This window comes from Pseudomonas sp. PAMC 25886 (assembly GCF_000242655.1).
Classification (GTDB): domain Bacteria; phylum Pseudomonadota; class Gammaproteobacteria; order Pseudomonadales; family Pseudomonadaceae; genus Aquipseudomonas.
The window spans coordinates 111533-168669 of record NZ_AHHC01000083.1 but is presented as its reverse complement, the minus strand read 5'-3'; the positions used below and the strand labels follow the sequence as shown (position 1 = coordinate 168669).

General features: G+C 57.3%; 53 protein-coding genes and 1 pseudogene (2 of these 54 running past the window's edge). 38 read left to right on the top strand and 16 right to left on the bottom strand.

Annotation, left to right across the window (positions count from 1 at the left end):
* The 17 genes from tviB to MUM_RS0127270 form a co-directional block, all read left to right on the top strand.
* Window positions 1-750, top strand: the 3' portion of a protein-coding gene (tviB, locus tag MUM_RS0127345; RefSeq protein ID WP_010176224.1) for a Vi polysaccharide biosynthesis UDP-N-acetylglucosamine C-6 dehydrogenase TviB. Its footprint begins 528 nt before the window's first position; the window shows 750 of its 1278 coding nt (coding positions 529-1278); its start codon lies beyond the left edge, outside the window; its stop codon occupies window positions 748-750.
* A 50-nt stretch (window positions 751-800) separates the two neighbouring features.
* Entirely contained in the window at window positions 801-1826 is a 1026-nt protein-coding gene (locus MUM_RS0127340; RefSeq protein WP_010176223.1) for an NAD-dependent epimerase/dehydratase family protein, read from the top strand.
* Between the two features lie 105 nt (window positions 1827-1931).
* Window positions 1932-3041, top strand: a complete 1110-nt coding sequence (locus tag MUM_RS0127335; protein WP_010176222.1) for a DegT/DnrJ/EryC1/StrS family aminotransferase — start codon at window positions 1932-1934, stop codon at window positions 3039-3041.
* A 9-nt stretch (window positions 3042-3050) separates the two neighbouring features.
* On the top strand, window positions 3051-3743 hold the full coding sequence (locus MUM_RS1000000133630; protein WP_081480137.1) for a WbqC family protein: 693 nt from the start codon (window positions 3051-3053) through the stop codon (window positions 3741-3743).
* 45 nt (window positions 3744-3788) lie between these two features.
* On the top strand, window positions 3789-4202 hold the full coding sequence (locus tag MUM_RS1000000133625) for a GNAT family N-acetyltransferase (RefSeq protein WP_158000317.1): 414 nt from the start codon (window positions 3789-3791) through the stop codon (window positions 4200-4202).
* 17 nt (window positions 4203-4219) lie between these two features.
* Entirely contained in the window at window positions 4220-5725 is a 1506-nt protein-coding gene (locus MUM_RS0127325; RefSeq protein ID WP_010176220.1) for an oligosaccharide flippase family protein, read from the top strand.
* A 41-nt stretch (window positions 5726-5766) separates the two neighbouring features.
* Window positions 5767-6642 carry a glycosyltransferase family 2 protein gene (locus MUM_RS1000000133620; protein ID WP_238535553.1) on the top strand — a complete coding sequence of 292 codons (876 nt, stop codon included), beginning with the start codon at window positions 5767-5769 and terminating at the stop codon, window positions 6640-6642.
* A gap of 7 nt (window positions 6643-6649) precedes the next feature.
* Window positions 6650-7177, top strand: coding sequence for a serine O-acetyltransferase (locus MUM_RS0127315; protein ID WP_010176218.1), 528 nt, complete (start codon window positions 6650-6652; stop codon window positions 7175-7177).
* 19 nt (window positions 7178-7196) lie between these two features.
* Window positions 7197-8480, top strand: a complete 1284-nt coding sequence (locus tag MUM_RS0127310) for a hypothetical protein (RefSeq protein WP_177325017.1) — start codon at window positions 7197-7199, stop codon at window positions 8478-8480.
* Between the two features lie 51 nt (window positions 8481-8531).
* On the top strand, window positions 8532-10421 hold the full coding sequence (gene asnB, locus MUM_RS0127305; RefSeq protein WP_010176216.1) for an asparagine synthase (glutamine-hydrolyzing): 1890 nt from the start codon (window positions 8532-8534) through the stop codon (window positions 10419-10421).
* The gene (locus MUM_RS0127300) at window positions 10418-11560 is read left to right on the top strand and encodes a glycosyltransferase family 4 protein (RefSeq protein ID WP_010176214.1); all 1143 of its coding nucleotides are present in this window, start codon (window positions 10418-10420) and stop codon (window positions 11558-11560) included. The genes asnB (MUM_RS0127305) and MUM_RS0127300 overlap by 4 nt, the downstream gene beginning before the upstream one ends.
* The gene (gene asnB / locus MUM_RS0127295; RefSeq protein WP_010176212.1) at window positions 11560-13518 is read left to right on the top strand and encodes an asparagine synthase (glutamine-hydrolyzing); all 1959 of its coding nucleotides are present in this window, start codon (window positions 11560-11562) and stop codon (window positions 13516-13518) included. Before MUM_RS0127300 ends, asnB (MUM_RS0127295) begins: the two co-directional genes overlap by 1 nt.
* A complete protein-coding gene (locus MUM_RS0127290; RefSeq protein WP_010176211.1) occupies window positions 13515-14645 on the top strand; it encodes a glycosyltransferase family 4 protein in 1131 nt (376 codons plus the stop codon). The genes asnB (MUM_RS0127295) and MUM_RS0127290 overlap by 4 nt, the downstream gene beginning before the upstream one ends.
* A complete protein-coding gene (locus tag MUM_RS0127285) occupies window positions 14642-15610 on the top strand; it encodes a UDP-glucose 4-epimerase family protein (RefSeq protein ID WP_010176210.1) in 969 nt (322 codons plus the stop codon). The genes MUM_RS0127290 and MUM_RS0127285 overlap by 4 nt, the downstream gene beginning before the upstream one ends.
* A gap of 39 nt (window positions 15611-15649) precedes the next feature.
* The gene (locus tag MUM_RS0127280; protein WP_032882286.1) at window positions 15650-16672 is read left to right on the top strand and encodes an MraY family glycosyltransferase; all 1023 of its coding nucleotides are present in this window, start codon (window positions 15650-15652) and stop codon (window positions 16670-16672) included.
* 101 nt (window positions 16673-16773) lie between these two features.
* Window positions 16774-18768, top strand: coding sequence for a polysaccharide biosynthesis protein (locus tag MUM_RS0127275; RefSeq protein ID WP_010176208.1), 1995 nt, complete (start codon window positions 16774-16776; stop codon window positions 18766-18768).
* A gap of 110 nt (window positions 18769-18878) precedes the next feature.
* Window positions 18879-19211, top strand: a complete 333-nt coding sequence (locus MUM_RS0127270; protein ID WP_029616124.1) for a ComEA family DNA-binding protein — start codon at window positions 18879-18881, stop codon at window positions 19209-19211.
* A gap of 44 nt (window positions 19212-19255) precedes the next feature.
* On the opposite strand, the gene MUM_RS0127265 is transcribed toward MUM_RS0127270, so the two are convergent.
* From MUM_RS0127265 to eat, 4 genes are all read right to left on the bottom strand, one after another.
* Complete coding sequence (locus MUM_RS0127265; protein WP_010176206.1) at window positions 19256-19819, bottom strand: TetR/AcrR family transcriptional regulator; 564 nt, start codon at window positions 19817-19819, stop codon at window positions 19256-19258.
* 353 nt (window positions 19820-20172) lie between these two features.
* The gene (locus MUM_RS0127260) at window positions 20173-21864 is read right to left on the bottom strand and encodes a hypothetical protein (RefSeq protein ID WP_010176205.1); all 1692 of its coding nucleotides are present in this window, start codon (window positions 21862-21864) and stop codon (window positions 20173-20175) included.
* 384 nt (window positions 21865-22248) lie between these two features.
* Entirely contained in the window at window positions 22249-22416 is a 168-nt protein-coding gene (locus tag MUM_RS1000000133615; protein ID WP_010176203.1) for a DUF2897 family protein, read from the bottom strand.
* Window positions 22417-22525: 109 nt separating this feature from the next.
* Window positions 22526-23890: an ethanolamine permease gene (gene eat / locus MUM_RS0127250; RefSeq protein ID WP_010176202.1), complete on the bottom strand. Its 1365-nt coding sequence runs from the start codon at window positions 23888-23890 to the stop codon at window positions 22526-22528.
* Window positions 23891-24201: 311 nt separating this feature from the next.
* On the opposite strand from eat, the gene kdpF reads away from it, so the two are divergent.
* The 6 genes from kdpF to MUM_RS0127220 all read left to right on the top strand — a co-directional run bounded on the left by kdpF (window position 24202) and on the right by MUM_RS0127220 (window position 32219).
* A complete protein-coding gene (kdpF, locus tag MUM_RS01000000132745) occupies window positions 24202-24291 on the top strand; it encodes a K(+)-transporting ATPase subunit F (RefSeq protein ID WP_003218754.1) in 90 nt (29 codons plus the stop codon).
* Window positions 24292-24300: 9 nt separating this feature from the next.
* Entirely contained in the window at window positions 24301-25995 is a 1695-nt protein-coding gene (gene kdpA, locus MUM_RS0127240) for a potassium-transporting ATPase subunit KdpA (RefSeq protein ID WP_010176201.1), read from the top strand.
* A 12-nt stretch (window positions 25996-26007) separates the two neighbouring features.
* The gene (gene kdpB / locus MUM_RS0127235; protein WP_010176200.1) at window positions 26008-28065 is read left to right on the top strand and encodes a potassium-transporting ATPase subunit KdpB; all 2058 of its coding nucleotides are present in this window, start codon (window positions 26008-26010) and stop codon (window positions 28063-28065) included.
* Window positions 28066-28132: 67 nt separating this feature from the next.
* Entirely contained in the window at window positions 28133-28678 is a 546-nt protein-coding gene (gene kdpC, locus MUM_RS0127230) for a potassium-transporting ATPase subunit KdpC (RefSeq protein WP_010176199.1), read from the top strand.
* A gap of 156 nt (window positions 28679-28834) precedes the next feature.
* Window positions 28835-31486 carry a sensor histidine kinase gene (locus MUM_RS0127225; protein WP_010176198.1) on the top strand — a complete coding sequence of 884 codons (2652 nt, stop codon included), beginning with the start codon at window positions 28835-28837 and terminating at the stop codon, window positions 31484-31486.
* A 37-nt stretch (window positions 31487-31523) separates the two neighbouring features.
* Window positions 31524-32219, top strand: a complete 696-nt coding sequence (locus tag MUM_RS0127220) for a response regulator (RefSeq protein WP_003218747.1) — start codon at window positions 31524-31526, stop codon at window positions 32217-32219.
* Window positions 32220-32348: 129 nt separating this feature from the next.
* Here the strand turns inward: MUM_RS0127220 and MUM_RS0127215 are convergent, their stop codons facing one another.
* Window positions 32349-33386, bottom strand: a complete 1038-nt coding sequence (locus tag MUM_RS0127215; protein ID WP_010176195.1) for a patatin-like phospholipase family protein — start codon at window positions 33384-33386, stop codon at window positions 32349-32351.
* A gap of 217 nt (window positions 33387-33603) precedes the next feature.
* Between MUM_RS0127215 and MUM_RS0127210 the strand changes: the two genes are divergently transcribed.
* The 3 genes from MUM_RS0127210 to MUM_RS0127200 all read left to right on the top strand — a co-directional run bounded on the left by MUM_RS0127210 (window position 33604) and on the right by MUM_RS0127200 (window position 35640).
* A complete protein-coding gene (locus tag MUM_RS0127210) occupies window positions 33604-33882 on the top strand; it encodes a hypothetical protein (RefSeq protein ID WP_010176194.1) in 279 nt (92 codons plus the stop codon).
* 94 nt (window positions 33883-33976) lie between these two features.
* The gene (locus MUM_RS0127205; RefSeq protein WP_010176193.1) at window positions 33977-34741 is read left to right on the top strand and encodes a CHAD domain-containing protein; all 765 of its coding nucleotides are present in this window, start codon (window positions 33977-33979) and stop codon (window positions 34739-34741) included.
* A gap of 101 nt (window positions 34742-34842) precedes the next feature.
* Window positions 34843-35640 carry an acyl-CoA thioesterase gene (locus MUM_RS0127200; RefSeq protein WP_010176192.1) on the top strand — a complete coding sequence of 266 codons (798 nt, stop codon included), beginning with the start codon at window positions 34843-34845 and terminating at the stop codon, window positions 35638-35640.
* Window positions 35641-35659: 19 nt separating this feature from the next.
* Here the strand turns inward: MUM_RS0127200 and MUM_RS01000000132740 are convergent.
* The 3 genes and pseudogenes from MUM_RS01000000132740 to MUM_RS0127185 all read right to left on the bottom strand — a co-directional run.
* Window positions 35660-35917, bottom strand: a pseudogene (locus tag MUM_RS01000000132740) (terminase); the annotation flags it as partial.
* 107 nt (window positions 35918-36024) lie between these two features.
* A complete protein-coding gene (locus tag MUM_RS0127190; protein ID WP_010176190.1) occupies window positions 36025-37506 on the bottom strand; it encodes a methyl-accepting chemotaxis protein in 1482 nt (493 codons plus the stop codon).
* Window positions 37507-37602: 96 nt separating this feature from the next.
* Window positions 37603-38409 (bottom strand): TatD family hydrolase, encoded by an 807-nt coding sequence (locus MUM_RS0127185; protein WP_010176189.1) that lies wholly within the window; start codon window positions 38407-38409, stop codon window positions 37603-37605.
* A 238-nt stretch (window positions 38410-38647) separates the two neighbouring features.
* Here MUM_RS0127185 and MUM_RS0127180 point away from each other — a divergent pair, with 238 nt between their 5' ends.
* From MUM_RS0127180 to MUM_RS0127170, 3 genes are all read left to right on the top strand, one after another.
* Complete coding sequence (locus tag MUM_RS0127180) at window positions 38648-40069, top strand: transglycosylase SLT domain-containing protein (protein WP_010176188.1); 1422 nt, start codon at window positions 38648-38650, stop codon at window positions 40067-40069.
* A gap of 103 nt (window positions 40070-40172) precedes the next feature.
* Window positions 40173-40607: a DoxX family protein gene (locus MUM_RS0127175; protein ID WP_010176187.1), complete on the top strand. Its 435-nt coding sequence runs from the start codon at window positions 40173-40175 to the stop codon at window positions 40605-40607.
* Window positions 40608-40863: 256 nt separating this feature from the next.
* Window positions 40864-41172 (top strand): hypothetical protein, encoded by a 309-nt coding sequence (locus tag MUM_RS0127170; RefSeq protein WP_003218736.1) that lies wholly within the window; start codon window positions 40864-40866, stop codon window positions 41170-41172.
* A gap of 4 nt (window positions 41173-41176) precedes the next feature.
* Here the strand turns inward: MUM_RS0127170 and MUM_RS0127165 are convergent, their stop codons facing one another.
* Genes MUM_RS0127165 through MUM_RS0127155 form a run of 3 tightly spaced genes read right to left on the bottom strand, consistent with a single transcriptional unit; the run spans window position 41177 to window position 44646 of the window.
* Window positions 41177-42982 carry a Gldg family protein gene (locus MUM_RS0127165; RefSeq protein WP_029616123.1) on the bottom strand — a complete coding sequence of 602 codons (1806 nt, stop codon included), beginning with the start codon at window positions 42980-42982 and terminating at the stop codon, window positions 41177-41179.
* A 15-nt stretch (window positions 42983-42997) separates the two neighbouring features.
* Window positions 42998-43723 carry an ABC transporter permease gene (locus MUM_RS0127160; protein ID WP_010176184.1) on the bottom strand — a complete coding sequence of 242 codons (726 nt, stop codon included), beginning with the start codon at window positions 43721-43723 and terminating at the stop codon, window positions 42998-43000.
* The gene (locus tag MUM_RS0127155; protein WP_010176183.1) at window positions 43720-44646 is read right to left on the bottom strand and encodes an ABC transporter ATP-binding protein; all 927 of its coding nucleotides are present in this window, start codon (window positions 44644-44646) and stop codon (window positions 43720-43722) included. Before MUM_RS0127155 ends, MUM_RS0127160 begins: the two co-directional genes overlap by 4 nt.
* A gap of 320 nt (window positions 44647-44966) precedes the next feature.
* Between MUM_RS0127155 and MUM_RS0127150 the strand changes: the two genes are divergently transcribed.
* Window positions 44967-46169, top strand: a complete 1203-nt coding sequence (locus MUM_RS0127150; RefSeq protein WP_010176182.1) for a hypothetical protein — start codon at window positions 44967-44969, stop codon at window positions 46167-46169.
* Window positions 46170-46328: 159 nt separating this feature from the next.
* Window positions 46329-46802: a transcription elongation factor GreB gene (gene greB / locus MUM_RS0127145; RefSeq protein WP_010176181.1), complete on the top strand. Its 474-nt coding sequence runs from the start codon at window positions 46329-46331 to the stop codon at window positions 46800-46802.
* 46 nt (window positions 46803-46848) lie between these two features.
* Here the strand turns inward: greB and MUM_RS0127140 are convergent, their stop codons facing one another.
* Window positions 46849-49359 (bottom strand): ABC transporter permease, encoded by a 2511-nt coding sequence (locus tag MUM_RS0127140; RefSeq protein WP_010176180.1) that lies wholly within the window; start codon window positions 49357-49359, stop codon window positions 46849-46851.
* Window positions 49359-50042, bottom strand: coding sequence for an ABC transporter ATP-binding protein (locus tag MUM_RS0127135; protein ID WP_010176179.1), 684 nt, complete (start codon window positions 50040-50042; stop codon window positions 49359-49361). Before MUM_RS0127135 ends, MUM_RS0127140 begins: the two co-directional genes overlap by 1 nt.
* 10 nt (window positions 50043-50052) lie before the next feature.
* Here MUM_RS0127135 and MUM_RS0127130 point away from each other — a divergent pair, with 10 nt between their 5' ends.
* The 3 genes from MUM_RS0127130 (at window position 50053) to MUM_RS0127120 (ending at window position 52051) form a co-directional block, all read left to right on the top strand.
* Window positions 50053-50658, top strand: a complete 606-nt coding sequence (locus tag MUM_RS0127130) for an arylesterase (protein WP_010176178.1) — start codon at window positions 50053-50055, stop codon at window positions 50656-50658.
* Between the two features lie 58 nt (window positions 50659-50716).
* Window positions 50717-51010 (top strand): hypothetical protein, encoded by a 294-nt coding sequence (locus tag MUM_RS0127125; protein ID WP_003218723.1) that lies wholly within the window; start codon window positions 50717-50719, stop codon window positions 51008-51010.
* 72 nt (window positions 51011-51082) lie between these two features.
* Window positions 51083-52051 carry a L,D-transpeptidase family protein gene (locus MUM_RS0127120; protein WP_010176177.1) on the top strand — a complete coding sequence of 323 codons (969 nt, stop codon included), beginning with the start codon at window positions 51083-51085 and terminating at the stop codon, window positions 52049-52051.
* Window positions 52052-52183: 132 nt separating this feature from the next.
* On the opposite strand, the gene oprI is transcribed toward MUM_RS0127120, so the two are convergent.
* Window positions 52184-52435: an outer membrane lipoprotei OprI gene (gene oprI / locus MUM_RS0127115; protein ID WP_003172710.1), complete on the bottom strand. Its 252-nt coding sequence runs from the start codon at window positions 52433-52435 to the stop codon at window positions 52184-52186.
* 626 nt (window positions 52436-53061) lie between these two features.
* On the opposite strand from oprI, the gene MUM_RS0127110 reads away from it, so the two are divergent.
* Window positions 53062-53343 carry a GNAT family N-acetyltransferase gene (locus MUM_RS0127110; RefSeq protein ID WP_003189869.1) on the top strand — a complete coding sequence of 94 codons (282 nt, stop codon included), beginning with the start codon at window positions 53062-53064 and terminating at the stop codon, window positions 53341-53343.
* Window positions 53344-53456: 113 nt separating this feature from the next.
* On the opposite strand, the gene MUM_RS0127105 is transcribed toward MUM_RS0127110, so the two are convergent.
* Together MUM_RS0127105 and MUM_RS0127100 are read right to left on the bottom strand one after the other, a co-directional pair.
* On the bottom strand, window positions 53457-54533 hold the full coding sequence (locus MUM_RS0127105; RefSeq protein WP_003218719.1) for a 3-deoxy-7-phosphoheptulonate synthase: 1077 nt from the start codon (window positions 54531-54533) through the stop codon (window positions 53457-53459).
* A gap of 133 nt (window positions 54534-54666) precedes the next feature.
* On the bottom strand, window positions 54667-55101 hold the full coding sequence (locus MUM_RS0127100; protein ID WP_010176171.1) for a PilZ domain-containing protein: 435 nt from the start codon (window positions 55099-55101) through the stop codon (window positions 54667-54669).
* Here MUM_RS0127100 and MUM_RS0127095 point away from each other — a divergent pair.
* The 3 genes in view from MUM_RS0127095 to MUM_RS0127085 are tightly spaced (at most 15 nt apart) and all read left to right on the top strand, a layout consistent with a single transcriptional unit that may run on beyond the window.
* The gene (locus tag MUM_RS0127095; RefSeq protein WP_010176170.1) at window positions 55100-55492 is read left to right on the top strand and encodes a hypothetical protein; all 393 of its coding nucleotides are present in this window, start codon (window positions 55100-55102) and stop codon (window positions 55490-55492) included. The genes MUM_RS0127100 and MUM_RS0127095 overlap by 2 nt on opposite strands.
* Window positions 55489-56451, top strand: coding sequence for a putative 2-dehydropantoate 2-reductase (locus tag MUM_RS0127090; RefSeq protein ID WP_010176169.1), 963 nt, complete (start codon window positions 55489-55491; stop codon window positions 56449-56451). The genes MUM_RS0127095 and MUM_RS0127090 overlap by 4 nt, the downstream gene beginning before the upstream one ends.
* Before the next feature lie 15 nt (window positions 56452-56466).
* Window positions 56467-57137, top strand: the 5' portion of a protein-coding gene (locus tag MUM_RS0127085) for a 5'-nucleotidase (RefSeq protein WP_010176168.1). It continues 247 nt past the right edge of the window; the window shows 671 of its 918 coding nt (coding positions 1-671); it begins with the start codon at window positions 56467-56469; its stop codon lies off the right edge, out of view.

The following is a 57137-nucleotide window of genomic DNA, read 5'->3' as shown; positions in this document are numbered from 1 at the left end:
CCTGAAATTGCTGACCTGGTCGACGCACTTTACAATCAGATAATTGTCGCGGGCACTCACAAGGCTAGCAGCATCAAGGTTGCCGAGGCTGCCAAGGTTATCGAGAACACTCAGCGCGACTTGAATATTGCGCTTATCAACGAGCTGGCGATTATCTTCAACAAGATGGGCATTGATACGGAAGCGGTGCTTGAGGCGGCGGGTACGAAGTGGAACTTCCTTCCGTTCCGTCCAGGGCTGGTCGGCGGGCATTGCATCGGTGTTGACCCCTACTACCTTACTCATAAAGCCCAGTCAATCGGTTACCACCCGGAAATCATCCTGGCCGGCCGTCGTTTGAATGATGGCATGGGCGCTTACGTTGTTTCCCAGTTGGTAAAAGCGATGTTGAAAGAGCGGATCCATGTAGATGGTGCTCGCGTATTGATCATGGGCCTGACTTTCAAGGAAAACTGCCCGGACCTGCGCAATACTCGTATCGTCGATATCGTGAGTGAACTGGCAGAGTACAACATTGCTGTGGATGTTTATGATCCATGGGTGAGTGCTGCCGAAGCGGAGCATGAGTATGGGATCACTCCTGTTTCCGAGCCGGGAGTAAATGCATACGACGGTATCGTTCTGGCGGTCGCTCACAATGAGTTCCGTGCCCTGGGTGCAGAAAATATCCGCCGGTTCGGTAAGGCGGAGCACGTTCTTTATGATCTTAAATATCTTCTGAGTCGTGAAGAATCGGACATTCGCCTGTAAGCCCAGGTTTCTGAAGTCGTTAACCTAAATCAAATTACGAGCTAATATCGATGACCCGCTACGAAACTCTGATAGAAACACTTCCAGCTTCGCCGAAAACCTGGTTAGTCACCGGAGTTGCGGGTTTTATTGGCTCTAATTTGTTGGAAACACTGCTTGGTTTGAATCAGACGGTTGTCGGGTTGGATAATTTCGCTACCGGTCACCAAAGAAACCTCGACGAAGTGAAAAATACAGTTCTCCCTGAGCAGTGGGCACGTTTTCGATTTGTCGAAGGTGACATTCGAGAGCTCAAGGATTGTCATCAGGCCTGCGAAGGTGTGGATTATGTACTGCATCAGGCCGCTTTGGGGTCTGTTCCTCGTTCCCTTAACGACCCGATCACAACAAACGGTACCAACATTGATGGCTACCTCAACATGTTGGTCGCGGCACGGGATGCCAAGGTAAAGAGCTTTACTTACGCGGCAAGCAGTTCGACTTATGGCGATCATCCCGGTCTGCCAAAAGTTGAAGATGTGATCGGTAAGCCGCTGTCCCCCTACGCGGTCACCAAGTACGTCAATGAACTGTATGCCGACGTTTTCGCCAGATGCTATGGTTTTGAAACAATCGGTTTGCGTTACTTCAATGTTTTTGGCAAGCGCCAGGATCCTGATGGTGCTTACGCGGCTGTTATCCCAAAATGGGCGGCCGCGATGATAAAGAACGAGGAAGTTTTCATCAATGGTGATGGTGAAACCAGTCGGGATTTCTGCTTCATCGAGAATACAGTTCAAGCCAATATTTTAGCCGCGACTACAAGCGATTCTTCCGCGCGCAATCAGGTTTATAATGTGGCGGTCAGTGGGCGCACTGATCTCAATATGTTGTTTTCGGCGTTGCGCGAATCCTTGGCGGAAAACGGCATCACTTATGATAAAGAGCCTGTGTATCGAGACTTTCGCGCGGGTGATGTGCGCCATTCACAGGCAGATATTGGCAAAATACAAACGCTTTTGGGATATACACCCAAGTTTAATATTGGGCAAGGCATCGCAAAGGCTATGCCTTGGTATGCGGAATTCTTGAAGTAAGAATAGCGCGAGATATGGATTTTCTCTATCTCGCTATATAGCTTACTAATAAGTACTCAGCTACGAGGCGCGGTTGAGTGATTAAGATTAGCGCAAGGAAGTTTTATGAGCGATAAGCCTATTTATGTAACTCAGCCCTACCTTCCGCCATTAGAAGAGTTTGTTCCCTATCTTGAAAAAATATGGGAGAGCAAGACACTGACCAATGGAGGCCCAATGCACCAGCAGCTTGAGAAGGAGCTCTGTGAGTACCTGGGGGTGGAGCACATTGCGCTTTTTAATAACGGTACAATCGCGTTATTGACTGCGCTGCAGGCGCTCAGAGTTACAGGCGAAGTCATTACGACACCTTACTCATTCGTTGCGACTGCTCACTCTTTGTTGTGGAATGGGCTGCAGCCCGTTTTCGTGGATATCGATCCAGATACTTTCAATTTGGACGCGAAAAAGATTGAAGCTGCAATCAGCTCGAAAACTACAGCTATCATGCCGGTCCATTGTTATGGTTTTTCGTGTGATGTTGATGCAATTCAAACTATTGCTGATAACTATAATCTTAAAGTTATTTATGATGCTGCGCATGCATTTGCTGTTAAGGATGTGGGCGGCAGCATACTGCGTTATGGGGATTTAAGTGTTTTAAGTTTTCATGCGACAAAAGTTTTCAATACTTTTGAAGGCGGTGCAATAATTTGTCCTGATGCCAAAACGAAGAAGCGAATTGAGCAGCTTAAGAACTTTGGTTATGTGGATGAGGTTACCGTCGTTGCCCCTGGTATTAATGGAAAAATGAGTGAAATAAATGCAGCCTTTGGGCTGCTGCAACTTAAACATATTGATAAGGCTCTTGTCCGCCGTAGAGAGATAGCGAGCAGATATTCACACGCTTTGCAGTATGTTAAAGGTATCAGGGTGGTGTCCCCTCCGCCGGGCCTAGAAGTTAACTGTTCTTACTTTCCAATATTAATCACTGATGAGTACTCTTTGAGTCGCGATGCGCTTTATCAGAAGCTAAAAGATAAAAATATATTTTCAAGGCGTTATTTTTATCCGTTGATCAGTGAGTTTTCGATGTATCGAAGTATGAGTTCTTCGGCTAAGGAAAATTTGCCTGTCGCGAACGATATTGCAAGTAAGGTGTTGTGCTTGCCGATTTATCCGACGCTTGAGGATTCTGCAATAGATAAAGTAATAAATGTTATTTTAGATGTGTGAGGTGAGTAAGTGAAGCTTGCGATTATGCAGCCATATTTTTTTCCGTATGCCGGTTATTTTAAGTTGGTTTCGGAAGTCGAAAAATTTGTGGTTCTTGATGATGTGAACTATATAAATCGTGGGTGGATAAACCGAAATAGACTTTTTCTGGCTGGTGAGGTTCGTTACGTAACTGTGCCCCTTGTGGGGGCCAGTCAGAATCTTAGGATAAATGATATTTCCGTACAACCCAAAGAGGTATGGCATTCGAAGTTACTTGACAGCATTCGACAGTCTTATTCAAAAGCACCTAATTTTATTAATACATTTGAATTGATAAGGCATGTGCTGGCGGCAGGGGGGACGGAGGATAAAATATCCGATGTCTCCCGGCGTAGTGTAATGGAAACGTCTAGGTGTTTAGGGCTTGACACGTATTTCGTAGAAACGTCTTCTGTCTATGAAAATGCACGTTTGAAAGGACCTGATCGGATTGTCGATATTTGTTTGCGGGCTAGTGCTACTGAGTATTTTAATCTCCCTGGTGGGGAAGGACTTTATGAAAAAGATTTTTTTTATGAAAGTGGTTTGGAGTTAAAGTTTGTATCTCCTAATCTAGTTCCTTACTCTCAGTTTGATAGGGAGTTTATTCCAGGACTATCTATTATAGATGTACTAATGTTTAACTCTTTCGAAGATTCCCGCAGCATAGTTTTGGGTTAGTGCTGATGGGTGATAATGGTTCGCCTTGTGGAGTTGAGGTGCTTTATGCTGCCAGCAGATATAAAGAATCTAATAATTGCTGAACAGGCTCTTCAATCCGGTGCGTTGGTTCGCGGCGTGTCTGTTGAAGATTATGTTCAGAAAACACAAAAGAGTGCAGAGTTTTTAATTCATTACACAGCAGATAGCTGCTTGGGGTTTGTCGCCTTCTACTGCAATGATTTTGAAAGTAAACGAGGGTACATTACGATGGTCCTCATATCTGAACCTGGGCGAGGAAAAGGGGTCGCGAAGCAACTGGTTATTGGGGTACTGAATACAATGAGGTCGCGTGGATATCAAACGTGCGGATTGGAGGTTTTGCGCTCAAATCATTCTGCCTATAATCTTTACGTCAAGTGTGGATTTCTTGTTGTGAATGAAACAGAAGAAGTTATTAAAATGTCCGTTAACTTGTGATTTACTGGATGTGCTAATTGTCCCTTAAAAAGAATATAATATCTAATTACATAGGTCAATTTTATGTGACTGTTGTAGGCATACTGATGCTGCCTTTGTATATTAGATATATGGGAGCAGAGGCTTACGGTTTAGTTGGCTTTTTTACGATGCTTCAGGCTTGGTTTAACCTACTTGATCTCGGATTGACGCCGACTATAGGGCGAGAAACCGCACGGTATCGAGCTGGAGTGATTACGGCTCTGGACTTTCGGCGTCTATTTAGGTCTCTGAGTTCTCTTTTTTTTATTGTGGCTATTTTGGGCGGAGGGGGGCTATTTTTGTCGTCCTCTATTGTGGCTGGAAAATGGTTAAACTTGCAGAGCATTACTCTGGGCGACGCAAGTCTAATTATAAAAATAATGGCGCTATGTGTTGCGATACGTTGGGTGTGTGGTTTGTATCGTGGTGTAATTGCAGGCAGTGAGCGGTTGGTTTGGTTAAGTATTTTTGGAGTGGTGTTTGCCACGCTTAGATTTGTGGCGGTGCTACCGGTGATGTGGTTTTATGGTTTTAATGCGTTGGTCTTTTTCTTTTATCAGTTTTTTATCGCGGTTCTTGAGTTTTTCGCGTTGCACTTTAAGTCGAGATCAATGTTGCCGGACGTAAGGAATGAAGCGGTCGGTTGGTCGTTTGCTCCTGTTAAGAGTGTTTTAGGTTTCTCCCTGACAATAGCGTTTACCGCTTCTATATGGGTTGTTGTCACGCAGACAGATAAGCTTATATTGTCTAGTATATTGCCATTAAGTGTTTATGGTTATTTTGCGCTAGCTGTATTAATAGCTGGGGGAGTGATGGTCGCTATTGGGCCTATTAGCAGTGCCATTATGCCCCGTATGGCAATGCTACATGCTGAAGGTAAGCCGCTTGAAGTGTTAACGATTTATAGAGACTCTACGCAGTTAACTGCGATAATTGCGGGGTCGGCAGCCATAACTATGGCTTTTTTTGCGAAGTCGCTTCTGTGGGCATGGACAGGCGATCACGCCATTGTTAGCAACGTCTCTTCTACGTTGATATTATACGCTCTAGGTAACGGCTGCCTGGCGATTTCGGCATTTCCTTATTATATTCAATATGCACGTGGGAACTTGCGGCTTCACTTTATCGGTAATATTATTCTTCTGGTTTTCATGGTGCCTAGTATATATGTAGCATCATATCAATATGGTATGATTGGAGCAGGATATGCTTGGCTAATTGTGAACATTCTGTTTTTGCTGTTCTGGGTTTGGTTTGTTCATTCTAGGTTGGAGCCAGCCTTTCACTTGAAGTGGTTATTTCAAGATGTGCTGATTATTCTTTTACCTGCCTCGATTGTGGGAGCGTTGCTTTGGTTTTTTGACTTTGAAAGTGATAGTCGCTTGCTGAGCGCGTTGTTTGTAATAGGTGCTGGTTTTTCAATAATTGCCACTGCGGTTATTTTTTCGAGTGCTTCGAGGAGAATGCTTCGCAGTATAATTGGTCGCTGGAGAGCTTTGTGAATATGTGCAGTGATAAGCGGTCGGTAAAGGTTTCAGTTTGTGTGCTGACTTATAATCAGGCCTCTTATATTGAGCAGTGCGTTCTCAGTCTTGTTAATCAAGTCACGGATTTTGATTTTGAGATTATCGTTGGTGACGATTGCTCCACTGATGGTACTAGTGATTTGCTGTGGAAACTTGCTGAGCAATATCCTGGTACCGTGAAGCCTATAATACATTCGCAAAATATTGGCGTCACGGAGAACTATCTTTGCGTACATGCAATTGCCGCGGGGGGTTATATTGCTCACTTGGATGGGGATGATTATGCTCTGCCGGGTAAGTTGCAAGCGCAAAGCGATTTTCTTGATGCTAATCCAGACTATAATATAGTCTGGCATAGGATGCTTGTTGAAAATCCTAAAACTAACGCCATTGCTGAAGACTTAATAGATCTTGATAAGCTGCATAATGCGTTTACTCGGTTTGATTTGTTTCGTCATATCACTATTGGTATGAATAGTTCTAAGATGTATCGCGCATCTGTAAGGGATATAGTGCTGCCAAGTTTTCCTCTACTAGATTATTTTGCTAATGTAGAGCAAGTTGGTAGCGGGTATGCTGGTTTTGTTAGTTCCCAACCCTTAGGTGTGTACCGGGCAGGAATTGGGATTGCTTCCTCTGGGAGTAAAACGAAAGCGTTGTTGGTTGAATCGTTTTATTACTTTATGGATAAGTATCAGGGTAGTGCGTCTGATATTTCGGTTTCTGTCAGTTTTCTTTTTGTTGCTGCATTAAAAAATCGGCGATTTGGTGAGTGTAAGTTATTTCTTCCTGTTTTAATTAAAAGCTTTAGACTCTCTACAATTCCCAAGGTCTGGCGCGCGAGAAAGATGATTTCTATGCTCAGAATCCCCGACGCCATTAAGAGTAAATGAGGTTTTTATGTCGTTAACCTATTTGATCCAGGACCTACGCTCAATCGCAGGTAGTGATCGGGCGTCCAGAGTGCTCAAGAGCGTAGTGTTTGATCACACCGCTCACTTGACCATTATGTTGCGACTGGGCCAAAGCCTGTTAAAAATTCCCGTTATCGGGCGTGTATTGAGCTTTCTGGTTGAATATTTTATTCGCATTGTTTTTGGTAGCGATATCTCTTGCAGGGCACAAATTGGCCCAGGTCTCTGCATCATGCACGGTCATGATATAGTAATAGGTGCCGACGTAATAATGGGGGCGAACTGCAAGATTTTTAATGGTGTGACTTTTGGGAACCAGGACCTATCGAAAACCAGTAAGGGCAATCAGCCGACACTGGCAAATAATGTGGTTATTTGTACGGGTGCCAAAGTCCTCGGGCCGATTTTTCTGGGTGACAATGTGGTTGTAGGTGCGAACAGCGTTGTTGTTAAAAGCTTTCCAGAGGATACAGTTGTTGTAGGTGTTCCTGGCAAGGCGCTCGTGAGAACGTAACTTCAACTTCGGTGGCAGGGTGAGCAAGGTGCGGTCGTTTTTTTTGGTACTGGTTGTTTTTTTCTACGTGTTCAATTTTACGCTCAGCTTTCTGGGCGTGCCCTCCGTCGCGCTTCTCATTCCTGGGGCTTTGCTCCTGATTCTTGCTGATCCGTTGCTCCGCGGTTTTGTTGGTTATGCATTTGTCACTTGCCGCTTTTCCATTGTGGCGCTGTTGCTCGCGGGTTCCTTGGGCGTGATGCTGAGTGTTCTCTGGGGTAACGCTGAGACAATATTTCTGGAGATTTTCATAAAGTTTATTGTCGTTCTGCTGTTGGCGTTGGTTATAACTTATTATGCGGTTGGCCGGCGTGCGAATTCAGATGATGCGCTCTATGGATTTCATCGCTGCTTCGAGTTGATTTATTGGGCGACTGTTCTTCAAGCGTTTTTCATTATGCTGTCGTTCGTGGAGCCCTCTTTTAGGGATTTGTTATCCGCGTCGTTGGCTAACCGTGGAAATATTGAAGTTGATAGTGTTCTGCGCTTTCGCGGTATTCACGATAGCGGCGGTTTTAACCTCAGCGCTATTCTTGCGCTGGCCGCTGTATATGGCGTTTACTCAGTATATTCCCGGGCCAATAACGCAACCATTTGGCGATTTTTAAGCATCTCCGTAATTGCTCTTTCAATTACACTGGTTGCACGTACCGGGGTGGTCGTGTTCCTTCTTGGCGTGGGGCTTCTCGCGATTCGATGGCCTCTGAAGTCCCTCATCGTAGGGGTGGCTTTTAGCGCCTTTGCTGCGCTGGCAATTTTGTTATTCCAGTATTTTTTTCCGGAAAGGTTCGAATTTTTTTCAACCTACGTTTTTGATTATGCGTTCGAGATTTTCATCAACTATTCGAAAGGTCAGGACCTCACCTCTGCCTCTACGGATGATCTGAAAAGTATGCTTTTCGTCCCGGATCTGTTGAATATTATTGCAGGTAGTGGCTCGTTTGATGATCAAAGTGGTGGGGTCGCGCGGTCTGACTCCGGTTATCTGAAAACTCTGCTTGCCAGTGGCATCGGGGGGTTTGTGCTGGTTTACGCGTCTTATGGTTGGATGTTCTTGAAAATCTGGGCAGGGATGCGGCGATTTGCCGATGCGGGCTATTTTGTTTTGGTACTGTTGTGCCTGATTTTAGTCTTGGAAGTAAAGGCTCCTGTGTTTTATCAGAATGACGTGTCTCGCTTGTTTATATTGATATTTTCAAGCGCGCTATTGCACCGGTTTTATAATCGCTATGCGAGTGTGAACCCGAGTGCTCATCTGGCTTGACTCAGGCGGGCGAGAACGGCCCGACCAGTAAATTAATTGCGAGCTTTCCTGATGTGTGGTTTTTCCGGATATTTTACGAACAAGAAGTTCTCTACCGACAAGTCTTCGCTGCTTGAGGCAATGGGCCGCTCAATCATCAACCGTGGCCCGGACGGCGGCGGTTATTGGTTTGATTCAGCCGCTGGTATAGGTCTGTCCCACAGGAGGCTGGCGATTGTCGACCTGACCGCTGCCGGCCACCAGCCAATGCATTCATCGAGTGGGCGCTTCGTAATTGCGTTCAATGGCGAGATCTACAACCATGGCGAACTGCGCGCTCTTCTTGAGGAGAGTGGGCTTTCGCCGGCCTGGAACGGGCACTCAGACACAGAAACGCTGCTTGAGTGCTTTGAGCACTGGGGAGTCGAAAAGACCCTGCAGGCAACGGTTGGGATGTTCGCCATCGCGCTGTGGGATACCCGGCAAAATGAACTGGTATTGGCTCGGGATCGTCTTGGGGAGAAGCCGCTTTATTGGGGGTGGCAGAATGACGTGCTGTTGTTCGGCTCTGAACTCAAGGCGCTCAAGGTCCATCCTGCGTTTTGCGCTGATATCGACCGTGACGCGTTGGCCCTTTACCTGCGCCACAACTACGTTCCCGCGCCCTACAGTATCTATCAAGGGATAGAGAAGCTGCAGCCGGGGCATTATGTAAGGATCGCGATAGACCAGCGCCGATCGGATGTAAAAGCGCTTCCTTTTTGGTCTTTCAATCGGGCGGTTGAGGCGGGGCTTGCGTCTCCGCTGCAATCTGACGCCAACGCCGTAGTTGATACGCTTGAAGCACAGCTTAGCGAAAGCATCGGCATGCAAATGCTCGCGGACGTGCCCCTGGGCGCGTTTCTAAGTGGCGGCGTGGACAGCAGTCTTGTGGTTGGCCTGATGCAGAAACAAAGCCCGCGGCCGGTCAAGACGTTCACCATAGGCTTCAGTGAGGCAGGGTTCAATGAAGCTGAACACGCTCTGGCCGTATCCCGCCATTTAGGTACTGAACATACTGAGATCTATGTTCAATCCAAAGACGCGTTGGACGTTATCCCGGATCTACCGAACATCTACTGTGAACCCTTTGCCGATAGTTCACAGATCCCGACTTTCCTGGTCAGCCGCCTTGCGCGACAACAAGTCACCGTCACGTTAAGCGGTGATGCGGGAGATGAGCTGTTTGGCGGCTATAACCCTTACCAATTTGCCCCACGTATCTGGGGGAAGATCAGCCAGGTGCCGTTACCCCTGCGACGTTTTGCATCCGCAACGCTCAAGGCATTGCCGATAAAAGGCAAGGTCGAGAAGTTGGTGGATATTCTTGATACTTCGAGTCGGGAGGACTTTTATCGGCAACTTGTCAGTCACTGGAAAACACCTTCCAGTGTCGTAATCGGCGCGAAAGAGCCGATTACGGTGCTTGATACCTCTTCATCGTGGCCCGCTACGCAGCGGTATGAAGAGTGGATGATGGCGATGGATGCACAGACCTATATGGCTGACGACATCCTGGTAAAGGTCGACCGTGCGGCGATGGCCAGCAGCCTGGAAACTCGGGTGCCAATGCTCGATCACCGGGTTGTTGAATTGGCCTGGCGCATACCGTTGGATATGAAGATTCGAGGTGGCGTTGGCAAGTGGGTATTGAGGGAAGTGCTTTATCGTCATGTTCCTCGCGAGTTAATCGAGCGACCGAAAAAGGGCTTTTCCATACCCATCGCGACGTGGTTGCGCGGGCCCCTGCGCGATTGGTCGGAAAGCTTGCTGGATGAAGGCCGGTTGCGCCGGGAGGGTTTCTTCCATCCTGCACCGATCCGGCGTGCCTGGGAAGAACACCTCAGTGGTCGGGCTGATCATTCAAGCAAGTTATGGGGTGTCCTGATGTTCCAGGCGTGGTTGGAGGAGCAAGGCCGTTGAAAGTTACCCATATTATTGTCGGTCTGCATATCGGCGGCGCGGAGTTGATGCTGCTTCGGCTCTGTGAGTCATTCAACTCAAGCGGCGATGATGAACACCGTGTTATCTCATTGACGGATTTGGGTGAAGTGGGCGCTCGGCTGCGTGCCTGCGGGGTGACTGTTGATACGTTGGGTATGCGGGGGGCCTGGGATGTCCTGCCAACGTTTGCAAAGTTGGTTCGCCATCTTCGGCTGAACAAGCCTGATATCGTTCAGACTTGGATGTATCACTCTGACTTGTTGGGTGGCTTGGCAGCGCGTTGGGTGGGGATCAGGGGCGTGATCTGGGGGATCAGGACCACTGACGTCAGCCGAGGTGGCGCAAAGGCCACAATTATTGTTCGCAAACTGTGTGCCTGGCTGTCGGCGACTGTCCCCAGCGTTATCGTGTGCGCTGCCCAGGCGTCACGAAAGACGCATGTGGCTGCGGGTTATTCCCCGAGCAGAATGGCTGTCATTCCCAACGGGTTTGATCTTGAGCGTCTGGTTGCATCTCCGCAAGAGCGTGAGGCCACAAGGTCGGCGCAAGGAATAAGCGCAGATGACTTCGTTGTAGGAAGCTTGGGGCGTTTTAACGAAGTCAAGGATCACGCCAGTTTTGTCGAGGCTGCCGGGCTCGTCGCTCCCAGGTTCCCGCACGTCAAGTTCCTGATGGTGGGACGTGATGTCGATGAAGCGAATAGCACATTGATGGCGCAGATTGCATCAACCGGATTCGCTGATCGATTTGTGTTGCTGGGTGAGCGAAAAGATGTGCCCGCCTGCTTTAAGGCGATGGACATGTTTTGCCTGCATTCATTTACCGAAGGTTTTCCTAATGTGCTGGGCGAGGCGATGAGCCTGGCGTTGCCTTGTGTGACGACCGATGCAGGAGACGCGGCATTCCTGCTGGGTGAAAATGGCTTTGTCGTACCCGTACAAGATCCCCTCGCGTTGGCTGAAGCGCTGGCGAAGATGATTGCAGCGTCTCCTGCCGAGCGATCAATGATGGGGCAGGGTGCCTATACACGTATCGTTGAAAATTTCACGATGAAATGTACCGAGCATAAATTCAAAGAAATCTATGACCGGCTTTACTTAAATCAGGACGTTCATTGATGTGTGGTTTCAGCGGAATTTTCCAGGCCCGTAATAGTGATCTGGCATCGATCATTACCCGGATGAACGATGCCCTCGTGCACCGTGGCCCCGATGATCGTGGTGTATGGGTTGATGAAAATGCAGGCCTCGCGCTCGGGCATCGACGGTTGGCAATTGTCGATCTGTCGGAGGCTGGTCATCAGCCGATGCATTCCAGTTGTGGGCGATTTTTAATCGTCTTCAACGGTGAGATCTATAACCATACCGAACTCAGGCAGAAGCTGGACAATGAAGGATTGTCGCCACCCGCATGGCGAGGCCATTCTGATACCGAAGTCCTGCTCGCAGGTCTTGCAGGCTGGGGTGTCGAAAAGACCTTGCAGGCATCGGTTGGGATGTTTGCCTTCGCGCTGTGGGACAGGCAAGAGCAGGTATTGACGCTTGCACGCGATCGGATGGGCGAGAAGCCTTTGTATTACGGTTGGCAGGAAGACACTCTGCTGCTGGGGTCTGAGCTCAAGGCTATCAAGGCTTTCCCGCAGTTCACTGGCGAAGTGGATCGCAACGCGTTGACGCTATTGCTTCGGCACAACTGCATTCCTGCGCCTTACAGCATTTATAAAGGCATCGCCAAGCTCGAGCCCGGTCACTACGTAACGCTTGCGCTGAAGAATCTGCCCGCTGCAAAAGCCGCAGTCCCACAGGCTTACTGGCGTCTCAACGACGCAGTAGCAAAAGGCATTGCCGATCCCTTCAAGGGCACTCCCGCCCAAGCGACGGATTTGCTGGAGACTCAACTGAGCTCAAGCATTGGTCAGCAAATGCTCGCAGATGTGCCTTTGGGTGCATTCCTGAGCGGCGGCGTGGATAGCAGCACTATCGTGGCCTTGATGCAGGCCCAGAGCGCCCAGCCAATCCGCACATTCACCATCGGTTTCGACGAAGGCGGCTACGACGAGGCTGTTCATGCCAAGGCGGTTTCCAAGCATCTGGGCACGCAACACACCGAGTTGTACGTGCGCCCGGACGATGCCCTGGCTGTTATCCCGCGTCTACCGTCGATGTATTGTGAGCCGTTCAGCGACAGCTCGCAGATTCCCACATTCCTTGTCAGCCAATTGGCCAGCCAACAGCTCAAGGTTGTGTTGAGCGGTGACGGCGGCGACGAGCTCTTCGGCGGTTATAACCGTTACCTCAGCGCCAAGAAAGTCTGGTCAAAACTGCAACAGTTGCCGCCGTTTGCCCGACAGGCGAGCTCCGGGCTTTTACGCTCACTTTCACCGTCCACCTGGGACAGCCTGTTCCGTCTCTCCAAGCCTTTGCTGCCCAAGCGGCTTCATCTCAGCACACCTGGGGAAAAGGCTCATAAATTGGCTAGCGTCCTGGCGCTTGCGGATGGGCATGAGTTCTACCTGCAGCTCAACAGTCATTGGACTGACCCCGCCAGTGTCGTGATCGGTGGCAAGGAGCCCGAAACCATTTTCACTGACCCTTCGCGCTGGCCCCAGACCGATAGTTTCGAACACTGGATGATGGCGATGGACGCCCAGACCTATATGTCGGATGACATCATGGTGAAACTGGATCGCGCTGCGATGGCCGCAAGCATTGAGGGCCGGGTCCCTATGCTTGACCACAGGATTGTCGAACTGGCCTGGCGCATGCCTCTGGACCTGAAGATTCGTAACGGCCAGGGCAAATGGCTGTTGCGAGAAGTGCTTTATCGTCATGTTCCCAAGGAGTTGATCGAAAGGCCCAAGCAAGGTTTTGGTATCCCGCTTGGGGCGTGGCTACGCGGTCCTTTACGGGAGTGGGCAGAGTCTTTGTTGGATGAAGCGCGCTTGCGCCAGGAGGGATACTTCCACCCTGAACGCATCAGGCACATGTGGCAGGAACATCTTGAGGGCCGCGGAAACTGGCAGCCTCACTTGTGGACCATCCTCATGTTCCAGGCATGGTTGGAAGAGCAGGCATGAGTAAAGTACTTTTGTTTATCGTCAACGACCCGGGTTTTTTTCTTTCGCACCGGCTGGCAGTTGCCAAGGGCGCGCAGGCAGAGGGCTATAGGGTTCATGTGGCGTGCATGCCGGGTCCGGCCGTTGCGGCTATTGCCGCTGAAGGTTTCGAGTTTCACCCGTTGCCGCTTTCACGTAGCGGCCGTAACCCCTTGGCCGAACTAGGATTGATGTTCGCGATCTGGCGGCTGCTCTGGCAATTGAGGCCGGACGTCTTGCACCTGGTGACCATCAAGCCGGTTTTGTATGGTGGCGTTGCCGCTCGGCTGGCGCCGGTTAAAGGTGTGGTTACCGCTATTTCCGGACTGGGCTTTGTATTTCTCTCCAAGGGACTTAAGGCCACTATCACGCGAAAGGTTGTCAGCACTTTTTATCGGTTGGCGTTAGGCAAGCGTAATCTGCGCTCGATTTTTCAGAACCCCGATGATCGTGACCTGCTCTTGAGCATGGGTGGACTTACCCAATCCAAGGTCGTGATGATTCGCGGTTCAGGCGTCGACCTGTCTCGTTACACCGCGTTGCCAGAGCCGGAAGGGACCCCTGTGGTGTGCCTGGCGGCTCGACTGCTGCTGGACAAGGGCGTTGTCGAGTTCGTTGAGGCGGCAAAAATATTGACAGCGCGTGGTATTAACGCGCGCTTTCAGTTAATTGGTGACATTGATCCCGGTAACCCGGCGACAGTTACCACCTCACAGTTGCAGCAGTGGCGAGAGGAAGGGGTGATCGAGCTGCTCGGTTACCGCGACGACATCGCGAATGTGTTCGCTGCGGCGAATATCGTGACCCTTCCTTCATATCGTGAAGGCTTGCCCAAGGTACTGGTCGAAGCCGCAGCGTGCGGTCGCGCAGTGGTCACCACCGATGTGCCAGGTTGCCGGGATGCGATTGATGCCGATGTAACAGGGTTTCTGGTACCTGTTCGTGATGCAGAGGCCCTGGCTAATGAATTGCAGGTGTTGATTGAGGCTCCTGCCTTGCGTGCCCGGATGGGGGCGGCTGGCCGTGAGCTGGCTTTACGCGCATTTGCGATCGAGAAGATCGTGCAGCAGCATTTGGATGTGTACAGAGAGTTGGAGCGCGCGCTTTGAATCAGCACAAAACTATCTTCGTCACTGGAGCCAGTGGCTTTGTGGGGGGAGCACTGGTTAATCGGTTGGCATCTGCAGGGGACTGTCGGGTGTTGGCGCAGGTACGTCGCGAGGGTGTAACACTTCCTGCGTCTGCTGTACCTGTGCGGGTCAGTGCCGATTATCTTGCGGGTGAGTCGCTTGCTCTTGAAGGTGTTGATGTTCTGGTTCACTGCGCCGCGCGCGTTCATGTGATGTCAGACGCCTCCAGTGATCCGTTAACCGAGTATCGCAAGGTCAACGTCGAAGGCACGTTGAAGCTGGCGGAGCAGGCAGCTCAGGCGAGAGTCAGGCGTTTCATTTTTATCAGCTCGATCAAGGTCAACGGTGAGGGAACCCAAATGGGCGCCCCTTACACGGCAGATGACGTGCCGGCGCCGTGCGACCCCTATGGTGTTTCCAAAATGGAGGCAGAGCAGCAACTCTTATCGCTGGCGCAAAGAAGCGGGATGGAAGTTGTTATTATTCGTCCCGTCCTGGTGTACGGCCCTGGGGTCAAGGCAAACTTTCGCAGCATGATGAGCTGGCTTAACAAAGGTGCTGTACTGCCGTTGGGCGCTATTCGTAACCAGCGCAGCCTGGTCGCGCTGGACAACCTCGTTGACTTGATTGTGACGTGCCTGGATCACCCGGCGGCAGCCAATCAGACGTTTCTGGCCAGCGATGGTGATGACATGTCGACCACTGATTTGTTGAGACGCATGGGGATTGCTTTGGGTAAACCGGCTCGGTTGATCCCCGTACCGGCAGCCCTACTGCAATTGGGCGCGACCTTGCTAGGCCGCAAGGCTATTGGCCAGCGCCTGTGTGGTTCGTTGCAGGTTGATATTGGCAAGACTCGCCAATTGCTGGGCTGGAATCCCCCATTGACGGTGGCCAGCGCATTACGCAAGACGGCTGAAAGTTTTCAGGGAAGCTTGAAGTAAATAGTGGTGCCCCATGAGGGACCTTAATTGGAGCTGTAGATGAATCGTTTACTGTGGCTGGCGTCTGCTGTTGCAGCCCTTGCTCTTCTTCTGACCTGGTGCCTGCGCCGCTATGCGCTGGCCAGAAGTCTGATTGATGTTCCCAATGCGCGCAGTTCTCATACTGTTCCGACGCCTCGTGGAGGCGGAGTGGCGATAGTCTTGAGCTTCTTGATTGCGTTACCAGTATTGTTTATCGGTGATGAGATAACACGCTCGATTACATGGGCGTTGCTGGGGGCTGGTGCGGCTGTGGCGGTGCTTGGGTTTCTCGACGACCATGGCCATATCGCGGCGCGCTGGCGTTTGCTGGGGCACTTCAGTGCCGCGGCCTGGGCTCTTTTCTGGTTGGGCGGCTTGCCCGCAATAACGCTGCCCTGGGTGGTCCTCGACCTGAGCTGGGTAGGGCACATCCTTGCCGCGTTTTATCTGGTGTGGATGCTTAATCTGTACAACTTCATGGATGGTATCGATGGCTTGGCCAGCGTCGAAGCGCTCTGTGCATGCCTTGGCGCCTGTCTGATTTATTGGTTGGTTGGTTATCAGGCGCTTATCTGGGCGCCACTGTTATTAAGCATGGCGGTGTTGGGGTTTCTCTATTGGAACTTTCCACCGGCACGAATCTTCATGGGGGATGCCGGTAGCGGTTTTCTCGGTATCGTGTTGGGCGTGCTATCCCTGCAGGCCGCCTGGCAGAGCGCCGACTTGCTGTGGGTATGGTTGATCCTGCTCGGTGTCTTTATCGTCGATGCGACGTTTACTCTGGTCCGCCGCCTGATGAGGGGTGACAAGGTTTACGAAGCCCATCGCAGTCATGGCTATCAGTTCGCATCGCGTAAAGTTGGCGGCCACTTGCCAGTAACGCTTGCGGTGCTTGCAATCAACGTAATCTGGCTGCTGCCGATCGCACTTTGCGTTGCATTATTGGGTCTAAGCGGCGTGCTGGGCGTTGTAATAGCGTACATCCCGCTGGTGATGCTGGCAGTCAAGTACAAAGCGGGTGAGCTGGAAAGGGCCGCGTGATTGTGTTTTAGATTCATTTCAGCGGTGATTGACCGGCCTAAAGTGTTTAAATTCGCAGAGCAGCAGCCGTATCAGGAGCAACAGAGGTGTTTAAAGGGTTTATGAGCATAATTCGATCATATTTGTTGGGTCTCCCTCGCCGACAGAAGCGCATCCTGCAGGTTATCGCGGACATTCTTCTTGTTTGGCTCGCCCTGTGGATGGCGTTTGTCGTTCGATTGGGGGTGGACGATATGATCAACCCTGCGTCTGTGCATCGCTGGCTGTTTCTGAGTGCTCCGGTCGTCGCTATACCGCTGTTTATCCGTTTTGGCATGTACCGTGCTGTCATGCGCTATTTTGGCAATGACGCGCTTATTGCGATTATCAAGGCCGTCAGCCTGTCATCGTTGATTCTAGGCGTGGTGGTCTATTGGTACAGCGATCATCAAAACGTGGTCCCTCGTTCCATCATTTTCAACTACTGGTGGTTAAGCCTCATCATGGTTGGCGGCCTACGCCTCGCCATGCGTCAATATTTCCTTGGCGACTGGTTTGCCGCCGCCCAGCACGTACCTTTCACCAATCGCGAAGATGGCCTGCCGCGCGTCGCCATCTACGGCGCGGGCGCTGCAGGCAATCAGTTGGTCGCAGCCCTGCGTATGGGCCGGGTCATGCGGCCTGTAGCCTTCATTGATGATGATGACAGTATTTCTGACCGGGTAATTTCCGGACTTCAGGTGTACAAGCCACGGCACATTCAGCGCATGATCGATGCCACCGGAGCCCAGGAAATCCTGCTGGCGATACCTTCTTCCAACCGTGCCCGGCGTCGTGAAATCCTGGGCTACCTTGAAGGGTTTCCTCTGCATGTGCGCAGTGTTCCAGGATTCATGGACCTGGCCAGCGGCCGGGTCAAGGTCGATGATATTCAGGAAGTGGATATCGCTGACTTGCTGGGGCGTGACGCGGTGCCCGCTCAAAGCGAGTTGCTGGAGCATTGCATCAAGGGGCGTTGTGTTCTGGTAACGGGGGCCGGTGGTTCCATAGGTTCAGAACTGTGTCGTCAGATCCTTGCTTTACGACCGACGATACTGCTGTTGTTTGAACACAGCGAATTCAATCTCTACAGCATTTTGTCGGAGCTTGAGCAACGGATTACCCGAGAGTCTTTGCCAGTAAGGCTGCTACCCATCCTTGGCTCAGTGCGTAATCAGAGCAAATTGCTGGGCGTCATGAAAACATGGGGCGTCGACACGGTTTATCACGCCGCAGCTTATAAACATGTGCCCATGGTTGAGCACAATATTGCGGAAGGCGTGCTAAATAACGTTATTGGTACGCTTAACACGGCCCAAGCGGCATTGCAGTCGGGGGTAGCCAACTTCGTGTTGATCTCTACCGATAAGGCTGTACGGCCCACCAATGTGATGGGAAGCACCAAGCGTCTCGCCGAGTTGACCCTCCAGGCGCTCAGTCGTGAGTTGGCACCTGTGCTGTTCGGTGACAAATCGAATGTCTCGCGGGTCAATAAAACCCGCTTCACGATGGTTCGCTTTGGCAATGTATTAGGCTCCTCCGGCTCGGTGATTCCGCTTTTTCACAAGCAGATCAAATCCGGTGGACCTCTCACGGTTACCCACCCGAAAATCACCCGGTACTTCATGACGATTCCCGAGGCCGCCCAATTGGTGATTCAGGCGGGTTCCATGGGCCTTGGCGGTGACGTGTTCGTGCTGGACATGGGGGAGCCGGTGAAGATTGTCGAGTTGGCCGAGAAGATGATTCACCTGTCCGGGCTGAGTGTCAGGTCGGATAAAAATCCTCATGGCGATATTGCAATCGAATTCTCTGGTCTGCGCCCGGGTGAGAAGCTTTACGAAGAGTTGCTGATTGGTGACAACGTAGTCGCCACGCAGCACCCGATGATCATGAGTGCCAATGAAGATTACCTGTCGTGGGATGTGTTGAAGGACAAATTGGCAGAGTTGTTAGCAGCAGTAGAACAGGACGATTACGCGCGTGTTCGCCAGCTTTTGCGCGAAACCGTCAGTGGCTACACACCTGATGGCGAGATTGTCGACTGGATCTACCAACAGCGTCGTCTCGAGCCTTGACTCATACCCTGTAACTCTCCTGTTTTTGACACCCTCCAAACATCACCTAAGTTTGAAAAGCAGCTTCGGAAAAGCTGCTTTTCTCTTACAGATGTCATGGAGCGTCACCTATGAATAAATCATGTTTCTCGTCCCTCATTTTCGCTTTCCTATCCAGCATTTCAGTGGCTACCAGCGCAGCGCCGTCTACCAAGCCTGAAACGCCCACGCCGATAGCTGTGCAAATGACCAAGGCCGAGCAATCCAGCAAGGTCAGCCTCAACTCCGCCGACGCTGAAACCTTGCGCCGCGATCTGTTCGGAATCGGAGCAGCCAAAGCCAAGGCGATCATTGCCTATCGAGAAAGCAACGGGCCATTTACCGCAGTCGATGAGTTGTTGGAGGTGAAAGGGATCGGTAAAGCGCTGTTGGAGAAGAACCGCGATCGGCTGGAGCTCAATTAAGGAATAACAAAGTAAGCCAGGAGGCCGGTCATTGACCGGCCTCTTCAATTTTGTGCGATCTGTTTTTTCAGATTGCCACGTACTACCTCCAGGATCTGCGCTGCCAGCTCGGCGCTCTCCACACTGCGCGCCAGCACCAGTGCGCCCACCAGCGTCGACATTATCAGCAGGCCTTGCTCATTGGCATCCGGCCGCCCCAGTGCGGCTTGCACCTGCTTCAACCGTGCGCCAAGTACTGCATCAGTGGTCGGGCTTTGCTGACCCCGCAGCCCTAGCTCAGGGCACATGGTTGTTAACGGGCATCCTTCATGCGGTGAGGTCTGGTGCCACTGCGAAAGATAGTTGTCGATGAACGCTTCAAGGGGGCGTTCCTGGCTGAACAGCTGTTCGCAGTGCTCATCCAGTTGAGCGGCCGCAGCTTGCAGGGCCTTTTCCACCAGCTGATCCTTGGATTTGAAATGCGCATAGAATCCGCCATGCGTCAGATTCAACGCTTTCATCAGCGGTTGCAGGCCGGTAGCCCCGATACCATCGCGGCGAAAACGTACGGAAGCCTCCGTGATGATGCGCTGATGGGTTTGAGCTTTGTGATTTGCCGAGTAGCGCATAGAACAGCCTCCGAAACATTGCGCCATATTAGCCAAGCTCATGCAGGCAAAGGGGCATCTCGTTACAAAATTGCTGACTGGCTGATCGAATGTCTTGGAGTCGCGCGCCGATATCGTCGGCAGTTATCTGCAACCTGGCATGTCGTTGATCGAAAAGTTCGACGCGCTGATTCGTACCGTGCAAGCCCGGAAGGTCCAGGCTGGCCTGTTCGGTGTGGAATCTAGAGATTGCCACAGGCGTTGCTCGAATGCTGGAGCCAGCTTGAGCGTGCGGTCTATAGGGGAAAGTACTGCTGCATATCGCCAAGGCGGGTTGGAAATAAAAAAGCCCTTCAGTGAAGGGCTTTCCTTGATCAGATCACGCTGAAAACTGCGCCACTCGCCAGTTTGTAGAGGTCTCCCGCCACCAAACCTGCGGCTTTTGCAGCCGTATTATCGTTGAATGTACGCAACGTCATGTTGACTTGGCCAGGCATCGCTACCGGCGTAGTGAACTCGACACGAGCGCCTGATTCGTTACCCAACAGTTGCAGCTTTTTCTGAGACGGCAGCCATTGGACGAAGAAGGAGCCAAAACGACTACCTGATGCAGAATGAAATGCCACTGCGGAGCCGGTCGTGTCTGCACTGATTAGTGCCATGATCGCGGTATTAGCTTCCACGACGGCGGTGCAGTCTGACAAACTTGAGTAGTCCGTACGCAGCTTGCTTCCACGTGCCCATATCTTGACTTGCCCGATAGTACTGGTCGGCTCGACACCGAACGTCGCATTGGTCGCGCGGAACGAACCGCCCAGTACGGTATTCCCGACAGCGACGTTACCGCCTACCGAGGAAGTTTCCGAGTTAAAAAGCTTGTTCAGTTGAGCACTGTTGTCGTTGCAGTCCACCAGAACGTTGTTACTGATCACGATACCTTCGAGCGGCGGAAACAGTCCCCAGAACAGTGCCTTGAAGTTCGTAGCAATGTTATCGCTGAAAATTATCCACTTATCCGGCATTGCTTCGCCGGAGGAAGGGCCAAAGCCCCCCAGCACGCTCTCATTGCCGTTCCTGAATTCGTTACCGGTGACAATCAAGCGCCCGGCGCCCCATGAAAACGTTACTGCACCCTCGGAGTGACCGTTTGCAAGATTACCCGCCTGGCACACGGCCTCAACATAGTTGTTGATGAACCAAGAGGCGCTTCCTACGGCTTCTGTATCGTCGTGGCGGCTTGTATGAAAAGCTGAGCCCGAGAGGTTGCGAAACTCGCAACTCTCTACCCGCAGGCCATGACCGACGATGCATTCGCCTGTGGTGTTGGCAAACCGTACGCCACGGATCCCCGAAGAGCGGCCGTTGATATAGATCTCCATGGCGAAGCGCCAGGAGTTGTTGAGTTGATTGGCGCTGTTGCCATCGACGGAGCCGTTGATGATCTGCACGTTGTAGTTGATGCCCGGGCGCAGCTTGCCGCCTTCTTCGGTAGACGGACGGCCGAGGAAGCACTGGAAGCTTTTACCAACCCACGATCCAGCAGGGATGGTTTGGGTCGTGTTACCGAAGGGACCAAAGCCGGCAGCCAGGGTCACTGTATTCGTATTCGGGTCGATTGCAGTGATACGCATGGGGTTTCGGCTGGTGTCTTGATCCCCTGAGCCGACAAACGCTGTCACGGTATCGTTGACGTACCAACTGTCGGGCACTGCATCCAGCACGATTGTGTTGCTGCTTACGCTGGTGTCTGTGGCCAGTCTGGCGGTGGTGACCGATGCATCTGCACGCATAAGAGTCGCGCCGTTCAGATCGATAACCAGATTGTTAATGTAGTCAATTTCAGCCGTGCGGTCGTAAATATAGGTACGGCCGGTTTCGAAATACAAACGCGAACCCTGGCCGTCCGGCACATTGGCGCTGATCCAGGCGAGTGCTGCGCGGATAGTGCTCGAATCAGTACCGGTATCATCGTCCTGGCGGAAGTCCTCCACAGCAACGTCGAAGCCTGAGTCGCTTGAATAAATGAGATTGGTTGCGGTTGCAGCTAGGTCGTTCATGTCAGTCATCGTGTCCCTCGATAGAAAAAAACCGCGGAGTGCGGATTGTTTTGGGCAGCTATCCACAAGCATTTGGTATGCCAATGGATTTCTGCATGCTCCATGCAGGTCATTCGCCGCAAAAATGCTTGGTTTCAAGCACGAGGAAACGATAACAATGCACTGTATAAATAACCAGTATTTTTTTTGAGAAATTAAACTCTTTGTTGATTGTTTTGCTTCGCGCGCGGTTTTTCCAGACGTGATTGCCAGTCACGAAACGGGGTTTTCAGGTGCGCGCGGAGGTGCCGCGACGCCGTCTATTCAGCTTGAAAAGACGGGCGCCGAGATAGGAGGGGGAAAGCGAAACAGAGGGTTTTTAAACAGGCTGAGCGAATATTTACACGAGAGTGATCAGCGATCCTGCGCATCCTTGGCATCCGCCTGGGCGTTGCGCTCAGCCACGCGTTGGCGTTGTTCCTCGGTCAGTTCAACCTTGTTGGCGCTGTCTCGCAGCATCAACAAACCACCGACGATCGAGCCGATCGCGACCACTAAAATCAACCAGGCATACCACGGCATAGGGTTCTCCTTGAGGCAGCAAACCGTGGAAAAATTTCCCACGGTAGTTGCTGCTTTGAGTAACGGGCTTTCTTAGTAGTTCATTGTAGGCCCGTTCCTGCGCAAGGTCTCAGAGCCCAGTCAACATCGCATCTGCCGGCGCATCGGCGCGGTCTTGTGCGGTCAGTTGGAAGTACACAAAACCCACCACCATGAAGCCCAGGAAGATCAGCCCGATCAACGCGTTGAACCACGCCATTGCCACCAGGCATACCACCGCCAGCACCAGGGCAATCCCCGGCACGACGGGATAGCCTGGGGCGCGGAAGGTGCGTTCCAGCAGCGGCTCGGTTTTGCGCAGTTTGAACAGGCTGAGCATGCTCATGATGTACATGACGATGGCACCGAATACCGCCATGGTGATCATGGCCGCAGTCAGGGTCATGCCACCCAGGTTGATCAGCCCGTCGCTGTAGATGGCGGCGATGCCGACGATGCCTCCGGCGATGATTGCCCGGTGCGGCGTCTGGAAGCGCGACAGTTTGGCGAGGAAAGAGGGCAGGTAGCCTGCGCGCGCCAGGGCAAAGAACTGGCGGGAGTAGCCCAGGATGATCCCGTGGAAACTGGCCACCAGGCCGAACAGGCCGATCCACACCAGCATGTGCAGCCAGCCCGAGCTGTCGCCGACCACGGTTTTCATCGCCTGGGGTAGCGGGTCGTTGATGTTCGACAGGGCGCGCCAGTCACCGACGCCGCCGGCAAAGAACATCACGCCCATGGCCAGAATCACCAGGGTGAGGATGCCGCTGATGTAGGCCTTTGGAATGGTGCGCTTGGGATCTTTCGCTTCTTCGGCGGCCATGGCGGCGCCTTCGATGGCGAGGAAGAACCAGATGGCAAATGGAATGGCCGCAAACATCCCGGCGATCGCCGGCGCACCAAAGGTGTCGGAACCGGCCCAGCCGTTCAGGGCGAAGTTGCTGAAGCTGAAGGCGGGGGCGACTACACCCATGAACACCAGCAGTTCGGCGACGGCGAGCACACACACCACCAGTTCGAAAGTCGCCGCCAGCTTCACGCCGAGAATGTTCAGGCCCATGAACACGATGTAGGCGCCGACGGCGGCGTGTTTCGGATCCAGCGCCGGGAACTGCACGTTCAAATATGCACCGATTGCGAGGGCGATGGCCGGTGGGGCGAAGACAAACTCAATCAGCGTTGCCAGCCCGGCGATCAGGCCACCTTTCTCACCAAATGCCCGGCGGCTGTAGGCGAACGGACCGCCAGCGTGAGGAATGGCGGTGGTCAGTTCGGTGAAACTGAATATAAAGCAGGTGTACATGGCGGCGACCATCAACGAGGTCACCAGGAAGCCCAGCGTTCCCGCGACGCCCCAGCCGTAGCTCCAGCCGAAATACTCGCCGGAAATCACCAGCCCGACGGCGATGCCCCACAAATGCAGGGTGCCCAAGGTGGGTTTGAGTTGTGTGTTCATCGTGTAGCTCTCCCTGAACGGTTTGGAATGTTTCAGGGCATTGCAGCGGGCATGCCATTCACCTGCGCCGTGTCGTAAAGGCACCGAACTGTCGCCGAGGGAACGGTTTGGCGTTTGAATGGGTTCCGGGCCTGCACCAGATAAGGGCGCGGCCTACAGGAAACGCTCACAAATCCCCCTGTAAACCCCGCATAAATTCACTCTTTACGCCGTCTTTACGCCCCACCCATACCGTCGCTCTCGTTCCTTTACGCCACTCCTGCGGACAATCCTCCTACACGCGGCAGTCGCCGCACGACGGAGAAACTTCCATGAGCGTTCTGGACGGGGTGTCACTGCTGTTGGCTGTGGCGCTGTTCATTTATCTGCTGGTTGCGCTGTTACGCGCGGATCGGAACTAGGAGCAGGCTATGCACAGTTATGACTATTGGCTGATCATCGCCTTCTTTGCCTTGGTGCTGATTCCGGCACCGGCCCTGGGGCGGTTCTACTACAAGGTAATGGAAGGGCAGCGAACCTGGCTCACGCCGGTGTTCGGCCCGGTCGAGCGCGTTTGCTATCGCCTTTCGGGTGTCGATGCAGACCAGGAACAGAGCTGGCAGAAATACGCGCTGGCGTTGCTTGCGTTCAACCTTGCCGGTTTTGTGCTGCTGTTCGGCATCCTGGTGTTCCAGGAATACCTGCCGCTGAACCCGCAGAAATTACCGGGTCAGGAATGGACCCTGGCGTTCAACACCGCGATCAGTTTCATGACCAACACCAACTGGCAGAACTACAGCGGTGAAGCTTCCCTGAGCTACCTCAGTCAGATGGTCGGCCTCACCGTGCAGAACTTCGTCAGTGCCGCCACCGGCCTCGCCGTACTGGTCGCGTTGTGCCGTGGGATCGGTCGCAAATCCACCAAGACCTTGGGCAACTTCTGGGTCGACATGACCCGCGCCACCCTCTACGGCCTGTTGCCGTTGTGCCTGGTGTTTGCGTTGTTCCTGGTGTGGCAGGGCGTGCCACAAACCTTCGCTCACTACGTTAACGCGGTGACCATGCAAGGCGTTGACCAGGTGATTCCACTGGGGCCGGCCGCCAGCCAGATTGCGATCAAGCAATTGGGCACCAACGGCGGTGGCTTCTTCGGCGTCAACTCGGCGCATCCGTTCGAGGACCCGACTGCCTGGGCCAACCTGTTTGAGCTGGGTGCGATCATCCTGATTCCGGTAGCGCTGGTGTTCACCTTTGGCCATTACGTGAAAGACCTGCGTCAGAGCCGGGCGATCCTCGGTTGCATGCTGGCCTTGTTCATCATCGGCGGTGCAACTGCGATGTGGGCCGAGTACCAGCCCAACCCCGCGCTGAACAACCCGGCAGTGGAACAGGCCGCGCCGCAGGAAGGTAAAGAAGCGCGCTTCGGCACCACCGGCACTGTGTTGTGGTCGGTGGCTACCACCGCCGCGTCCAACGGTTCGGTCAACGGTATGCAAGACAGCCTCAACCCGCTGAGCGGCATGGTGTCGCTGGTCAACATGATGGTCGGCGAAGTGATCTTCGGCGGCGTCGGTGCCGGCATGTACGGCATGTTGCTCAACGTGTTGATCGCGGTGTTCCTCGCCGGCCTGATGATTGGCCGCACGCCGGAATACCTCGGCAAGAAACTCCAGGCCCGGGAAGTGCAATTACTGGTGGTGACCTTGCTGGTGATGCCGGTCGGTACCCTCGTACTGGGCGCCATCGCCGCCAGCCTGCCTGGCCCGGCCGGTGCCATCAGTAACCCTGGCCCCCACGGTTTCAGCCAGTTGCTGTACGCCTACACCTCGGCCAGTGCCAACAACGGTTCGGCGTTCGGCGGCTTCAGTGCCAACACCGCGTTTCACAACCTGATGTTGAGCCTGTCGATGTTGCTGGGCCGCTTCGGCTACATCCTCCCGGTTCTGGCCCTGGCCGGCAGCCTGGCGATGAAGAAGACCGCACCGATTGGCCAGAACAGCTTCCCGACCCACGGCCCGCTGTTTGTGACCCTGTTGACCGTGACCATTTTGCTGGTGGGCGGCCTGACCTTCCTGCCGACGCTGGCACTTGGGCCTATCGCTGAACATCTGAGCATGGGCTTCTAAGGGGATATGAAAATGAATATGCCTGCAAAAAACGCGGCTCCCGTGAAAACCCAGGAGCCGGCCAAGACCGCAATCTCGGCCCTGTGGCGCCCGGCGCTGGTCCAGGCTTTCGTCAAGCTGGACCCGCGCCAACTGCAACGCTCGCCGGTAATGCTGGTGGTCGAGCTGACTGCGATCCTCACCACAATCCTGTGCTTCGTGCCGGAGGTGGCCGTACCGACCTACGTCTCCGTACAAATCGCGGTGTGGCTGTGGTTCACCGTGCTGTTCGCCAACTTCGCCGAAGCCTTGGCTGAAGGTCGCGGCAAGGCCCGCGCCGACAGCCTCAAGGCCGGCAGCGAGGGCCTGAGTGCGCGCCGCAAGGAAGCCGATGGCAGCTTCAAGGTCGTGCCGGCCACCAGCCTGCGTAAAGGCGATGTGGTGCGTGTGGCCGCCGGGGAAATGATCCCGGGCGATGGCGAAGTCATCGAAGGTATTGCCGCGGTCAACGAAGCGGCCATCACCGGTGAGTCCGCCCCGGTGATCCGCGAATCCGGCGGCGACCGCTCGGCCGTCACCGGCAACACCCGCCTGGTCTCGGACTGGTTGATGATCCGCATTACCGCCAACCCGGGCGAGTCGACCCTGGACCGCATGATCGCCCTGGTGGAAGGCGCCAAACGTCAGAAAACCCCCAACGAAATCGCGCTGGACATCCTGCTGATCGGCCTGACGCTGATCTTCCTGCTGGTGGTCGTGACCCTGCAGCCGTTCGCCCACTTCGCCAATGGCAACCTGCCGCTGGTGTTCCTGGTGGCGCTGCTGGTCACCCTGATTCCGACCACCATCGGCGGCCTGTTGTCGGCCATCGGTATCGCCGGTATGGACCGCCTGGTGCGTCTCAACGTGATCGCCAAATCCGGTCGCGCGGTGGAAGCAGCGGGGGACGTGCACGTACTGTTGCTGGACAAGACCGGCACCATCACGTTCGGTAACCGTCGTTGCACCAACGTGATCGCCGCGCCCGGTGTCAGCGGCAAGGAGTTGGCCGAAGGCGCGCTGCTGGCGTCCCTGGCGGACGACACGGCCGAAGGCAAGTCCATCGTCGAATACCTGCGTGGCCTGCACCCGCAAGCCGAGCCGTCGACGGAAGAATTGACCTCCGTACCGTTCAGCGCGGAAACCCGCCTGTCCGGCGTCGACTACCAAGGCCGCGTGTTCCGCAAAGGCGCGGTGGATTCGCTGCTGGCCTTCATTGGCCTGCAACGCCGCGACCTGCAACCGGCACTGTCCCGGGAAATCGACAAGATCGCCCAGAGCGGCGGTACTCCATTGCTGGTGTGTGCCGACGGCAAATTGCTCGGCGCGATTCACCTCAAGGACGTGGTCAAGCCCGGCATTCGCGAGCGTTTCGCCGAGCTGCGCAAGCTGGGGATCCGCACCGTGATGGTGACCGGCGATAACCCGCTGACCGCTGCTGCGATTGCTGCTGAAGCCGGCGTGGATGATGTGCTGGCCGAAGCCACTCCAGAGAAAAAGCTGGCACGCATTCGTCACGAGCAGAACGACGGTCGCCTGGTTGCGATGTGCGGCGACGGTGCCAACGACGCCCCGGCGCTGGCCCAGGCGGACGTCGGCATGGCAATGAACGACGGCACCCAGGCCGCCCGCGAAGCCGCCAACATGGTCGACCTCGACAGCGACCCGACCAAGCTGCTGGACGTGGTGCAGATCGGCAAGGAATTGCTGGTGACCCGAGGCGCGCTGACCACCTTTTCCATCGCCAACGACGTGGCCAAGTACTTCGCGATCCTGCCGGCGCTGTTCGCCTCGATCTACCCGCAACTGGGGGTGCTCAACGTGATGCACCTGCAAAGCCCGCAGAGCGCGATCCTCTCGGCCATCGTGTTCAACGCCCTGATCATCGTGGTGCTGATCCCGCTGGCACTGCGCGGTGTGCGTGTGCAGGCGGCGAGTGCGGCGGCGTTGCTGCGTCGCAACCTGCTGATCTACGGCCTGGGCGGGATTGTGGTGCCGTTTGTGGGCATCAAGGCGATCGACATGCTGCTGACCGCGCTGCACCTGGTTTGACCCGATGCCTGCAGGTGCCGGCAAACCGGTGCCTGCAGGTTGCAATGACCGAATTGAGGAATTTGAAATGTCCAACATGATCCGCCCGGCCCTGAGCCTGCTGGTGTTGATGTCCCTGATCACCGGCGTGGCCTATCCCCTGGTTGTCACCGGTGTCGCGCAAGTCGCGTTCCCCGACCAGGCCAACGGCAGCCTGGTACACGATGCCAGCGGCAAGGTGCGTGGTTCGAGCCTGATTGCCCAGGACTTCACCGGTGACGGCTGGTTCCACCCACGGCCATCTGCGGGTGCGTTTGCTACCGTTTCCAGCAGTGCCAGCAACCTCGGCCCAAGCAACCCGGCGCTGGCTACCCGGGTATTCGACGACGCCAACAAACTGTTGGTGCCAGGTCAGGGGCCGGTGCCGATGGCAATGCTGACTACCTCCGGCAGCGGTCTTGATCCACACTTGCCACCACAGGCGATTGCCTATCAACTGGCCCGGGTAGCCGCCGCGCGTAATCTGCCGGTGGCGACCCTGGAGCGCCTGATGGACGAGCACATCGAAAGCCCGCTGGTGGGGCCACCGGTGGTGAACGTTTTGGCGCTGAACATGGCCTTGGAAAAGTTGTAAGCAGTGGCGCCGCCAATCGCGGGCAAGCCCGCTCCCACAGTTGATCTTTGTTGAACACAAAGTCTGGATTCACTGAAGATCAAATGTGGGAGCCGGGCTTGCCCGCGATGACGGCGTCACTATCACCACATCAACACCTGAAGGAAGACTGCCCGCATGAGCGACTCCGGCCGCGCCGATGCCCTGTTAGCCGAACTGCCACGGGACGGCCGCGGCCGGCTCAAAGTCTTCCTCGGCGCCGCTCCCGGCGTGGGCAAGACCTACGCCATGCTCCAGGCCGCCCACACTCAGATGCGCCAGGGCGTGCGACTGATCGCCGGCGTAGTGGAAACCCACGGCCGCGCCGAGACCGAAGCCTTGCTCAGCGGCCTGCCACAACAGCCGCTGCTGCGCTCCGAATACCGTGGCGTGATGCTGGAGGAAATGGACCTCGACGGCCTGCTCGCCGCCAGGCCCAAACTGGTGCTGGTGGACGAGCTGGCCCACAGCAACGCCCCCGGCAGCCGTCACGAAAAACGCTGGCAAGACATCCAGGAATTGCTCTCTGCCGGCATCAACGTATTCACCACGGTCAACGTCCAGCACCTGGAAAGCCTCAACGACCAGGTACGCGGCATCACCGGCGTGCAAGTGCGTGAAACCTTGCCCGACTGGGTCCTGCAGGAAGCCGACGAGCTGCTGCTGATCGACCTGCCATCCCGCGAACTGCTGGAGCGTTTGCGCGACGGCAAGGTCTACGTGCCGGAACAGGCCCGCGCCGCCATCGACGCCTTCTTCACCCAGACCAACCTCATGGCCCTGCGCGAGCTGGCGATGCAAACCGCTGCGGCCCACGTCGACGACGACCTGGCCCAGGGTTACCGCCAACTGGGCCAGGCCGCGCCCGCCGTGCGCGGCCGGCTGCTGGTGGGCGTGGACGGCGATGCCCAGGCCGAACGCCTGGTGCGCCACGCCAGCCGCGTGGCCCAGCGTCGGCATTTGCCGTGGAGCCTGGTGCACGTAGATAACGGCCGGGTGCGTGACGAGCAGTCGCGCCTGCGCCTGCAAAACGCCCAGCAACTGGCCGAGCGCCTTGGCGGTGAAGTGGTGTTGCTGCGGGCGGGGGAGGTGGCGAAGACGCTGATCCAGCACGCGGCCGAACGACGGGCCAGCTTGATTCTGGTGGGGCAGTCGCGGCCGCGCTGGCGGCGTAATCTGTTTGGCGGCGGCTTGGCCGCGCGCCTGCTGCGTAATGCCCGGGGTCTGGAAATCAACGTCCTCGACAGCGACGAAATCCCGGCCCCGCCACGCCTGCCGGATGTGCGTGGGCTGGTGTGGTTTGACTATGCGCTGGCGGTGGTAGCGACCGTGATCGCGGCGGCCGTCGCCTGGGGTGTCGCCAGTGTGCTGCCGTTGCCGAACATCTCGCTGGTGTTCCTGGCCGCCGTGCTCCTGGTGGCGGTGCGCAGCAGCCTGGGCCCGGCGCTGGCGTGTGCGGCGTTGTCCTTCCTGAGCTACGACTTCCTGTTTATCCCGCCGAATTTCTCTTTCGCGATCCAGCGTGAAGAGGACGTGCTGACGCTGTTGTTCTTCCTGCTGATGGCGGCGCTCACCGGCAACCTCGCCGCGCGCCAGCGCCGGCAGTTGCAGGCGTTGCGCGATACCCAGGAAGAAACCACCGAGCTGCTCGACCTGTCGCGCAAGCTCACCGCCGCCACGGATCGCCAGGCGGTGATCAGTGCCGCCGCGCACCATCTGGAAGGCTGGAGCGACCTGCAATTGTGCCTGCTTAACCGCGACGGGCAGGGCGACTGGAAGGTCGAGACCGGCGGCCCGATCACCTTCACCGAAGCCGAGCGCGCTGCCGCCGATTGGGCCTGGCAACATGATCAGCCGGCAGGCATGGGCACCGGCACCTTGCCGTTTGGTCGCTGGTGGTGGTGGCCGTTGTCCAGCGAGGAGGGGCCGTTGGGCCTTCTGGGTGTCAGCCCGAAAGCCGGTCTCGAATTGAGCGGCCAACGCCGTCGCCTGCTCACCGCCTTGAGCCAGCCATTGGCCCAGGCCCTGGCCCGTGCGCAACTCGGCCAGGAACTGGAAGCGGCGCGCCTGCATGGCGAAACCGAGCAATTACGCAGCGCGTTGCTGGCCTCGGTGTCCCATGATTTACGCACGCCGCTGACCTCCATGCGCGGCAGCATCGACAGCCTGCTGGCCCTCGGTGAGGCGATTCCCCTGGAGGATCGCCGGGAGTTGCTGGAAGGCACCCGCGATGAAGCCGAGCGCCTCGACCGCTACATCCAGAACCTGCTGGACATGACCCGCCTGGGCCACGGCGCCCTGAAGCTGGCGCGGGATTGGGTTTCTCCCGGTGATATCGTCGGCAGTTCCCTGGGCCGCTTGCGCGCGGTATTGGCGCCGCTGCAAGTGACCACCGACGTGCCGCCCGAGCTGCCACTGCTCTACGTGCATGCGGCCTTGATCGAGCAGGCGCTGGTCAACGTATTGGAAAACGCCGCACGCTTCTCGCCGCCCCAAGGCCGCTTGAAGCTCAGCGCGGGCGTGGTGGATAACCAATTGTTTTTTGCCGTCGCCGATGAAGGCCCGGGCATTCCCGAGGAGGAGCGCGCGAAGATTTTCGACATGTTCTACACCGCCGCCAGAGGTGATCGTGGCGGGCAGGGCACCGGGCTCGGTCTGGCGATCTGCCAGGGCATGGTCGGTGCCCACGGCGGGCATATCAGCGTGGCCGACGGCATTGAAGGCCGCGGCACCTGCATCACTTTATTCCTGCCATTGCAGGCCCAGCCTGGCCTGGAAAGCGAACCTTGAGCTACCCTCTTTTCTTCACGGATTTTGATTGGACACCATGAGCCAGACTGCGACGATTTTGGTCATTGACGACGAACCGCAGATCCGCAAGTTCTTGCGTATCAGCCTGGCCTCCCAGGGCTACAAAGTGATTGAGGCCGGCACCGGCAACGAAGGCCTGGCCCAGGCCGCCTTGAGTAAACCGGACCTGCTGGTGCTCGACCTCGGCCTGCCGGACATGGACGGCCAGCAGGTGCTGCGTGAGTTTCGTGAGTGGTCCACGGTACCGGTGCTGGTGTTGTCGGTGCGAGCCAGCGAAGTGCAAAAAGTCGAGGCACTGGACAACGGCGCCAATGACTATGTGACCAAGCCGTTTGGCATCCAGGAGTTTCTCGCGCGGGTGCGCGCGTTGCTGCGCCAGGCGCCGGCGGGGGAGGCCCAGGAAGCGGCGTTGCGCTTTGGCCCGTTGACGGTAGACCTGGCTTATCGCCGGGTGCTGCTGGACGGTGTCGAAGTGGCGCTGACCCGCAAGGAATACGCGGTGCTCGCGCAGCTGGCGCGGCATCCCGGGCGGGTGATTACCCAGCAGCAACTGCTCAAGGATATCTGGGGCCCGACCCATACCGAGGACAGCCATTACCTGCGGATTGTGGTGGGGCACCTGCGCCAGAAGCTGGCAGATGATCCGACTCAGCCACGGTTTATCGTGACTGAGGCCGGTGTCGGGTATCGGCTATTGAACACCGAAGCCTGAAGCGTTAGCTCAACCTGTGGCGAGGGAGCTTGCTCCCGTTGGAGTGCGCAGCGCTCCCAGGATTTTGGGGCCGCTACGCAGCCCAGCGGGAGCAAGCTCCCTCGCCACAAAAGCACTACTCATAAAACGTCAGTGTTGCTCACTCTCATACCGGTCCAGTGTATCGCTGGCAATCTCCCGCCCCAGTGCGATCAACTCCGGCGCCTTGTAGAACTCGAAAAATCGACAAACCCGCTTCGGCACGTTGATCAGGATATCCGGCGGGTACCCGGCGATCTTGTACTGCGCCAACGACGTCTGCATCACCTCAAAACTCTGGTTGATCAAATCCAGCAGCGACGCCGGCCCCACGTTATCGATGATGAACGAACCGGTCGCCGACTTCGGCGCGCCGGCCTTTTCCGGTGCGGCCGCCGGTTGCTGCGCTTCGGGTTCGGCAGACTCCAGCCACGGGTTGATATCGGCAGCCTGGGCCAACAGCGCTTCCTGCTCCAGCATTAACAGCTGCTCTGCCTGCTTGCGGCGAAACGGCAAGTGCGAACCCAGTGAGCGCACCAGGTTATCGAAGCGGCTCCTGAACGCCGGCGGGCGCTGGATTACCGGCAGTGTGTAGTGCTTCTGGTTGGTGGAGTTGAGGTTGACCGCAATGATCAGGTCGCAGTGGCTCGACACCACCGGCACGATCGGCAAAGGGTTCAAGAGGCCGCCGTCCACCAGCATGCGGTTGCCCTGCATCACCGGCGTAAACAGGCTGGGAATCGCCGCCGAGGCGCGCATGGCCTGGTGCAGGCAGCCTTCCTGGAACCAGATTTCCTGCTGGTTGGTCAGGTCGGTCGCCACGGCGGTGTAGGGAATGCGCAGGTCTTCGATATTGATCTCGCCGACGATCTTGCGGATCTGCCCAAAGACCTTTTCGCCACGGATCGCCCCCAGGCGAAAACTCACGTCGACCAGGCGCAGCACGTCCAGGTAATCGAGGCTTTCGATCCAGTTTCGATACTCGTCCAGCTTGCCCGCGGCATAGATTCCGCCGACCACCGCGCCCATGGAGCAGCCGGCGATGCAGGCGATGTCGTAGCCGCGTTTTTCAATTTCCTCGATCACGCCGATATGGGCGTAGCCCCGGGCGCCGCCGGAGCCCAGCACCAATGCAACACGTTTCTTCATGACCTGATCCTTTGCAAAACAGGTGACCACAATGCACCCATCAAGGGGCGCGCTTCAATCATCAGCGCTGCAACCGATTATTTTCGCGATCGGGCTACTCTGCTCGGGTATGCTCTGGCAATCGGCACTGCGGATTCAGGCAGTCGGATAAGGCACTTTTCGGTGTAGGCAACGTCTACACCTGTGACTGTTTTTTCTTTTCTTGAGGTGTCATTTGATGAAAGCCTGGATGTGTGTGCCTGTGATCGTGTTGGCCCTGGCCGGTTGTGCCGGGAAAACTGCTTATCGCGACAGCTGCGGCACGCAACTGGATGCTGCGTGGCACGAACTGGACCTGGCCAAGGCCGAAGGCTTTGCCGGCACCGTGAGTTATTCCAAGGCCCTTTCATTGCTGACTGGCGCCAAGACCCAGCAGCAGTTCGAAGCCTTCGAAGGCTGCTCGAACAAGGCCGAAAAAGCCCGCTTCTATATTCGTGAGTCTCGTGCAGGGCGTTGATCCCGGTCAGGGTGTCAGGGAGCGGTAATCGTTAGGGTTGTACGTGGCGTTTGTATTGCCAGGCGCCACGCTAGTCAGTTAACAGGGGAAGCGCATGGCAGGGTTGGTAGATCAGTTGGTCGCTCAGGTCATTGGCCTGGAAGTAGGGTTGCTGAACTGCCAGGCGCGCCTCGCCGCCGTCACGGACGGCGAGGCCCTGCATGACCTGCGCACCACCGTGCGGCGCTTGCGCAGCCTGTTGCGGCCATTGCGCGGGTTGCCCGGTGTCGAGCAACTCGAACAGGCCGCCAGCGCCGTCGGCCAACTGACTACACCCTTTCGCGACCGTGAAGTGCTGGCCGCGTACCTCCATCAGCACGGCTATCACGAGGCGGCTGACCGGCGTACCCGGCAGCAGGCGGCCACCTACCGCTCGGTCGCACAAGGGCCGGAGCTGGCGCAACTGCTGTTGATCCTCGAGGCATTCCCCCGCTTTATCCGCGCCTCCCAACGGCAGAAGCTGCTCAAGGGCCTGCGCGCGCGCATTGAAAAAAGTTTGGCCAAGCAATGGAAACGGCTCGGCGAGGCACTCCACGACCCGAACCATGACCGTCATCGCCTGCGCCTGTTGATCAAGCGCGTGCGTTATGCGGCCGAGGCTTATCCCGAGCTGGACAAGCTGCCCCCCAAAGCCGTGTCCCGTCTCAAGGCCGCTCAAGGTGCCCTCGGCGATTGGCACGACTGCTGGCAATGGCTGGCGCAAGCCGGGCACGAGCCCGATTTGCAGCCGTGCGTGCCCGGCTGGCACCGCACCATGGCCAAGGCCGAAGGGCAGGCGGATCGTGTGCTCGATAAGCTGAGCGCTGACTGCTTCGCTTGAGTCCGCGGCCTATCTGTCCGGCTTTTTGGCTGGAATAGGTGCTGTACGGCGCAGGCCGGGTGGTTAAGATCCTTCAATCCTTTTTTCAAATTGAGATCGCCATGCGCTTTAGTGATTTGCTCGACGCTGCCCGCAACCATCCCCTGGACGTTTCGATCCCTGCCGAATGGGCCCAGGGCCGTGCCACTTTTGGCGGCCTGGTGGTGGCGTTGCAATACGAAGCCCTGCGTGCACAGGTTCCGGCAGATCGCCCGCTGCGTTCGCTGGCGGTTACCTTTGTCGGCCCGGTGGCGCCGGATGTTTCGGCAAGCTACGAAGTCGAAGTGCTGCGCGAAGGCAAGGCTGTCAGCCAACTGCTGGGTCGTGTGGTGCAGAACGGTGAAGTGATGACCCTGGTGCAGGCCAGTTTTGGCGCCTCGCGGCCATCGCAGATCGATGTTGAAGCCGAACCGGCGCCCACCTTCAAACACTGGGATGAGTGCCAGGAGTTGCCTTACATCAAAGGGGTGACACCGGAGTTCATGCGGCACCTGGCGATGCGCTGGAGTGTGGGTGGCCTGCCATTCACCGGCAATAAATCCCGTGAGATGGGCGGCTGGGTGCGCCTGCGTGGCGATGTGAAGGAAGAGCCGCTGACCGAAGCGCATATCCTGGCGCTGGTGGATGCGTGGCCCCCGTCGGTGCTACCGCACCTGACCCAACCGGCCGCGGGCAGCACCCTGACCTGGACCATCGAATTCGTTCAGCCGCTGCAGACCCTCAGCACCCTGGACTGGTGCCAGTACCTGGTCCATATCGAGCATGCCCGCGACGGCTACGGCCATGCCGCTGCGCAGCTGTGGAGCCCCGACGGCCAGTTGATCGCTATCAGCCGTCAGTCGGTGGTGGTGTTCGCCTGAGGCTTCAGACCAGCAGGTGTTGATCATGGGAGGCGTCGCTGGCGCGGGCCTCCAGGCGACGACCGTGGTGCTGCAATGCCAGTGCCGCCACAATGCCGACAACGCCAATAGCCACACTTGCCGGGTTCTCGCTGAACACCCCGGACACCATCAACAGGAAGCCGATCACCAGCAGGGGCAGCGCCAGCAGTTGCAACACTTGATTGGTCCCATGCTGATGATTTTGCGGGTGGGTGCGCCATTGCCAGGCGGGGAGATTTGGATGACGTTTGCCCATGATCGTGATTCCTCTGTCCGTTGAAACATCTGAACAGAGTGTAGGCCGGGCAGGGTGGGGCGGCGAATCAAGGATGGCTATGGGGGCCATAGCCATCCCTTTAAGGTTTACAGCTTCAACTGGCCGATGGCCTTGCTCAGCTCCCCGGCCAGGGTTGCCAGCTGATTGCTGGTGGTCGCCGAATCCACAGTCTGTTGCACGGTGTTCTCTGTGACGTCTCGAATGCTCACCACTGCCCGATTCATTTCCTCGGCCACATGGCTTTGTTGTTCGGCGGCGACGGCAATCTGCGTGTTGCTCTCGCGCATTTGCGCCACGGCGCCGGTGATTTCGGCGAGGGCAATCCCGGCCTCCTGAGCCTGTTGCACACAGTCGTCGGCCTTGAACGAGCTTTCCTGCATGAAGTCCACCGCGTCCCGGGTGCCGGCTTGCAGGGCTGAAACCATGCGCGTGATTTCATCGGTGGAGCTTTGCACGCGCTTGGCCAGGTTGCGCACCTCATCGGCGACCACGGCAAAGCCCCGGCCCATTTCGCCGGCGCGGGCGGCTTCGATGGCGGCGTTCAGGGCCAGCAGGTTGGTCTGCTCGGCGATGCTGTGAATCACCCCGACCACCCCGTTGATTTTCTGGCTGTCCTCGGCCAGTTTCTGGATCATTTCGGCGGTCTGCTGCACGCCGGTGGACAGCCCGGCAATTGAGCGCTGTACCCGGCTGACCACTTCCTGGCCGCTGCCGGCGAGGGTGTCGGCCGTCTGGGACAGGTCGCGGGTAGCGCCGGCGTGCTGGGCGATGTGGTAGACGGTCGCGGTCATCTCGTTGATTGCGGTGGCGGCCTGGTCGGTTTCGCTTTGCTGGCCGAGCATGCCGTGCTGCACCTCGTTCATGCTGCTGGCCAGGCGTGCGGCGCCGTCGTCCAGTTGCTTGGCGGTGTGCGCGACGGTGTTGACCACCCGTTGATAACCCGCCTGCATCGCGTTAAAGGCACTGGCCATCTGCCCGACCTCGTCCTTGCAGGCCAGGGGCACGCGGGCCGAGAGGTCGCCGGTTTTCTCGACGTGCAGCATCACGTCTTTCAAGGTGTTGAGCTGGCTCAGCAGAAAACGGATCAGCAACTGTGAGGCGCCGAGCATCGCCAGCATCAGAATCATGACCGCCACCGCGTAGTTGGCGAAACGTTCTTCGAACACTTGGCTCAGGCTGGGGGCATAGGCCAGCACGGCGACGTGTTGGCCGTCGGCGCGGGTGATCACCTCGGCGCCCATCAGCGGGTTTTCGCCGAACAGTGGCATGGGGTTGATATCCACCCAGCCGTTGGCCGAGTCGAGGGCTGACAGATCCTGGTCGCCCAGCTGTGGGAGTTTGCCCTTGGCAAATGTCAGCCAGTGCTCGCCCTTGGGCAGTGGCTGGCCGGCAGGCCAGGCACCGAGCAAGTGCGCCTGGGCTTGCGCCGACGCCTGGGAGGCGTGGCTGCGGGCCTGCTGTTCGAGCTGCACGGCGTACAACACCAGCAACAGGGTGGTGATGAATGCGACCGCGTTGACGGCCCAGAATTTGTACTTCAGTGAGATGTTGCTAAGCCAGGCACCCATGGAAGGTTTTCTCTGATAGCGGAAACAGCATTGGCAAGGTGCCATTATTGTGCCGCTATCGAGTCAACAGGTTTTGATATGGGTCAATGCGTCGCGTCAATCCGGCACAGGCAACCCAAAAAACGCGCGGGCGCAGGTGGTAGTGTGTTGCGCGAGGTCTTCCACGGTTTCTTCGCGGTGCAAGGCCACTTCCCGCAGGACCTCCGGCAAATAGGCCGGCTCGTTGCGACCGTTTTTCGGTTTGGGCCGCAGGGTTCGTGGCAGCAGGTAGGGCGCATCGCTTTCCAGCATCAGACGGCCCCGGGGAATTTCCCTGACCAGCGGATGCAGGTGCGTCCCGCGACGCTCGTCGCAGATCCAGCCGGTGATGCCGATATGCAGGTCCAGGTCGAGGTAGCTGAACAATGCGCGCTGCTCGCCGGTGAAGCAGTGCACCACGGCGGCGGACAGGTGATCGCGATAGTCCCGCAGGATTTCCAGCAGGCGCTGGTTGGCGTCGCGTTCGTGGAGGAATACCGGGAGTTTCAGCTCCACGGCCAGGGCCAGGTGCTCTTCGAGGACTTTTTCCTGCTGGGGGCGCGGCGAGAAATCCCGGTTGAAGTCCAGCCCGCATTCCCCTACCGCACGTACGCGGCTTTCCTTGAGCAAGCCGCGCAGGCGCCTGGCGCTTTCGGCATTCCAGTCACTCGCGGAGTGGGGGTGGATACCGGCGGTGGCGAACAGGCGTTGCCCGCTTTCGTCCAACTGCTGGCACAGCTCCAGGGCCTGTTCGCTGCCGTCGACACTGGTACCGGTGAGCACCAATTGGCTCACCCCGGCGGCGTAGGCACGCTCGAGAACGGCCTGGTGCTTTTCGTCGAAACTTGGGTTGGTCAGGTTGACGCCGATATCAATGAGTTGCATGGTGCTACCTCCGCCTGCGGTCGGAAAGCATATCAGAGCTGTAGATTTATAAGAAAAGCCAAGAACTACAACGAGTTAAAGCTGTCTTTGAAAGTCGCAAGTAACACCGTGTTTGGTTTGTCGCCATCTGCCGTGCAACCCTTGTGCCCAAAGCCTGCGCTCATGGCGCTCTGTTTCTGTCCCCCAACGCCTCGTTTTTCGCGACGCGATGGGCAGTATTCTTTCTTCCGGAGAGCGGATGATCCGACCCTCGGCGTTGCTTGTGTTGTGCCTGACGTTACTGCTGCCCATGGCGGCGGTTGCGCGTCTGGACGGGCCGCTGGAAGTGACCAAACCCGGCAAGGTCCGCGACCTCGCGGAAATCCGCAGCAGCCGCACCCTGCGGGTGTTGGTCAACCAGAGTCGCAACAGTTCCGGCGAAGTCCAGGGCCAGGCCATCGGTCTTGAATACCATCGCCTGCGCGCTTTCGAGCAGTACCTCAACGGTCACGCCCGTGACGGAGAGGAAATCAACCTCAAGATTATTCCCAAGGCCAAGGATCAGTTGATCGGCGCGTTGGCCCGCGGCGAGGGCGACCTGGTAGCGCCCGGCGAATTGCTCGACGTGAAGGCGGCACACAAGATTGCCACCAGCGACCCGATTGCCAGTGACGTGCCGTTGTGGCTGGTGGGGCTCAAGGGCGAGCGACGGTTTACCAAACTGGAGCAACTGTCCGGGCGCACGCTGGCGCTGACCACCGGCAGCGCCGCGTCGGACGCGATCAATCAGGTCAACCAGAAACTGGCGCTGCACAAGTTGCCACCGGTGAAGGTGGAGTGGGTAGACCCCAGCCTGGCGGTGGAGGACGTGCTGGAGATGGTCCAGGCCGGGATTTTCCACCTGACCATCGTCGAGCGACCGATTGCCGAGCGCTGGGCGAAGATCCTGCCCAAGCTGCGTTTTGACCGGCAAGTAACCATCAGCGAGCCGGGCGAAGAGTATTGGTTCGTACGCCAGGATGCCTCGATGCTGCGGGCCAGTATCGACCGTTTCCTCAAGACCTACCGCACCCCGTCCGACCAGGATGTGGCCTTCCAGCGCATCTACCGCCGTCTCTATCAAGTACGTTATCCACTGGCCCGGGCCGACCGCCAGCGCCTGGAAAAACTGCGCCCGGTGCTGCAAAAGCATGCCCGGGAGCAAGGCATGGACTGGCTGAACCTGGCTGCGCTGGCGTTCAAGGAGTCGGCCCTCGACCCCGGTGCTCGCAGCAGTGGCGGCCCCACCGGGCTGATGCAGATCACCCCGTCGGCGGCGCAACGGGTCGGGGTCAATAACATCGAGAACCTGGACAGCAACGTGCAAGCGGGCGCGCGGTACCTGGCGATGATCCGGCGCAAGTTTTTCTCAAGTCCCAAACTCAATGAGCGCGAGCGCATGGCCTTTGTCCTGGCGGCCTACAACATGGGCCCCGAGCGGGTTCAGGGAATGCGCGCCGAAGCCCGGCGCCGGGGGCTCAACCCGAATCAATGGTTTTTCCAGGTCGAGCGCATTGCCATGGAGCAAGTGGGAATGGGCGGCGTCAGCTATGTTAATAGCGTGAACAAGTATTACTTGGCGTTTGATCGGGAGCGGGAGTCCCTTGAGCCACCGGCAGCGAAAATTGCCTCACGCAAGTAATCTATTTTCTCGATGTTAATTAGGCAATTTATCGGCTTTTATCATTGTTTAAACTGATTAATATAGCGGCCAACCAACCCCTACCTTGAAAAGGATTATCAGCATGAGCCCATTGATCACCCGCATCCTCTCCACCCGCGCCGGCTACGGCCTGACCGTTCTGCGAATTTTTGTCGGAATCATCTTCGCCGCTCACGGTTCGCAGAAACTCTTTGGCTGGTTTGGCGGTGGCGGCCTGGCGGGCACGGCCCAATGGATGGAAAGTATCGGCCTGGCGCCGGGTACCTTGATGGCCGTGTTGTCCGGCGGTACCGAGTTTTTCGCCGGGCTGGCGCTGATCATCGGTTTGCTGGCACGGCCTGCGGCGTTGGGCCTGACGATCATTTCCCTGGTTGCGATTTTCTCGGTGCATATCCATAACGGTTTGTTCATGGCCAACAACGGTTATGAGTTCGCCCTGGCGCTGCTGGGCGGTACGCTGGCGGTGTTGCTGGAAGGTGCAGGCAAACTGTCTGCCGACCGCGCCATCACTCACTGATCCCGCGAAATTCCCTTTAAAGGCCCGCCCCGTGCGGGCCTTTTCGTTGCCAGGGATTCTTGACACCGCCCTAGCGGCTTCTCTAGGATGTTGCCCATGCGCCGATTTAAACAGCTAATTGCGGGGCGCCACCGGTGACTGATCACAGTCCCGACAGAAGCCAGAGCCCATGGGCCGGTTTCGAAATTCCGCTAAAGCGCTGGTTCGGTGTTGCCTCTCACCTGCCCGCAGACTTTTGAGGCAGAGACACGACACGATGAATGCACTACGCCCCCTCATACGCCTGGCCCCGATCACCGCGGACCTTACCCAACGCAATCCGAAAATCCTTCTGGGCGGCAAGCACCAGCCGACGCTGCTGCGCTATCTGGACGGCTGGCCGCGCCGTACGGGGCGGCCTTCGGCGTTTCTGATCCAGTTTGTCGAAGACGGCGACTCCCTCGCGCGCTTTGCATCCAACAGCTTTGACCTGGCCGTGATTCAAGCGCCGAGTGCGAGTGATGCGGGCGAAGTGATACGCCAGTTGACCCGTATTGCCCGGCAAGGGCTGATCGCCCGGCGTTGAACCCTCAGTAAAACGCCGCTGAAGGCAAGTGCTGGCGACGGCGACGAACCAGGAACATACCCCACGCAATCAGGCACAGTATCAGCGGTATCGGCAGGATATTGAGCAGCTTAATCTTGCGCTCCAGGGCATGAACCTGTGCGTATGCCTGAACCTTCAGCGCGTGAATTTCCATGGGCACTCGCAAGCGTTCCTTGTTGAGTGCCTGCAGCAGTACGTTGGAGGTGACCGCCTGGACTCCTGGCGAAAGGGTGCGGGGGTTCAGTAATTGCCATTCCTTTTCCGTTTGCTCCAGGCGTTGCACCAGTTCGACGGATTTTTCCCGGTAGGCCTGTGCAGCGTCTTCGCGCATTGCCTGCAGCACCTGCAGTGATCGACCGCCGCCTGCGCGGGGGCGAACGTTCATCAGGGCATCGGGCGCCGCCAGGTTATCCAGGGTGTTCAAGACAAACATCGCGTTATCGGACGACGCTCCGCTAATCGTGCGGTTGCCTGGGCCCATTCCTGCCACTCGGTCGCTGAGCAGGTCGGTGTCGGCGACCACCACGACATGGATGTTCGCAGACTTTTGCACGCTGGCATCACGCCCGTTGATCCCCTCAGGGAAAGCGGAATAGGCAGGCCCCTCGACGCGGGCGGCAATCACCTGTTGCTGGCCGCGAGCGGTTGCCTCGTTGTTCAGTGAATCAAACGGTGCTGGCAGGGCGAAGCGCTCGGCATCAAACAGCGCCGCTTGCCCGGAGCTTTGGAGCAGTGGAGTGAAGGTCATGCGGCTTTTTTTGGCGGGAGCCAGTGCGCCACTGCTCAAGACATTCACGCTGCGCAGTTTCCAGGTGCTGATGTCATCCTGTGCCATCGCCTGGCGGGGCAGGGTCAGCGCAGCGGGGTGGCGCACCGCTGGCTGGCCGGTGGTCATGATCACTGAGGTGGCATAGTTGCGATCGGCGAGTACCTTGTTCGTCGACATCTGGATGCCCCAAGCGCTCAGCAATGCTTCCAGCCTGGGGTTTTCCGGGCTTGTGAGGCTGGCGTCCAGGCCGGTTAGCGGGTCGATAAACATCATCAATTTGCCTGCGCCCAGCACAAACTGATCGATTGCGTACAAGGTTTGATCAGGCAGTTTGCCGGGGTGAACCACCATCAAGGTTTTGACGTGTTCGGGAATCTTCTCGATACCTGGCTCCAGCGTGACGATCCTGAATTGGCGGCGCATCTCTTGAAGCAGCTGCCAGGCAGGCGTATTCACGGCGTTGCGCTCGTCCCGCTCACCCTCCATTGGCAGCCGGGATATCAGGCCTATGACGGGTTGCTCGGGGTGAGTCGCCTTATGAATCAGATGGCTGATTTCATATTCCAGCAGTGATTCCCGGTCCGGGCTGAATGACTCGATGCTGTGTGGCCCATGATCGGCGCTGCTTGCGACGAGGCCGAAGAACCCTTGTTGGTCGTCAAGTCCCAGTAGCCTGGCCTTGTACTCATCCTCTGAAAAAGGGGTGGGGTCGATAAGGTGCAGGTTGATTTTGCCCTTTGCGAATTTTTCATACTCCCTGAGCAGTAACTCCACACGGTTACTGTAACTTTCCAGCGAGTTGGTTCTTTGCGGATGTTTGCTGGAGTTGAAAAAGTACAGGTCGACTGGCTGTTCCAGTGAGGTGAGTAGTGTCTCTACAGGCGCGGAGAGTGTATGAATTTTTTGTTCTGAAAAATCCAGCCGTATATTCGGAAGCTTAAGTGCCCATACCAGGTTAAATGCAAGAAAGAGCAGCAATAGGGTGAGAATTGTGAGGCTGGCGCTTAGTGGCGTTCTCATCGTCATGTGTCCTTCTCAACCGTTTCTGACATTCAGGGCGATGATCGTTGCAGCGAGAAAGGTTACGATCAGGCTGATAAAGTACAAACTGTCCTGAAGAGCCAGAACACCCTGGTCAATGGCATCGAATCGCGTCGATGGGCTCAGGGAAATAATCCGGTCAATAAGCCAGAGGGGGGCTTGGTGTTCAATGGCATCAAGAATCGATGACAACCCACTGGCGGCCAGCAGCAAGCCCAGGGTTACTGTAAATATCACCACCCGGTGATGGGTCAGTGTGCAGATAAAACAGCCCACCGACAGATAACTTCCGGCTAATAGCCAACTTGCCAGGTATTGGGAGGCGATAACGGTATTGTCTGGAGTTCCCAAGTAGTTAACCGTGATAACCAAGGGGAAGGTCAGCAACAAGGCAATTCCGGAAACGACCCAGGCTGCCAGAAATTTACCGGCAACCATTTCGAAGCCAGTGACCGGCAGGGTCTTTAGAAAGTCCATGGCACCCGTGTTGTGCTCGTCCGCCCACAGTTGAGTGGCAAGCACTGGCGCCAACAGTAAATACAGCCAGGGGTGCAGTTGGAAAAAAACCAGCAGGTCAACACTGCCTTGCTCCAGTAGCTGGCTTGTATGGAAGCCAAATGCAGTGGCTGCTGTCAGGAATGCTGCCGTGCTCAGATAAGTGACGGGGGTTGAAAAGTAACTGGCAAGTTGACGCTTGAATATGACCGGTAGACGTTTCAATTTGATGCCTCCTGGCTCATATGGTTGACCACTTCGTCCAAACGCCCGGTCTCCAGGTTCAGGGCATTGATTTTCCAGCGGCGGTGAGTGATCAGTGCGTTGATATGGGGGTAAATGGTTTGCCCCGGTATGGCGAGCACGGTCACTGTGCCGGGGGTCTCGCGGTCTTGCTCGATACCGGCGACCCCGGGCAACACCGCCAGGGCGAGCAGGTCCAGCGGCGTGTCTGCGGCAAGGGTCACCGCCTGGTAATGACGGGAGCTGCGCTGCAGTTCGGGCAAGGAAGTGTCTGCCACCAGGCGACCGTCGGCGATTACCAGGGCCCTGTTACAAATGCGGGTCAGCTCTTCAGGCGTTCGGGACGCCACAATGATCGTCATTTCGTCGTTCAACGACTTAATGAGCATTCTGACTTTGTGTTTTTGGTCGGCGCTCAGTCCTTCCGTTGGCTCATCAAGCAACAGTAGGCTGGGGTCATGCAAGATTGCCTGCGCGATCGCTACTTTGCGTTTCAAGCCTGGCGGGAGGGTTCCGATCGGGCATTTGAGTATCCGCCAAAGCTCCAGCCGTGCGACCGCCCGGTCAATCATTTTGCGCTTTTGCGCGCCATGGAATCCGCGTACTCCAGCGATAAACTCAAGAAAGCCTTTCACGCTCATTGCGTTGTGGGTCAGTAATGACTCTGGCTGGTAGCCTGTCACCTTCTTCGCCTGGAGAGGGTTGTGGGCTATATCATTACCGAATATTTTTATATGACCTGAAGAGGGTGCGATCGAGCCTGAAATCATTTTGATGACAGTTGTTTTTCCCGCGCCATCATTTCCAAATAGTCCCAGGCATTCCTGGGGTTGGGCGTTGAACGAAAAATCATGAATGATGCTTTTTCCGCCCATCTTTTTTGTCAGGCTCGTTATCTCGATCATTATGCTTTTCTAGTGAATGGATATGGCAAGGCGCGATTAATTCGATGCCTCGATTAACCTGCTTGAGCAGCAGGTTGTGGATGTTCGAAAAGTCAAAACTTGAAATCTTTATGATTGGCGCGTGTCCAGTGTCGTACTGTTAAAAAATGGTACGTTCAATGGGCAGTCTTGGAAACGCTGAAACGCCTGAATAAGATAAGTCCTACGTGCCAAGCGATAGCTCGCTGAAACAATTGTTATGTTTTTAATGCTTCAATTACTGTCGTCTTTTATTTGGCGTGTATTCGAAGTCCGCCAATTTTTAATGGAGCCTGATCATCATGCTGCTTCTACGTACCCTTGTTCTTGAACAGTCCGGGCATGATGCACCGGTCAACGGTGCCCTGCTGTGTGGTTTTGCAGTGGCTCAGATTGCTTCGAACTTCCTTGCCTATAGTCTGGATGAAGAGACGGAGCCCGGTAGTTCACGGGTGTATATTGCGGCGTTACGTAAAAAGTCCGAACGGTACTTTCTGGGGGCGATAGACTCCAGGGAAGATCTGCAAATAGCGACCCAAGTCTTCAAGCAAATCCTGACGCTCGCCGCTGCACCCGGGGCAAAGTCCGCGAGCACCGGCGAGACGCCGATTCCCTATCATTTCGTCGATCTGAAAGGTTGCAAGCTGCCCCCCGCCAGGCCCGAAGATCATCACTCGCTGACGATCAAGAAATCCCTGGTGATGAAGGTGATTACCCTGGGCACTTCGGCGCCCGGTTTGCCCGCCATCGAAAGCAGTTCATTGATCGTGCCGTCGATTCGTTTCTCCTCAAGGATGGTTTCTCCTCCAAGGGCGGCGGAACACTCGGAGCATGCGCCACCCGTGCCCGAACCGGCGCCCCAGGCAACCATGGAAGTGTTTGAGATAGCCGAGCCACTCGTTGAGTTGCCACCGCCAGCACTTGCCGAGGCACCTGTGGTCGCCGCTCCACCGCAGGCGCCGGCAGCCCGCCAACCTGAACCTGCCCGGCCAGAGTCGGCTTCGTTGTTTGAAGTGGACGATACGCTGGCCAATCTTGCCCGAGTGGCGCAGGAGTTGACTCAGCAAAAGCTCACCGTGCTCAGGCAGGAGGAAGCGCTTGAGCAGTTACGCCTGGAACTGCGTCAGGAAAAGGCAGACATCGAGCAGGGGAGCCAGCGGAGTGCCGAGAGGGTTGCCGAAAAAGAAGCGTCGCTGGAGTTGTTGGCGCGCACGCTGGCCACTCGTGAGGAAGAACTGGCTGACGGCTCGGCGTTAAACCGGGCGGAGCAGCGTCGAATCGACGAGCGTATGCGCTATCTGGAGAGCCAGGAAACCCAGTTGCACAACCGTGACCTGGACGTTCGTCACAAGGAGCAGCAGCTGGCGGCCGCACTGTTTCAGTTGCCTGTCCTGCGGGACAACCTGAGGGTTGCATTGCAAACCCTGGATGAGTCTCTCGCGTGGCTGAATGAGACTGGACGCAGCCAGCCTGAAAGTCGCCTGCTTCAGTCGGATGCAGACTGACACTGTGCCGGTCCCGGCACCGGAATGCGTCGGCGGGTCTGGCTACTTTCCTGTGTTCATTTATCATCGACCCCCACAGTCGGCATTGGGCGTTGAATGCGTTGCACCTGATGCGGCAGCGGGTCTGAAAAATGGAAACTTCCAGGGGATGTAGAGCTTTTGAGCACCAAGCTGATTACCAAAGAAGGTCATGAAGCCCTGAAAAAGGAGCTTGATTACCTGTGGCGAGAAAAGCGTCCTGATACCACCCGTAAAGTGACATGGGCCGCTTCCCTGGGGGATCGGAGCGAAAACGCCGACTACCAGTACAACAAGAAGCTGCTGCGGGAAATTGACCGCAGGGTGCGCTATTTGCGCAAGCGCCTGGAAGACATGCGCGTGGTTGAGTACATGCCCGAGCAGGAAGGCAAGGTGTTTTTCGGCGCCTGGGTAGAGATTGAAAACGAGCAGGGCGAGACCAAGCGTTTTCGCATCGTGGGTTACGATGAGATTTATGAGCGTATGGATTACATCTCCATCGACTCACCCATGGCTCGCGCACTGCTGCGCAAGGAAGTGGATGACGAGGCGCTCGTGCAGACCCCAACCGGCGAAGTGTGCTGGTGGATCACCGCTATCGAATATGTGAAGTAGCAACGGATGGCCCGCGCGCTTTGAAGAGCGCGGGCCATCTGCGTTTTCAGCCCTCGCGCAGTACCGTCAACGGGCTGGCATTCAGCGCGCGGCGAGTGCCGAATACGCCGGCCCCGCCGATCAGCACCGCGCCGATCACCGGCAGCAGCAACAGCAAGGGGTGCGGGTGCCAGGCCAGGTCGAACGCATAGCGATACAGCACCAGCGTCACCAGTTCCGTGCCCAGCGCCGCCAGCAGGCCGCTGACCGCACCCAACAGACCAAACTCGATACGCCGGGCCTTGACCAGCAACTTGCGTTCCGCCCCCAGCGCCCGTAGCAGGGCACCTTGGCGAATCCGCTCATCGAGGGTTGCCTGTAGCCCGGAGAACAAGACCGCCATCCCCGCTGCCAGCACGAACAACAGCACGTACTCTACCGCCAGGGTGACCTGAGCCAGAATGCTGCGCAGTTGTTCGAGCAGTGCCTCCACTTGCAGGATGGTCACTGCCGGGAAGGCCCGGGACAGGTCGACGATCTGCTGGTCGTGGCCGGGCGCCAGGTAGAAGCTGGTGAGGTAGGTGGCCGGCAGGTCCTTCAAGGTGCCGGGCTGGAAGATCATGAAGAAGTTGGGCTGGAAGTTGTCCCAGTTGATTTCCCGCAGGCTGGTGACCCGGGCTTCACGGTTTTCCCCGCCGACGGTGAATACCAGATGATCGTTGAGCTTGAGTTTCAGGCTATCAGCGACCTTCGCCTCAACCGAGACGCCGGGGATTTCGTCGGTCGGCTGCGCTGTCCACCAGGAGCCCGCCGTCAGCGTGTTGCCTGGTGGCAGGTCAGCGGCCCAGGTCAGGCTCAAGTCCCGCTGTACCGCACGGTCGCCGCTGGAGTCCTTGCTGACGATCTCCTGCACCGGCGCGCCATTGATGCTGATCAGTCGCCCCGGCACCACCGGATACAGCGGGGCAGACTGCGCCTGCAGTTCCAGCAGGCGTCCGCCGAAGGTGTCTTTGTCGGCGGGCAGGATGTTCAAGGCGAAATAGTTGGGCGCGTCCTTGGGCAACTGGTTTTGCCAGGTGTCGAGCAATTCGCCACGCAACAATGCAATCAAGCCCATGGACAACAGGATCAGCCCGAACGCCAGGGACTGGCCCGCCGCGGCCAGTGGGTGACGCAGCAACTGGCCCAGCCCCAGGCGCCAGGGCAGGGAGGCCCGGGCCAGCAGGCGTCGCAGGCTCTGCAACAGCAGCAGGAGCAGGCCGCCGAGAACCAGCGCGGCAATCACTCCGCCGCCCAGCAGGGCGAACGTCAGCACCAGGTCGAGACTCAGGCGCCACATGATCAGGCCCAGGGCGAACAACGCGGCGCCGTAAACCATCCAGGTGCTGGAAGGGATGGGCAGCAGGTCACGTCGCAGTACCCGCAGCGGAGGCACGCGTCCCAGCGCGGCGAGTGGCGGCAGGGCGAAACCGGCGAGGGCCACCAGCCCGGTACCGATCCCGGCGATGGCTGGCAGCAACCCACCGGGCGGAACGTCCGCTGGCAGCAGGTCATGCAACAGCGCAAACAGGCCCAACTGCGCCAGCCAGCCGAGCAGGGCGCCGGTCAGGCTGGCCAGCAGCCCCAGTACGGTCAGTTGCAGGCTGAACAGCAGCATGGTCTCGCGCCGCGATAAACCGAGGCAGCGCAGCAAGGCACTGGCATCAAAGCGCCGGCTGGCGAAGCGGTTCGCCGAGAGCGCTACCGCCACGCCGGAGAGCAACACCGCCACCAGGCTGGCCATGTTCAAGTAACGCTCGGCTTTGCCCAGGGCGCCACCGATCTGCTGGTTACCGTCGCGTGCATCCTGCAGTCGCTGGTTGGCCGCCAGGCCGGGCTTGACCAGGTCGCGATAGGTTTGCAGCACAGTGCCGCCCTGCGGCGCGCGCCAGAGGTCGCGATAACTGACGCGGCTGCCGGGCTGCACCACGCCGGTGGCATCGAGGTCGGCCAGGTTGATCATCACCCTGGGCGTGAGGCTATAGAAGTTGCCGGCTCGGTCCGGCTCGTAGGTCAGCACGCGGGCCAGGCGCAGGGTCTTCATGCCGACGTCGATGCTGTCGCCGATTTTCAGGTTCAGTGCCGTCAGCAGCCGTGCTTCCACCCAGGCTTCACCGGGCTTGGGGCCACCTCCGGGAGTTTCCTCGCCGAAGGGCTCGGCGGCGCTCTTCAGCTCGCCGCGCAAAGGATACTCCTCGTTGACCGCCTTGATGCTGGACAGCTGGATGCCGTTGTCGGTGGCAATCACGCTGGAGAACTCCACGACCCGGGCGTGCTGCAGGCCCAGTTCGGTACCGCTCTGGATTTGCTCGGTGCGGGCGGGTGAACTGCCTTCCAGCACCAGGTCGGCCGCCAGGAACTCTGTGGCGCGCAACATCATGGCGCCGTTCAGGCGAGCCCCGAAGTAACCGATGGCGGTGCTGGCGGCGACAGCCACCAGCAGGGCGAAGAACAGCACGCGCAGTTCGCCGGCGCGGGCATCGCGCAGCAACTGGCGAAGGGCAAGGCTGAACAGGCGCAACAGCGGCAAACGTGCCATCAAGGCTCCAGGGGCGCGACCATCAGGCCGGCTTCAAGACGGATCAGGCGGCGGCAACGGTGGGCCAGGCGCTCGTCATGGGTGACCAGCACCAGGGTCGTGCCGCTCTCTTTGTTGAGTTCGAATAGCAGGTCACTGATGCGCTCGCCGGTGTGGCTGTCGAGGTTGCCGGTGGGTTCATCGGCAAACAGCACGTCCGGTTCGGCGGCAAACGCCCGGGCAATCGCCACCCGTTGCTGCTCGCCGCCCGAGAGCTGGCGCGGCGAATGGGTCAGGCGCTGGCCCAGGCCGACGCGCTCGAGCAGGTGTCTGGCGCGTTCGCGGGCGTCCTTGCGGCCGTCCAGTTCCAGCGGCAGCATCACGTTTTCCAACGCATTGAGGCTGTCGAGCAACTGGAAGGACTGGAACACAAACCCTACGTGCTCGGCACGGATGCGCGCGCGTTGATCTTCGTCGAGGGTACTCAGGGCTTGCCCGGCGAGGGTGACTTCGCCACTGCTGGGCAGGTCGAGGCCGGCCAGCAAGCCGAGGAGGGTGGATTTGCCGGAGCCGGAGGCGCCGACGATAGCCAGGCTATCGCCCTTGTTCAGTTCCAGGCTCAGTTCGTGCAGGATAGTCAGTTCACCTTCCGCGCTGGGAACCACTTTGCTAAGGTTTCGCGCGGTGAGAATGCTTGCGCCCATGGAGAATCCAATGCGAATGTGGTTTTTGAGTGCTGGCCTGGCCTTGATGTGCATGGCCCAGAACGCAGCGGCGGGTACAGTCCTGATCGTTGGCGATAGTATCAGTGCCGGTTTCGGGCTGGATACCAGCAAAGGGTGGGTAGCGTTGTTGGGACAACGGCTCAAGAGCGAAGGTTTCGACGATAAAGTGGTCAACGCCTCCATCAGCGGCGACACCAGTGCCGGAGGTCTGGCGCGGCTGCCGGCGGCGCTTGCAGAGCATAAGCCCGACCTGGTGATCATTGAGCTGGGGGGCAATGATGGCTTGCGTGGGCAGCCACCTGCGCAATTGAAACAAAATCTTGCATCGATGATCGACCAGTCCAAAGCCAGTGGTGCCAAGGTGCTGTTGTTGGGCATGCAGTTGCCGCCCAATTACGGCCCTAAATACACCACCGCGTTTGCCGAGGTTTACGGGGCCCTGGCCAAGGAAAAAAACGTCCCGCTGGTGCCGTTTTTCCTGGAAGGTATCGGCGGCCATCCAGAGCTGATGCAGGCTGACCAATTGCACCCGGCAGTTGGCGCGCAGGGCAAGTTGCTGGAAAATGTCTGGCCAACGCTAAAACCACTGCTATGACGCTTTTCTAGCAGCGGTCTTTCGGCTAAGGTGGCGCCCCCCCGATTTGGAGCCCCCGATGTCGCGTCCTGCCTGGTCCCTGTTTGCCTACCAACTGATCGAGCCTGACGAGCAGCTGGATCTGTTCGCCTGCCAGGAAGTCCGGGTGCATCTGGTGACGCGTCAATTGGAGTTGGGCGGGTCCATCGACCGTACCCTCTGCGGTACGTTATTGCCCGCTCAGCCACGCTGGTCGTCGGTGGATCGCTCGATCTTCCAGGACCAGCGTTTGTGCCCCTTGTGCCGGGCGATCCTGGAGTCGCAAAAGCGCGGCACACCGCCGATCTGGCCAGAGCTGCGCTTCGAACTTTGAATATGGGTGCCCGCCGGGCAGCCGTGTACAATCCATTTTTTACTACCCGTCGATCTGCGAAGGAATTCCCGGATGTTGTCGCGCCTCTCCGTCGTCACCTGCTGCCTGTCTCTTGCTGCGCTCTGCGCGGCCGGTTCCGCCGCAGCCTTGCAGTTGCCTTTGCCGCCACCGGGTGAAGATATCGTTGGCCAGGTCCAGGTGATCAAGGCCAAGTACGAAGATACCTTCGCCGACCTGGGCACGACCTACGACCTGGGTTATTCGGAGATGGTCGCGGCCAACCCGGGCGTCGATGCCTGGTTGCCGGGGGCGGGTACCGAGATTGTGCTGCCGACGCGCTTCATCCTGCCGCCGGGCCCGCGTGAGGGCATCGTGATCAACCTGGCGGAATACCGGCTCTACTACTACCCCAAGGGCCAGAACGTGGTGTACACGTTCCCGTTGGGGATTGGCCGTGAGGGCTGGGGCTCGCCGGTGGCCCACACCACGATCACGGGCAAGATCCCGAACCCGACCTGGACCCCGCCCGCCTCGATCAAGGCCGAGCACGCCGCCAATGGCGACCCGTTGCCCAACGTGGTGCCGGCCGGCCCGGACAACCCGCTGGGGCCGTTCAAGTTCACCCTGGGCACACCGGGTTACCTGATCCACGGCTCCAACATGAAGTTCGGCATTGGCACCCGCACCAGCCACGGCTGCTTCCGCATGTTCAACAACAACGTGCTGGAAATGGCCAGCATGGTGCCGGTGGGCACGTCGGTGCGGATCATCAACGATGCGTACAAGTTCGGCGCAGCCGGTGGCAAGGTGTATCTGGAAGCCCATACGCCGCTGAACGACGACGGCACTCCATCGGTGGTCGACAAGCACACTGCGGTGATTAACGCCTTGCTCAAGCGTGAAGACCTGTCCAGCAACCTGCGGGTCAACTGGGACCAGGTGCGTGATGTCGTTGCCGCCGAAGACGGTTTGCCGACTGAAATCGGTGTGCCGGGCGGGGCGCCGATGGTGTCGAGCACGCCGGTCGATCTGCAGCAATAAGCCTGCAGGCGCCATAACCCGTTATCGCCTTGCGCGGTAGCGGGTTTTTTATTGCCCGGACGTCAGCCAAATTCCAGGCAAAAAAAAGCCGATCCAAGAATGGATCGGCTTGATAACAACCCCGAAGGATTATTACTTGCGGCTTGCTTTTTCAAGCATGCGCAGAGCGCGCTCGTTAGCTTCGTCAGCAGTCTGTTGTGCTTTTTGAGCAGCAGCCAGAGCTTCATCAGCTTTACGGTAGGCTTCGTCTGCACGAGCCTGGGAGCGAGCTGCTGCGTCTTCAGTTGCAGTCAGACGAGCTTCGGTTTCTTTGGAGACGCTGCTGCAACCGGTAGCCAGAACTGCGGCCAGAGCCAGAGCAGAGAATTTCAGAACGTTGTTCATCGTGTTCCCCTTCAAGGACTTTCTATTAAATGGCTACTTTCTCAGAGTGAGCTAATAGCCGGCGTACATACTACCCATTACTTGTAGTAAGTAAACTGACGTAGCGCAAGAAGCAAAAAAAATTCTCGCGGCCAATCTATTTTGGCTAATCTTTTGAGAGTCTGTATAAAAATTATCCAGATTTTTGCACTCTGCCGGGGATTGGATCCAGCCTGAAAGGGCCGGCTGGCATGTGTTAAGCCATGTAAACATAAGTCATTTTATATATCGTCCCCGACACTATTGTTCAGATTGTCTTTTCGCCCCTCGGTATCTTTTGTGCATGTAGAGGTGACTTTAAGAGCGGGTGTTCGTCTCAAGCTTCAACTGCCGGCAATGTTCAGGCCATCGACCTAAGGATGCTCGATCGCCCTTTCTATGTCCGCCAGCGCAGAAGGATGACGAGTGCGCCTTGAGCAATTACGCGATTGGTGCCTACTATTTCCGTGGGCTGGTTGTGAGCGCTAGTGCAAGGCACTGGCGGCTTTTCTCGTTGTCGAAACCGGCACCGGGTGGCGTAGATGTTCCTTCGCCGGAAAAACATCGGTAAGGTAGGGGTCAGAAACCAAGACCCGCGAGGAGTAGTGATGAGCGAGGCGTTGTCCATCCACCATGACCAGGCTGGTCATCAGTTCGAGACCAATGTGGACGGTCATCGTGCCTATCTGACCTATATGGACCTTGGGAAGCAGACCCTGGATATCTATCGCACCTTCGTGCCCAACGCGCTGCGAGGCCGTGGCATCGCTGCCGCGCTCACCGAGGAAGCGTTGAAGTTTGCCGAAGAGGCAGGTTATACGGTGATCCCGTCCTGCTCCTACGTGGAGCGCTACATGGAGCGCCACCAGCGCCATGCCGCGAAGCTCTGAGTAGCGTAAGGCGGGGCGCGGAGCGTCCCAGGCGGCATTCCCACGCAGAGCGAGGGAACGATCAAAAAAAAACGCCGGGCTTAGCCCGGCGTTTTTGTGTCCGCAGTCTTTGCTCAGCCGCGTTGGCGCTTGGGCAAGACGTCCTTGAGCTTGGCATGCATGCTGCGCAAGGTGGTCTCGGTAGCAGACCAGTCGATGCAGGCATCGGTGATCGATACGCCGTATTGCAGGTCGGCCAGGTCCTTTGGAATCGCCTGGCAGCCCCAGTTCAGGTGGCTCTCGACCATCAGGCCGATGATCGACTGGTTGCCTTCCAGAATCTGGTTGGCCACGTTCTCCATTACCAGCGGCTGCAGGGCCGGGTCTTTGTTGGAGTTGGCGTGGCTGCAATCGACCATGATGTTCGGCTTGATCTTCGCCTTGTTCAGCGCCTGTTCGCACAGGGCCACGCTGACCGAGTCATAGTTGGGCTTGCCGTTGCCGCCGCGCAGCACCACGTGACCGTAGGCATTGCCCTTGGTGGTAACGATGGACACGCCACCTTCCTGGTTGATGCCCAGGAAACGGTGCGGGCTGGAGACCGACTGCAGGGCGTTGATCGCCACGGTCAGGCCGCCATCGGTGCCGTTCTTGAACCCGACCGCCGAGGACAGGCCGGAAGCCATTTCCCGGTGGGTTTGGGATTCAGTGGTGCGCGCACCAATCGCCGACCAGCTGATCAGGTCTTGCAGGTACTGCGGGGAAATCGGGTCAAGGGCTTCGGTTGCCGTCGGCAGGCCCATTTCCGCCAGGTCCAGCAGCAATTGACGACCGATGTGCAGGCCATCCTGGATCTTGAACGAGTCGTCCAGGTACGGGTCGTTGATCAAACCTTTCCAGCCGACAGTGGTACGCGGTTTCTCGAAATAGACGCGCATCACCAGATACAAGGTGTCGGACACTTCCGCCGCCAGCACTTTCAGGCGCTCGGCGTATTCGTGGGCAGCCTTGAGGTCATGGATCGAGCACGGCCCGATGACCACGAACAGGCGGTGGTCGGTGCCGTCGAGAATCTCACGGATGACTTCGCGGCCCTTGGTGACGGTCTGCAGGGCAGCGTCGCTCAGGGGGATTTCGCGCTTGAGCTGATCGGGCGTGATCAGGGTCTCGTTGGATTCGACGTTAAGGTCGTTGATCGGTAAATCAGCCATCGTGTTACTCGTCAGGGTCACGGGTGCCGGCCGCCAGCGATCCCCGTGCGGCGGAGCACAGCATGATTTAAGTGCAGCGGGGAGCGGAACCTTAGCGCGTTACAAGGCTGGGAGACAATGGGCAAAGGCCGCTTTAATCCAGCGCTGCCTGCACAAAAGCCTCATGGGAGAACTCGCTGGCATGGCGTGTGACCCATTCGCGGGCCAGGGCTTCGCTCTGCCGGGGTGTCGGCATGGCGCCTTCGTTGAGCCGGCAGTAACGTTCGATCTGGCACACTTGCTCGCCCATCCGTGCACCGAACAAGGCCTGCTCATCGGTAAAGGCAATGCCGACGCGGTAGCCGTTTTCAGCCTTGCGGCACCAGGCTACGTAGCCCGGATAGCGGGCCGTCAGGCCCAGTGAAGGGATGTGCATCTCGATGGCCGTGCCCTGGCGCCAGGCGCGGGGGTAATTGCAAGCGACGCCGCCCAGGCCGATAGTGTGCAGCCGTTGGCGGGAAATGCCGGAAATGGGACGTTGGGTTAATTCGACAGCGACATCATCAGGGTGAGGAAAGAAACGACCCATGCACACGGACTCCGAGCACCGTCCAGTTGACGGCGGTGGCAGCAGTATAGTGAAAGAACTGCACCTTACCGATTTGGATATCGACCAGCAATTGTTGGGGCTTCCGGGCACCTCGCTGCTGGTGTTTACCGGTGACGGATGCTCGCGCTGCCGCTTCCTGCACCAGCAACTGCCGGGTTGGGACTTGCCGGTGGACCGGGTCTGCTGGGTGGATGCAGGTCACAATGGTGGCGCGGTGGAGCGCTACGAGATCTTTCATCTGCCGGCGTTGTTTGTGGTGTGTGACGGCAAATTCCATGGAATATTAGCGTCATTGACGCGTCTGACCGCCGGCGACCTGACTCAGGGTGTGCAGCAGGCGCTCAAACGAATTCCAGAGGAGTTGCCATGATTGACGTAACAAAGCAGTCGCCACGGATCGGGATTATCGGCACCGGGGCCATTGGTGGCTTCTACGGTCTGATGCTCGCGCGTGCCGGCTTCGATGTGCATTTCCTGTTGCGCAGCGAGTACGCGGCGGTCAGCGAGCGCGGCCTGCAACTTAACAGCACGATCCACGGAACGGTGCACCTTCACCCGGTGCAGGCCTATGCCCGCGCCGCAGATATGCCGCCATGCGACTGGCTGCTGGTGGGCACCAAATCGACGGGCAATGTCGAACTGGCCCCGACCATCGCGCAGATCGCCGCCCCGGACGCCAAAGTCATCCTCCTGCAAAATGGCCTCGACGTAGAGGACAGCCTGCGCGAACACCTGCCGCCGTCGCTGCACTTGCTGGGTGGCCTGTGCTACATCGGCGTGCATCGCTCCGGGCCGGGAATTGTCGAGCACCAGGCGCTGGGCCGGGTCAACCTGGGTTACCACAGTGGCCCAGTAGCAAACGATGACGCCGACCGGCAGGCGATTGTCGAAGCAGGCGCTGCACTGTTTCACCAGGCCGGCATCGATTCCCAGGCCATGGCCAACGTGCATCAGGCCCGCTGGCACAAACTGGTGTGGAACGTGCCGTACAACGGTCTCTCGGTATTGTTTGGCACCGGCACCACGGCGATGATGGCGGATGAGTCCAGCCGCGAACTGATCCAGGCGCTGATGGCCGAAGTGGTGCAGGGTGCCCACGCGTGCGGGCATGAAATCCCCGCCAGTTACGCCGGGCAGATGTTCACCATGACCGAGAGCATGGATGACTACCTGCCCAGCATGTATCACGATTACGTGCACAAGCGCCCGCTGGAGCTGGCGGCGATCTACGCGCGCCCCTTGGCTGCCGCAAAGGCGGCGGATTGTGAATTGCCACGCATGCAGGCGCTGTACCAGGCCTTGAGTTTTATTGATCGGCATAACCGCTGATTCGGGGGAACACACATGGCAAAGGGATTGGGCGACAAACTGGTGCTGGCGATTTCTTCGCGGGCCCTGTTCGACCTGAGCGAAAGCCACAGGGTTTACCTGGCACAAGGGGTCGAGGCCTATCGCAAGTACCAGATCGACCACGAGGAAGAAACCCTCGAGCCCGGTGACGCCTTCCCGCTGGTGAAGAAACTCCTGAGCCTCAACGCCAGCCTCGGCCGTGCCCGGGTCGAGGTGGTGCTGGTATCGCGCAACAGTGCCGACACCGGCTTGCGCGTGTTCAATTCGATCCAGCATTACGGCCTGGACATCTCCCGCGCCGCGTTCGTCGGCGGGCGCAGTCCTTATCCTTATCTGGCCGCGTTTGGTTGCCACCTGTTCCTGTCCACCCATGCCGAAGATGTGCGCAGCGCCCTGGATGCCGGGTTTGCCGCCGCGACCATTTTGTCGGGCGGCGCAGGGCGGGCTTCCAGCGCTGAATTGCGGATCGCTTTCGACGGCGACGCGGTGCTGTTTTCCGACGAGTCGGAGCGCATCTACCAATCGGGAGGCCTGGAAGCCTTCCAGGCCAGCGAGCGGGAGTCGGCACGCGAGCCGTTGCGCGGCGGTCCGTTCAAGGGTTTCCTGGCGGCGCTCAATTTGTTGCAGCGTGAGTTCCCCGACGAGTCCTGCCCGATCCGTACCGC

Bases quoted from the DNA above. Each gene is read 5' to 3' on its own strand.
- MUM_RS0127130 (WP_010176178.1), top strand. From the start codon at position 50,053: ATGCGAATGTGGTTTTTGAGTGCTGGCCTGGCCTTGATGTGCATGGCC.
- MUM_RS0127290 (WP_010176211.1), top strand. From the start codon at position 13,515: ATGAGTAAAGTACTTTTGTTTATCGTCAACGACCCGGGTTTTTTTCTT.
- MUM_RS0127165 (WP_029616123.1), bottom strand. From the start codon at position 42,982: ATGAGAACGCCACTAAGCGCCAGCCTCACAATTCTCACCCTATTGCTG.
- MUM_RS0127110 (WP_003189869.1), top strand. From the start codon at position 53,062: ATGAGCGAGGCGTTGTCCATCCACCATGACCAGGCTGGTCATCAGTTC.
- oprI (WP_003172710.1), bottom strand. From the start codon at position 52,435: ATGAACAACGTTCTGAAATTCTCTGCTCTGGCTCTGGCCGCAGTTCTG.
- MUM_RS0127135 (WP_010176179.1), bottom strand. From the start codon at position 50,042: ATGGGCGCAAGCATTCTCACCGCGCGAAACCTTAGCAAAGTGGTTCCC.
- MUM_RS0127105 (WP_003218719.1), bottom strand. From the start codon at position 54,533: ATGGCTGATTTACCGATCAACGACCTTAACGTCGAATCCAACGAGACC.
- MUM_RS0127100 (WP_010176171.1), bottom strand. From the start codon at position 55,101: ATGGGTCGTTTCTTTCCTCACCCTGATGATGTCGCTGTCGAATTAACC.
- MUM_RS0127190 (WP_010176190.1), bottom strand. From the start codon at position 37,506: ATGGGTGCCTGGCTTAGCAACATCTCACTGAAGTACAAATTCTGGGCC.
- eat (WP_010176202.1), bottom strand. From the start codon at position 23,890: ATGAACACACAACTCAAACCCACCTTGGGCACCCTGCATTTGTGGGGC.
- MUM_RS0127280 (WP_032882286.1), top strand. From the start codon at position 15,650: ATGAATCGTTTACTGTGGCTGGCGTCTGCTGTTGCAGCCCTTGCTCTT.
- MUM_RS0127175 (WP_010176187.1), top strand. From the start codon at position 40,173: ATGAGCCCATTGATCACCCGCATCCTCTCCACCCGCGCCGGCTACGGC.
- MUM_RS0127315 (WP_010176218.1), top strand. From the start codon at position 6,650: ATGTCGTTAACCTATTTGATCCAGGACCTACGCTCAATCGCAGGTAGT.
- asnB (WP_010176212.1), top strand. From the start codon at position 11,560: ATGTGTGGTTTCAGCGGAATTTTCCAGGCCCGTAATAGTGATCTGGCA.
- MUM_RS0127270 (WP_029616124.1), top strand. From the start codon at position 18,879: ATGAATAAATCATGTTTCTCGTCCCTCATTTTCGCTTTCCTATCCAGC.
- MUM_RS0127220 (WP_003218747.1), top strand. From the start codon at position 31,524: ATGAGCCAGACTGCGACGATTTTGGTCATTGACGACGAACCGCAGATC.
- kdpB (WP_010176200.1), top strand. From the start codon at position 26,008: ATGAATATGCCTGCAAAAAACGCGGCTCCCGTGAAAACCCAGGAGCCG.
- MUM_RS0127265 (WP_010176206.1), bottom strand. From the start codon at position 19,819: ATGCGCTACTCGGCAAATCACAAAGCTCAAACCCATCAGCGCATCATC.
- MUM_RS0127185 (WP_010176189.1), bottom strand. From the start codon at position 38,409: ATGCAACTCATTGATATCGGCGTCAACCTGACCAACCCAAGTTTCGAC.
- MUM_RS0127225 (WP_010176198.1), top strand. From the start codon at position 28,835: ATGAGCGACTCCGGCCGCGCCGATGCCCTGTTAGCCGAACTGCCACGG.
- MUM_RS0127090 (WP_010176169.1), top strand. From the start codon at position 55,489: ATGATTGACGTAACAAAGCAGTCGCCACGGATCGGGATTATCGGCACC.
- MUM_RS1000000133625 (WP_158000317.1), top strand. From the start codon at position 3,789: ATGCTGCCAGCAGATATAAAGAATCTAATAATTGCTGAACAGGCTCTT.
- MUM_RS0127260 (WP_010176205.1), bottom strand. From the start codon at position 21,864: ATGACTGACATGAACGACCTAGCTGCAACCGCAACCAATCTCATTTAT.
- MUM_RS0127150 (WP_010176182.1), top strand. From the start codon at position 44,967: ATGCTGCTTCTACGTACCCTTGTTCTTGAACAGTCCGGGCATGATGCA.
- MUM_RS0127155 (WP_010176183.1), bottom strand. From the start codon at position 44,646: ATGATCGAGATAACGAGCCTGACAAAAAAGATGGGCGGAAAAAGCATC.
- MUM_RS0127170 (WP_003218736.1), top strand. From the start codon at position 40,864: ATGAATGCACTACGCCCCCTCATACGCCTGGCCCCGATCACCGCGGAC.
- MUM_RS0127210 (WP_010176194.1), top strand. From the start codon at position 33,604: ATGAAAGCCTGGATGTGTGTGCCTGTGATCGTGTTGGCCCTGGCCGGT.
- MUM_RS0127120 (WP_010176177.1), top strand. From the start codon at position 51,083: ATGTTGTCGCGCCTCTCCGTCGTCACCTGCTGCCTGTCTCTTGCTGCG.
- MUM_RS0127275 (WP_010176208.1), top strand. From the start codon at position 16,774: ATGAGCATAATTCGATCATATTTGTTGGGTCTCCCTCGCCGACAGAAG.
- kdpF (WP_003218754.1), top strand. From the start codon at position 24,202: ATGAGCGTTCTGGACGGGGTGTCACTGCTGTTGGCTGTGGCGCTGTTC.
- MUM_RS0127125 (WP_003218723.1), top strand. From the start codon at position 50,717: ATGTCGCGTCCTGCCTGGTCCCTGTTTGCCTACCAACTGATCGAGCCT.
- MUM_RS0127140 (WP_010176180.1), bottom strand. From the start codon at position 49,359: ATGGCACGTTTGCCGCTGTTGCGCCTGTTCAGCCTTGCCCTTCGCCAG.
- kdpA (WP_010176201.1), top strand. From the start codon at position 24,301: ATGCACAGTTATGACTATTGGCTGATCATCGCCTTCTTTGCCTTGGTG.
- MUM_RS0127095 (WP_010176170.1), top strand. From the start codon at position 55,100: ATGCACACGGACTCCGAGCACCGTCCAGTTGACGGCGGTGGCAGCAGT.
- MUM_RS1000000133615 (WP_010176203.1), bottom strand. From the start codon at position 22,416: ATGCCGTGGTATGCCTGGTTGATTTTAGTGGTCGCGATCGGCTCGATC.
- MUM_RS0127335 (WP_010176222.1), top strand. From the start codon at position 1,932: ATGAGCGATAAGCCTATTTATGTAACTCAGCCCTACCTTCCGCCATTA.
- MUM_RS0127215 (WP_010176195.1), bottom strand. From the start codon at position 33,386: ATGAAGAAACGTGTTGCATTGGTGCTGGGCTCCGGCGGCGCCCGGGGC.
- MUM_RS0127205 (WP_010176193.1), top strand. From the start codon at position 33,977: ATGGCAGGGTTGGTAGATCAGTTGGTCGCTCAGGTCATTGGCCTGGAA.
- MUM_RS0127340 (WP_010176223.1), top strand. From the start codon at position 801: ATGACCCGCTACGAAACTCTGATAGAAACACTTCCAGCTTCGCCGAAA.
- asnB (WP_010176216.1), top strand. From the start codon at position 8,532: ATGTGTGGTTTTTCCGGATATTTTACGAACAAGAAGTTCTCTACCGAC.
- MUM_RS0127200 (WP_010176192.1), top strand. From the start codon at position 34,843: ATGCGCTTTAGTGATTTGCTCGACGCTGCCCGCAACCATCCCCTGGAC.
- kdpC (WP_010176199.1), top strand. From the start codon at position 28,133: ATGTCCAACATGATCCGCCCGGCCCTGAGCCTGCTGGTGTTGATGTCC.
- MUM_RS0127180 (WP_010176188.1), top strand. From the start codon at position 38,648: ATGATCCGACCCTCGGCGTTGCTTGTGTTGTGCCTGACGTTACTGCTG.